This is a genomic window from Nonomuraea sp. NPDC050202, from assembly GCF_040656115.1.
In the GTDB taxonomy this organism is placed as follows: domain Bacteria; phylum Actinomycetota; class Actinomycetes; order Streptosporangiales; family Streptosporangiaceae; genus Nonomuraea.
In genome coordinates, this window is record NZ_JBFALF010000039.1 from 29057 (window position 1) to 82868 (window position 53812).

61 protein-coding genes (1 of these 61 only partly in view) are annotated in these 53812 nt (G+C 71.9%); 27 read left to right on the plus strand and 34 right to left on the minus strand.

Features of this window, described 5'->3' with window-relative positions:
• Positions 1–307: 307 nt before the first annotated feature.
• Positions 308–1036, plus strand: a complete 729-nt coding sequence (locus AB0I79_RS52220; RefSeq protein WP_357891005.1) for a phytanoyl-CoA dioxygenase — start codon at positions 308–310, stop codon at positions 1034–1036.
• Positions 1037–1277: 241 nt separating this feature from the next.
• Here the strand turns inward: AB0I79_RS52220 and AB0I79_RS52225 are convergent, their stop codons facing one another.
• Positions 1278–2012, minus strand: coding sequence for an amino acid racemase (locus tag AB0I79_RS52225; protein ID WP_357891008.1), 735 nt, complete (start codon positions 2010–2012; stop codon positions 1278–1280).
• Positions 2013–2200: 188 nt separating this feature from the next.
• Here AB0I79_RS52225 and AB0I79_RS52230 point away from each other — a divergent pair, with 188 nt between their 5' ends.
• A complete protein-coding gene (locus AB0I79_RS52230) occupies positions 2201–2758 on the plus strand; it encodes an XRE family transcriptional regulator (RefSeq protein WP_357891011.1) in 558 nt (185 codons plus the stop codon).
• A gap of 240 nt (positions 2759–2998) precedes the next feature.
• Here the strand turns inward: AB0I79_RS52230 and AB0I79_RS52235 are convergent, their stop codons facing one another.
• The 4 genes from AB0I79_RS52235 to mshA all read right to left on the minus strand — a co-directional run bounded on the left by AB0I79_RS52235 (position 2999) and on the right by mshA (position 6141).
• Positions 2999–3742: a phosphoglyceromutase gene (locus AB0I79_RS52235; RefSeq protein WP_357891014.1), complete on the minus strand. Its 744-nt coding sequence runs from the start codon at positions 3740–3742 to the stop codon at positions 2999–3001.
• A gap of 73 nt (positions 3743–3815) precedes the next feature.
• Positions 3816–4226 carry a hypothetical protein gene (locus AB0I79_RS52240; RefSeq protein WP_357891016.1) on the minus strand — a complete coding sequence of 137 codons (411 nt, stop codon included), beginning with the start codon at positions 4224–4226 and terminating at the stop codon, positions 3816–3818.
• A gap of 143 nt (positions 4227–4369) precedes the next feature.
• Positions 4370–4849 carry a YbjN domain-containing protein gene (locus AB0I79_RS52245; RefSeq protein WP_357891019.1) on the minus strand — a complete coding sequence of 160 codons (480 nt, stop codon included), beginning with the start codon at positions 4847–4849 and terminating at the stop codon, positions 4370–4372.
• 17 nt (positions 4850–4866) lie between these two features.
• Entirely contained in the window at positions 4867–6141 is a 1275-nt protein-coding gene (gene mshA, locus AB0I79_RS52250) for a D-inositol-3-phosphate glycosyltransferase (RefSeq protein ID WP_357891022.1), read from the minus strand.
• A gap of 129 nt (positions 6142–6270) precedes the next feature.
• Between mshA and AB0I79_RS52255 the strand changes: the two genes are divergently transcribed.
• From AB0I79_RS52255 to AB0I79_RS52265, 3 genes are all read left to right on the plus strand, one after another.
• The gene (locus AB0I79_RS52255; RefSeq protein WP_357891025.1) at positions 6271–7014 is read left to right on the plus strand and encodes an SDR family NAD(P)-dependent oxidoreductase; all 744 of its coding nucleotides are present in this window, start codon (positions 6271–6273) and stop codon (positions 7012–7014) included.
• Positions 7007–7804 (plus strand): class I SAM-dependent methyltransferase, encoded by a 798-nt coding sequence (locus tag AB0I79_RS52260; protein ID WP_357891028.1) that lies wholly within the window; start codon positions 7007–7009, stop codon positions 7802–7804. The genes AB0I79_RS52255 and AB0I79_RS52260 overlap by 8 nt, the downstream gene beginning before the upstream one ends.
• A 116-nt stretch (positions 7805–7920) precedes the next feature.
• The gene (locus tag AB0I79_RS52265) at positions 7921–10665 is read left to right on the plus strand and encodes an AbfB domain-containing protein (protein WP_357891031.1); all 2745 of its coding nucleotides are present in this window, start codon (positions 7921–7923) and stop codon (positions 10663–10665) included.
• A gap of 1 nt (position 10666) precedes the next feature.
• Here AB0I79_RS52265 and AB0I79_RS52270 read toward each other — a convergent pair whose 3' ends face one another.
• Complete coding sequence (locus AB0I79_RS52270; RefSeq protein WP_357891034.1) at positions 10667–11170, minus strand: O-acetyl-ADP-ribose deacetylase; 504 nt, start codon at positions 11168–11170, stop codon at positions 10667–10669.
• 148 nt (positions 11171–11318) lie between these two features.
• Here AB0I79_RS52270 and AB0I79_RS52275 point away from each other — a divergent pair, with 148 nt between their 5' ends.
• The 5 genes from AB0I79_RS52275 (at position 11319) to AB0I79_RS52295 (ending at position 14041) form a co-directional block, all read left to right on the plus strand.
• Positions 11319–11675 (plus strand): BlaI/MecI/CopY family transcriptional regulator, encoded by a 357-nt coding sequence (locus AB0I79_RS52275; protein WP_080043346.1) that lies wholly within the window; start codon positions 11319–11321, stop codon positions 11673–11675.
• Complete coding sequence (locus tag AB0I79_RS52280) at positions 11672–12577, plus strand: M56 family metallopeptidase (RefSeq protein WP_357891037.1); 906 nt, start codon at positions 11672–11674, stop codon at positions 12575–12577. Before AB0I79_RS52275 ends, AB0I79_RS52280 begins: the two co-directional genes overlap by 4 nt.
• Before the next feature lie 61 nt (positions 12578–12638).
• The gene (locus AB0I79_RS52285; protein ID WP_357891040.1) at positions 12639–13130 is read left to right on the plus strand and encodes a helix-turn-helix transcriptional regulator; all 492 of its coding nucleotides are present in this window, start codon (positions 12639–12641) and stop codon (positions 13128–13130) included.
• Positions 13131–13133: 3 nt separating this feature from the next.
• Complete coding sequence (locus AB0I79_RS52290; RefSeq protein WP_357891043.1) at positions 13134–13550, plus strand: hypothetical protein; 417 nt, start codon at positions 13134–13136, stop codon at positions 13548–13550.
• A 122-nt stretch (positions 13551–13672) separates the two neighbouring features.
• Positions 13673–14041, plus strand: coding sequence for a DUF2516 family protein (locus AB0I79_RS52295; RefSeq protein ID WP_357891046.1), 369 nt, complete (start codon positions 13673–13675; stop codon positions 14039–14041).
• Between the two features lies 1 nt (position 14042).
• On the opposite strand, the gene AB0I79_RS52300 is transcribed toward AB0I79_RS52295, so the two are convergent.
• Positions 14043–14666, minus strand: coding sequence for an SGNH/GDSL hydrolase family protein (locus AB0I79_RS52300; RefSeq protein WP_357891048.1), 624 nt, complete (start codon positions 14664–14666; stop codon positions 14043–14045).
• 40 nt (positions 14667–14706) lie between these two features.
• On the opposite strand from AB0I79_RS52300, the gene AB0I79_RS52305 reads away from it, so the two are divergent.
• Complete coding sequence (locus AB0I79_RS52305; RefSeq protein WP_357891051.1) at positions 14707–15441, plus strand: alanyl-tRNA editing protein; 735 nt, start codon at positions 14707–14709, stop codon at positions 15439–15441.
• On the opposite strand, the gene AB0I79_RS52310 is transcribed toward AB0I79_RS52305, so the two are convergent.
• The gene (locus AB0I79_RS52310; RefSeq protein ID WP_357891054.1) at positions 15438–16349 is read right to left on the minus strand and encodes a TetR/AcrR family transcriptional regulator C-terminal domain-containing protein; all 912 of its coding nucleotides are present in this window, start codon (positions 16347–16349) and stop codon (positions 15438–15440) included. The two genes, AB0I79_RS52305 and AB0I79_RS52310, sit on opposite strands and share 4 nt — an antisense overlap.
• A 108-nt stretch (positions 16350–16457) precedes the next feature.
• On the opposite strand from AB0I79_RS52310, the gene AB0I79_RS52315 reads away from it, so the two are divergent.
• Positions 16458–17540 carry an FAD-dependent monooxygenase gene (locus tag AB0I79_RS52315; protein ID WP_357891057.1) on the plus strand — a complete coding sequence of 361 codons (1083 nt, stop codon included), beginning with the start codon at positions 16458–16460 and terminating at the stop codon, positions 17538–17540.
• Between the two features lie 29 nt (positions 17541–17569).
• A complete protein-coding gene (locus AB0I79_RS52320) occupies positions 17570–19177 on the plus strand; it encodes a DUF2207 domain-containing protein (protein ID WP_357891060.1) in 1608 nt (535 codons plus the stop codon).
• 7 nt (positions 19178–19184) lie between these two features.
• Here AB0I79_RS52320 and AB0I79_RS52325 read toward each other — a convergent pair whose 3' ends face one another.
• A complete protein-coding gene (locus AB0I79_RS52325) occupies positions 19185–20036 on the minus strand; it encodes a TIGR03619 family F420-dependent LLM class oxidoreductase (RefSeq protein ID WP_357891063.1) in 852 nt (283 codons plus the stop codon).
• A gap of 131 nt (positions 20037–20167) precedes the next feature.
• Here AB0I79_RS52325 and AB0I79_RS52330 point away from each other — a divergent pair, with 131 nt between their 5' ends.
• Complete coding sequence (locus AB0I79_RS52330; protein ID WP_357891066.1) at positions 20168–20605, plus strand: DNA-binding protein; 438 nt, start codon at positions 20168–20170, stop codon at positions 20603–20605.
• An 81-nt stretch (positions 20606–20686) separates the two neighbouring features.
• On the opposite strand, the gene AB0I79_RS52335 is transcribed toward AB0I79_RS52330, so the two are convergent.
• Complete coding sequence (locus AB0I79_RS52335) at positions 20687–21595, minus strand: asparaginase (protein WP_357891069.1); 909 nt, start codon at positions 21593–21595, stop codon at positions 20687–20689.
• Positions 21596–21657: 62 nt separating this feature from the next.
• Here AB0I79_RS52335 and dtd point away from each other — a divergent pair, with 62 nt between their 5' ends.
• A complete protein-coding gene (gene dtd / locus AB0I79_RS52340; protein ID WP_357891072.1) occupies positions 21658–22083 on the plus strand; it encodes a D-aminoacyl-tRNA deacylase in 426 nt (141 codons plus the stop codon).
• A gap of 241 nt (positions 22084–22324) precedes the next feature.
• Here the strand turns inward: dtd and AB0I79_RS52345 are convergent, their stop codons facing one another.
• The 4 genes from AB0I79_RS52345 to AB0I79_RS52360 all read right to left on the minus strand — a co-directional run bounded on the left by AB0I79_RS52345 (position 22325) and on the right by AB0I79_RS52360 (position 24797).
• Positions 22325–23263, minus strand: coding sequence for a glycine cleavage T C-terminal barrel domain-containing protein (locus AB0I79_RS52345; protein ID WP_357891075.1), 939 nt, complete (start codon positions 23261–23263; stop codon positions 22325–22327).
• A gap of 49 nt (positions 23264–23312) precedes the next feature.
• Positions 23313–23726: a Fur family transcriptional regulator gene (locus tag AB0I79_RS52350; RefSeq protein WP_185110434.1), complete on the minus strand. Its 414-nt coding sequence runs from the start codon at positions 23724–23726 to the stop codon at positions 23313–23315.
• Between the two features lie 281 nt (positions 23727–24007).
• Positions 24008–24304 carry a DUF2470 domain-containing protein gene (locus AB0I79_RS52355; RefSeq protein ID WP_357891078.1) on the minus strand — a complete coding sequence of 99 codons (297 nt, stop codon included), beginning with the start codon at positions 24302–24304 and terminating at the stop codon, positions 24008–24010.
• 4 nt (positions 24305–24308) lie between these two features.
• Positions 24309–24797, minus strand: coding sequence for an FABP family protein (locus AB0I79_RS52360; protein ID WP_347701491.1), 489 nt, complete (start codon positions 24795–24797; stop codon positions 24309–24311).
• A gap of 62 nt (positions 24798–24859) precedes the next feature.
• On the opposite strand from AB0I79_RS52360, the gene AB0I79_RS52365 reads away from it, so the two are divergent.
• Positions 24860–25222 carry a DsrE family protein gene (locus tag AB0I79_RS52365; protein ID WP_357891081.1) on the plus strand — a complete coding sequence of 121 codons (363 nt, stop codon included), beginning with the start codon at positions 24860–24862 and terminating at the stop codon, positions 25220–25222.
• 94 nt (positions 25223–25316) lie between these two features.
• Here the strand turns inward: AB0I79_RS52365 and AB0I79_RS52370 are convergent, their stop codons facing one another.
• The 5 genes from AB0I79_RS52370 to AB0I79_RS52390 form a co-directional block, all read right to left on the minus strand.
• Entirely contained in the window at positions 25317–26357 is a 1041-nt protein-coding gene (locus AB0I79_RS52370; RefSeq protein ID WP_357891084.1) for a YihY/virulence factor BrkB family protein, read from the minus strand.
• 56 nt (positions 26358–26413) lie between these two features.
• Positions 26414–27127 carry a glutamine amidotransferase gene (locus AB0I79_RS52375; RefSeq protein ID WP_357891087.1) on the minus strand — a complete coding sequence of 238 codons (714 nt, stop codon included), beginning with the start codon at positions 27125–27127 and terminating at the stop codon, positions 26414–26416.
• Entirely contained in the window at positions 27117–28346 is a 1230-nt protein-coding gene (locus AB0I79_RS52380; protein WP_357891090.1) for a MurT ligase domain-containing protein, read from the minus strand. Before AB0I79_RS52380 ends, AB0I79_RS52375 begins: the two co-directional genes overlap by 11 nt.
• 86 nt (positions 28347–28432) lie before the next feature.
• On the minus strand, positions 28433–31306 hold the full coding sequence (locus AB0I79_RS52385; RefSeq protein WP_357891093.1) for an ATP-binding protein: 2874 nt from the start codon (positions 31304–31306) through the stop codon (positions 28433–28435).
• A 167-nt stretch (positions 31307–31473) separates the two neighbouring features.
• Entirely contained in the window at positions 31474–33414 is a 1941-nt protein-coding gene (locus tag AB0I79_RS52390) for a hypothetical protein (RefSeq protein WP_357891096.1), read from the minus strand.
• Positions 33415–33583: 169 nt separating this feature from the next.
• Here AB0I79_RS52390 and AB0I79_RS52395 point away from each other — a divergent pair, with 169 nt between their 5' ends.
• Genes AB0I79_RS52395 through AB0I79_RS52405 form a run of 3 tightly spaced genes read left to right on the plus strand, consistent with a single transcriptional unit; the run spans position 33584 to position 36355 of the window.
• The gene (locus tag AB0I79_RS52395) at positions 33584–34243 is read left to right on the plus strand and encodes a hypothetical protein (RefSeq protein WP_357891099.1); all 660 of its coding nucleotides are present in this window, start codon (positions 33584–33586) and stop codon (positions 34241–34243) included.
• Positions 34243–34893 (plus strand): hypothetical protein, encoded by a 651-nt coding sequence (locus AB0I79_RS52400; protein ID WP_357891102.1) that lies wholly within the window; start codon positions 34243–34245, stop codon positions 34891–34893. The genes AB0I79_RS52395 and AB0I79_RS52400 overlap by 1 nt, the downstream gene beginning before the upstream one ends.
• A gap of 4 nt (positions 34894–34897) precedes the next feature.
• Positions 34898–36355, plus strand: coding sequence for a hypothetical protein (locus AB0I79_RS52405; RefSeq protein ID WP_357891105.1), 1458 nt, complete (start codon positions 34898–34900; stop codon positions 36353–36355).
• On the opposite strand, the gene AB0I79_RS52410 is transcribed toward AB0I79_RS52405, so the two are convergent.
• Positions 36345–37604: a hypothetical protein gene (locus tag AB0I79_RS52410; protein WP_357891108.1), complete on the minus strand. Its 1260-nt coding sequence runs from the start codon at positions 37602–37604 to the stop codon at positions 36345–36347. The two genes, AB0I79_RS52405 and AB0I79_RS52410, sit on opposite strands and share 11 nt — an antisense overlap.
• Before the next feature lie 263 nt (positions 37605–37867).
• Here AB0I79_RS52410 and AB0I79_RS52415 point away from each other — a divergent pair, with 263 nt between their 5' ends.
• On the plus strand, positions 37868–38419 hold the full coding sequence (locus tag AB0I79_RS52415; RefSeq protein ID WP_276083199.1) for an XRE family transcriptional regulator: 552 nt from the start codon (positions 37868–37870) through the stop codon (positions 38417–38419).
• Between the two features lie 64 nt (positions 38420–38483).
• On the opposite strand, the gene AB0I79_RS52420 is transcribed toward AB0I79_RS52415, so the two are convergent.
• The 11 genes from AB0I79_RS52420 to AB0I79_RS52470 form a co-directional block, all read right to left on the minus strand.
• Positions 38484–39230 (minus strand): methylated-DNA--[protein]-cysteine S-methyltransferase, encoded by a 747-nt coding sequence (locus tag AB0I79_RS52420; protein WP_357891113.1) that lies wholly within the window; start codon positions 39228–39230, stop codon positions 38484–38486.
• The gene (locus AB0I79_RS52425) at positions 39227–39787 is read right to left on the minus strand and encodes an RNA polymerase sigma factor (RefSeq protein WP_357891116.1); all 561 of its coding nucleotides are present in this window, start codon (positions 39785–39787) and stop codon (positions 39227–39229) included. The genes AB0I79_RS52420 and AB0I79_RS52425 overlap by 4 nt, the downstream gene beginning before the upstream one ends.
• A gap of 120 nt (positions 39788–39907) precedes the next feature.
• Positions 39908–40213 (minus strand): DUF1416 domain-containing protein, encoded by a 306-nt coding sequence (locus AB0I79_RS52430; protein ID WP_185110452.1) that lies wholly within the window; start codon positions 40211–40213, stop codon positions 39908–39910.
• Positions 40213–41052, minus strand: a complete 840-nt coding sequence (locus AB0I79_RS52435) for a sulfurtransferase (RefSeq protein WP_225271205.1) — start codon at positions 41050–41052, stop codon at positions 40213–40215. The genes AB0I79_RS52430 and AB0I79_RS52435 overlap by 1 nt, the downstream gene beginning before the upstream one ends.
• Positions 41049–41462: a DUF4395 domain-containing protein gene (locus tag AB0I79_RS52440; RefSeq protein WP_357891120.1), complete on the minus strand. Its 414-nt coding sequence runs from the start codon at positions 41460–41462 to the stop codon at positions 41049–41051. Before AB0I79_RS52440 ends, AB0I79_RS52435 begins: the two co-directional genes overlap by 4 nt.
• Before the next feature lie 58 nt (positions 41463–41520).
• Entirely contained in the window at positions 41521–41604 is an 84-nt protein-coding gene (locus tag AB0I79_RS52445; RefSeq protein WP_350668905.1) for a putative leader peptide, read from the minus strand.
• 78 nt (positions 41605–41682) lie between these two features.
• Entirely contained in the window at positions 41683–42096 is a 414-nt protein-coding gene (locus AB0I79_RS52450; protein WP_357891123.1) for a thioredoxin family protein, read from the minus strand.
• A 29-nt stretch (positions 42097–42125) separates the two neighbouring features.
• Positions 42126–43010 (minus strand): zf-HC2 domain-containing protein, encoded by an 885-nt coding sequence (locus AB0I79_RS52455; RefSeq protein WP_357891198.1) that lies wholly within the window; start codon positions 43008–43010, stop codon positions 42126–42128.
• On the minus strand, positions 43010–43522 hold the full coding sequence (locus AB0I79_RS52460; protein ID WP_357891126.1) for a sigma-70 family RNA polymerase sigma factor: 513 nt from the start codon (positions 43520–43522) through the stop codon (positions 43010–43012). Before AB0I79_RS52460 ends, AB0I79_RS52455 begins: the two co-directional genes overlap by 1 nt.
• A gap of 106 nt (positions 43523–43628) precedes the next feature.
• Positions 43629–44294, minus strand: a complete 666-nt coding sequence (locus AB0I79_RS52465) for a DUF2993 domain-containing protein (RefSeq protein WP_357891129.1) — start codon at positions 44292–44294, stop codon at positions 43629–43631.
• Between the two features lie 84 nt (positions 44295–44378).
• Complete coding sequence (locus AB0I79_RS52470) at positions 44379–44630, minus strand: MoaD/ThiS family protein (protein WP_253753138.1); 252 nt, start codon at positions 44628–44630, stop codon at positions 44379–44381.
• Positions 44631–44806: 176 nt separating this feature from the next.
• Here AB0I79_RS52470 and AB0I79_RS52475 point away from each other — a divergent pair, with 176 nt between their 5' ends.
• The 3 genes from AB0I79_RS52475 (at position 44807) to AB0I79_RS52485 (ending at position 49517) form a co-directional block, all read left to right on the plus strand.
• The gene (locus tag AB0I79_RS52475) at positions 44807–45499 is read left to right on the plus strand and encodes a response regulator transcription factor (RefSeq protein ID WP_357891132.1); all 693 of its coding nucleotides are present in this window, start codon (positions 44807–44809) and stop codon (positions 45497–45499) included.
• A 107-nt stretch (positions 45500–45606) separates the two neighbouring features.
• Entirely contained in the window at positions 45607–49080 is a 3474-nt protein-coding gene (locus AB0I79_RS52480; protein WP_357891135.1) for a tetratricopeptide repeat protein, read from the plus strand.
• Between the two features lie 68 nt (positions 49081–49148).
• Positions 49149–49517: a hypothetical protein gene (locus AB0I79_RS52485; RefSeq protein WP_357891138.1), complete on the plus strand. Its 369-nt coding sequence runs from the start codon at positions 49149–49151 to the stop codon at positions 49515–49517.
• A 23-nt stretch (positions 49518–49540) separates the two neighbouring features.
• On the opposite strand, the gene AB0I79_RS52490 is transcribed toward AB0I79_RS52485, so the two are convergent.
• From AB0I79_RS52490 to AB0I79_RS52500, 3 genes are read right to left on the minus strand one after another with little or no spacing between them, the layout of a single operon-like run.
• Positions 49541–50236 carry a hypothetical protein gene (locus tag AB0I79_RS52490; RefSeq protein WP_357891141.1) on the minus strand — a complete coding sequence of 232 codons (696 nt, stop codon included), beginning with the start codon at positions 50234–50236 and terminating at the stop codon, positions 49541–49543.
• Positions 50237–50269: 33 nt separating this feature from the next.
• Positions 50270–50791 carry an SET domain-containing protein-lysine N-methyltransferase gene (locus tag AB0I79_RS52495; protein WP_357891144.1) on the minus strand — a complete coding sequence of 174 codons (522 nt, stop codon included), beginning with the start codon at positions 50789–50791 and terminating at the stop codon, positions 50270–50272.
• A gap of 3 nt (positions 50792–50794) precedes the next feature.
• Positions 50795–51988 carry an FUSC family protein gene (locus AB0I79_RS52500; protein WP_357891147.1) on the minus strand — a complete coding sequence of 398 codons (1194 nt, stop codon included), beginning with the start codon at positions 51986–51988 and terminating at the stop codon, positions 50795–50797.
• An 88-nt stretch (positions 51989–52076) separates the two neighbouring features.
• Between AB0I79_RS52500 and AB0I79_RS52505 the strand changes: the two genes are divergently transcribed.
• The 4 genes from AB0I79_RS52505 to AB0I79_RS52520 all read left to right on the plus strand — a co-directional run.
• A complete protein-coding gene (locus AB0I79_RS52505) occupies positions 52077–52685 on the plus strand; it encodes an alpha/beta hydrolase (protein ID WP_357891150.1) in 609 nt (202 codons plus the stop codon).
• The gene (locus AB0I79_RS52510) at positions 52682–53044 is read left to right on the plus strand and encodes a VOC family protein (protein WP_357891153.1); all 363 of its coding nucleotides are present in this window, start codon (positions 52682–52684) and stop codon (positions 53042–53044) included. The genes AB0I79_RS52505 and AB0I79_RS52510 overlap by 4 nt, the downstream gene beginning before the upstream one ends.
• 69 nt (positions 53045–53113) lie before the next feature.
• Positions 53114–53770 (plus strand): ATP-binding cassette domain-containing protein, encoded by a 657-nt coding sequence (locus AB0I79_RS52515; RefSeq protein WP_357891156.1) that lies wholly within the window; start codon positions 53114–53116, stop codon positions 53768–53770.
• Positions 53754–53812 carry the start of a hypothetical protein gene (locus AB0I79_RS52520; RefSeq protein WP_357891159.1) on the plus strand. It continues 625 nt past the right edge of the window, so 59 of the gene's 684 nt are visible here — the first part of the coding sequence; its start codon is at positions 53754–53756; its stop codon lies beyond the right edge, outside the window. Before AB0I79_RS52515 ends, AB0I79_RS52520 begins: the two co-directional genes overlap by 17 nt.

Genomic DNA, 53812 nt, shown 5'->3' on the forward strand with positions numbered 1-53812 from the left:
GGGGGGGGGGGGGGGGGGGGGGGGGGGGGGGGGGGGGGGGGGGGGGGGGGGGGGGGGGGGGGGCCGGCCCCCCCCCCCCCCCCCCCCACGGCCACGGTCATGGCTCCAGCGCCCGCCCGAGGGACGTGGCCCGGCGAGCGGGCGGCCTGGCCGGAGAAGAAGCCGGAAGACGGCCCGGACGCGGACCGGCGGACCGGAGGCGGACCGGCGGACCGGAGGCGGACCGGCGGACCGGAGGCGGACCGGCGGACCGGAGGCGGACCGGCGGACCGGAAAAGCGATGGACAGGCTCGGTAGCGTGCTCAACATGGACAGCATTGACGTCGAACAGTTCGTCCGCGACGGGTTCGCCAAGCTCGAAGGCATCGTGCCGCGCGAGGTGGGCGATGCGGCCAGGGCGTTGTTGTGGCAGCGGATCGGCCTGTCTCCGGACGATCCCTCCGGATGGACGCAGCCGGTGGTGTGGACGGCGGACATGACCGGTGAGGGGCCGTTCGGGCAGTTCATGGCCAGCCCGAAGTTGCACGCGGCCCTGGACGCCGTCGCGGGTCCTGGCGGATGGCAGCGGCGCGGCGCCGTCGGCAACATCCCCATCCGCTTTCCCCGGGTGCCCCCGGCCGACGACCGGGGGTGGCACGTCGACTCCAACACCATGCGCGCCGACGGCACGTGGGGAGTGAGCGCGCGCCCTGCCACCCTGCTGCTCCTCGTGCTGTTCTCCGAGGTCGGTACGGACGACGCACCGACCCGGATCCGCGTGGGGTCGCACCGCGACCTGGTCAAGGTGCTGGACGACGAGCAGGTGCTCGACCCCATGAAGATGGGGCCGATCTTCGACGAGGTGGGCCGCGACCGGCCGCTGGCGCTGGCGACGGGCAGCCCAGGCGACGCCTACCTGGTACATCCATTCACCGTGCACGCCGCTCAGGAGCACCTGGGCACCGAGCCGCGGTTCATGGCGCAGATGCCGTTCATCCTGAACAAGCCGCTGACGCCAGGGGACGACACGCCGCTCGCACGCGCTATCGGCTGGTAGGCACCCGAACCCCCACCTCACGACTCGGGAGCGCGGCGCCGGCGGCCACCCGGAGCCGGCTGGCCGCACCGAACCGGCGGGAGGCACAGAGACGAGTGCCGCGACTGCGGGCAGGGCGGAGCCGAACGCCGGGGCCAGCGATGCCGCGGCGACTCCGAGGCCGAAGGCTCGGCGGCCGATGAGACGCGGATCCGGATGACTCATCTCATCACCTCACGGACTCAGATCCGGGTCACTCACCTCATCGCGTCAGGCCCTCGGAGCCGCCGCGCCAGGACGGGAACGGTCGCAGGCCGACCGCTACGTCGTAGGCGGCGGCGGACAGGAGGCGGGTTGAGTCGAGCGTGGGGAGCGGGGAGTGCTCGGGCCCCACCAGGAGGGGGATCTCGGTGCAGACCAGCGCGACCGCGTCGCAGCCGCGGGCGGCCAGCCGCTCGATGACCTTGACGTACGCGGCACGTGATTCGTCGGTGAACAGGCCATTGACCAGCTCGCTGAAGATGATCTCATTGACGACCTTGCGGTCTTCGGCGTCCGGCACCTCGAAGGCAACTCCCCGCGAGCCGAGGGCGCGGGGGTACACCGTGCCTTCCATCGTGTAGGAGGTGCCGAGCACCCCGACGCGCGTGCGCCCGTCGCGGGCGGCCTGATCGGCGACCACCTCGGCGATGTGCAGGCCCGGCAGGGCGAGAGCCGGGCCCGGGCGCTCCAGCGCCAGGTGGGCGGTGTTGTCGGGGCAGATGAAGAACTCCGCGCCCGCCCTGGCCAGCCGGTCCACGCTCACCGCGAGCGTCTTGCGTACCGCGTCGTGATCGCCCGCGTCCCAGGCGGGCATGCTGCGGCCGAACGGGATGTAGTCGAGTGTCACGTCGGGGTGGTCGTGCTCGCCCCGACGCTGGAAGCCCTCCTGGCAGAAGGACAGGAAGCTCAGCGCCGCGCCTTCCGTGCTGTGCGCGAGGATGCCGAGATGTCGCATATGGGACGGCGGGGCGGCGGCTCGGCCGTGCTCTTGCGTGTCATGGCCGCTGCCGGCGTCGAGAGGCCGACTCCGGCTCGCTGGGTCGCGCATGTGCCCCCTGTTCGGTATATCGGAACACTCGATCGCTATAGTGGACCGGGCGTGGGTGTTCGTCAAATCGAACGAGTGGAAGTGTGGAGCGAACAGTGGCGGATGACAGACCTCCCTTCGATCGGATCGCGGCGGCGATCAGGCGTGAGCGTGACCGTGCGGGAATCTCGCTGACAGAGCTCGCCAGACGCTCGGGCCTGGCCAAGTCGACGCTCTCCCAGCTCGAAGCGGGCACCGGGAATCCGAGCCTCGAGACGCTGTGGGCCCTCGGCGTCGCGCTCGGCGTGCCGTTCAGCCGGCTGGTGGATCCGCCGCGCCCGGCGGTGCGGCTCATCCGCGCCGGCGAAGGGCCGGCCGCCCGCTCCGGCCAGGCCGACTACACCGCGACTCTGCTGGCCTCCAGCCCGCCGGGGGCCCGGCGCGACCTCTACAGGATCGAGGCGCAGCCGGGCGAGTCGCGGCGATCGGAGCCGCACATGCCGGGGACCGTCGAACACCTCGTGATCGGGGCGGGGCGGGCGCTGGCAGGGCCCTTGGACGAGCCGGTCGAGCTGGGGCCCGGCGACTATCTGTCCTACCCGGGCGACGCGCCGCATGTCTTCACCGCGCTCGATCCTGACACGACCGGGATGATCGTGATGGAACATGTCTGAGCAGGAGCATGCCGGCGGGGCTGCGGGGCGGAAGGTGCCGGTTCAGGGGCAGGAGGGGCCGGAGTGTCGGGCTGCGGGCGGGAGTGCGGGTGTCCAGAACCCGCGCGGCGACACTTGCCCGGTCTGAGGATTCACGGGCCGTTGGACCAGGGATGTGGGGGGCGGCCGCGCCCCCCACGAAAGGCTGCCTGAAGCCACGTCGCGCGAAAGCGCGCTCCTGGGCCGAGATCGAGCCGTTGGTCAGCGGCCCTGGTTGGCGACGGCTTCGATGGCGGCCTTGGCGGCCTCCGGGTCCAGGTACTTGCCGCCGGGGGCCGTCGGGCGGTAGTTGGCGTCGAGGTCGTACAGCAGGGGGATCCCCGTGGGGATGTTGAGGCCGGCGATCTCGTCGTCGCTGATGCCGTCCAGGTGCTTGACCAGCGCGCGCAGGGAGTTGCCGTGGGCGGCGACGAGGACGGTGCGGCCGGCGGCCAGGTCGGGGACGATCTCGTCGTACCAGTACGGGAGCATGCGGTCGACCACGTCCTTCAGGCACTCCGTACGGGGCATGAGCTCCGGCGGGAGGAGGGCGTAGCGGGGGTCGCCGGCCTGGGAGTACTCGTCGTCGTCGGCGATGGGGGGCGGCGGGACGTCGTACGAGCGCCGCCACAACATGAACTGCTCGTCGCCGAACTCCTCCCTGGTCTGGGCCTTGTTCTTGCCCTGGAGGGCGCCGTAGTGGCGTTCGTTGAGTCGCCAGCTGCGCTTCACCGGGAGCCAGAGCAGGTCGGCCTCCGCCAACGCCAGCTGGGCCGTCTGGATGGCCCTGGTCAGGAGGCTGGTGTGGACGACGTCCGGGCGCAGCCCGGCGTCCTGGAGGAGCTTGCCTCCGCGGCGGGCCTCGTCCTCGCCCTTGGCCGAAAGGCTCACGTCCACCCAGCCGGTGAACAGGCCCTTCGCGTTCCAGTCACTCTCGCCGTGCCTAAGCAGCACCAAAGTCGCCATGGGGCCAATCCTATGGTTCGGGAAGTGCGCGGGGTTGAGGGCCGTAGCTGTTGGCGGAAGTGCGGCGGGGGATTCAGGGCCGTACCTGTTCGGCGGGGGGTGGGGCGGCCGCGGTGAGGCGGGTGGCGGCCTCGGTGAAGAGGTCCCAGCCGTCGAGGTGGGACGTTCGCGGGTCGTCGCTGTCCCAGCCCCGGCGGGTCGCCTCGTCGAGCAGGGCTCGTACGGTGCCGGGTTCGTGCAGGTTCAACCACAGGCCGCCGGTGCCGACGGCTCCGGAGTGGACGTAGCCGTCGGGCACCAGGCGTCCCGGCCGCTTCTGGAAGACGATGAGCAGGCGTCCCCGCGCCCCGCTGCGCCGGAGCCTGAGCGTCTCCCTGCACTCGCGGAGCCGGCCCTGCTCGTCGCGGTGGTTGTGGGCCACCGCCCAGAGGAAGGTCTCGTCGCCCACCACGAGCCGCCGCGGTTTCCTGCTGCTGCGGGTCATGCGTCAACGATATGGCGGGGCCGGCGTCAACGGTCGGCCTCGGCCGCCCGCGTCAGCTGCCCGCGTCAGCCGCCGAGGTCAGCCGCCGAGGTCAGCCGCCGAGGTCAGCCGCCGAGGTCAGCGGCCGAAGTCAGCGGCCGGGGTCAGCGGTCGGGGTCGGCGAAGCGGGCGAAGGCCTGGAGGTTGGCGAGGGATTCGCCGCGCTTGGCGCGCCAGGCCCACTCCCGCCGGATCGAGGAGGCGAAGCCGAGCTCCAGCGCCCGGTCGAACCACTCGTCCGAGTACGTCAGCACGCACCCCAGCAGCCGATCGACCTCCTCCTCGGTCACCGCGGCCAGCGGCACCCGCCCGACCAGGTAGACGTCTCCCACGGGGTCGAGGGAGAAGTGCACCCCGTACATGGCCCCGTTCTTGCCGAGCAGCCACCGGTAGAACTCGGTGTGGTTCTCGTCCGGCTGGCGGCAGAAGAAGGCTTCGACGTGCAGCACGCGCTCACCCACGATCAGCCAGGTCATGGTGGCGAGCTTGTGCTGTCCGGGCAGTTTGGCCAGGAACGCTCCTGGCCGCGGCTCGTCGTAGGAGACGTCCGCGGCCTTGAGCGCGGCTTCGACGACATCGCGCATGCCGACCAGAATAAAAGTCAGGACACGGCCACGGGCACCTGGTGCATGTGAGCGAGGGCGCCGGCGTACACCTCCATGAGGCGGGAGGCGGTGGCCTGCCAGCCGAAGGCGGCCGCGTGGGCGCGGGCGCCCTGGGAGAGCTGTTCGCGCCAGCGGGGCGCGGTGACGAAGCGGCGCAGCGCCTGCGCCCACTCGGCCGGGTCGTGACCGTCGACGAGCAGGCCGGAGACCCCGTCGCGGACGGCGGTGCGCAGGCCGCCGACCGCGGCGGCGGCCACGGGGGTGCCGCAGGCCTGCGACTCCAGTGCCACCAGGCCGAACGACTCGCTGTAGGAGGGGACGACGGTGACGTCCGCGGCCCGGTACCAGTCGGCCAGCTCGTCCTGCGGCGCGGGAGGTACGAGGCGGACGACGTCCGGGATGCCGAGCTCGGCGGCCAGCTCCGCCAGCAGGGAGGGCCGGGCCAGTCCGTTGCCCGAGGGGCCGCCCACGCAGGCGACGACCAGGCGGGAGCGCAGCGACGGGTCGTCGATGAGCATCCTGGAGGCGGCGCGCAGCAGCACGTCGGGGGCCTTGAGCGGCTGGATGCGGCCGACGAACAGCAGGACGTGGGCGTCCTGCGGGAGGCCGAGCCGGTGCCGGGCGGCGCCCTGGGAGGCGGGCTGGAAGCGGGTGAGGTTGACGCCGGGGTTCACGACGGCGACGCGCTGCTCGGGGGCGCCGTACAGGTCGATCAGCTCGCGGGCCTCGTCGGTGGTGTTGGCGACGAGGCGGTCGGCGATCTCGACGACCTGCTGCTCGCCGACCACGCGGGCCTGGGGCTCCGGCTTGTCGCCCTGGGCCAGCAGGAGGTTCTTGACCTTGGCCATGGTGTGCATGGTGTGCACGAGGGGCACGCCCCAGCGCTCCTTGGCCAGCCAGCCGACCTGGCCGGACAGCCAGTAGTGGGAGTGGATGACGTCGTAGCGGCCCGGGTCGTACATGGCCTCGGTGCGCAGCACCTCGGACAGGAAGGCGCACAGCTGGGCGGGCAGGTCGGCGCGGTCCATCTCCTCGTACGGCCCGGCCGTGAGGTGGCGGACGAGGACGCCGGGGGCGAGTTCGGCCACGGGTGGCAGGTCGCGGGCGGTGGCCCGGGTGAAGATCTCCACCTCCACTCCGAGCTGGGCCAGTCGTCTGGCGGACTCGACGATGTACACGTTCATGCCTCCGGCGTCGCCCGTTCCGGGCTGGTCCAGCGGCGATGTGTGCATGCTGATGGTCGCGACCCGGCTGACCCGTCGTCGCCTCACCCGACTTCACCTCCGAAGCGCCTCACTCGACACCACCTCCAGACGGAATACAACTATCCCGAATTTTTCGACATTCCCGACAGACGGTCACAACTAGGCGTAGGGAGGTCACCTCCTAGGATGTGGAGCATGCGGAAGACGGCTGTGGTGACCGGTGCGAGCAGCGGGATCGGAGAGGCGACCGCACGGCGCCTCGCCGCCGAGGGATACGACGTCGTCGCGGGCGCGCGGCGCCGCGACCGGCTCGACAAGCTGGCCGCCGAGGTGCCCTCGATCAGGCCCGTGACATTGGATGTGACCTCCCAGGAGTCGGTGGACGCGCTGGCCGCCGGCCTGGAGCGCTGTGACGTGCTGGTCAACAACGCCGGCGGCGCGTTCGGACTGGAGCAGGTGGCCGACGCCCGGCCGGCCGACTGGCAGCGCATGTACGACGTGAACGTGCTCGGTTCCCTCCGCATGACCCAGGCGTTTCTCCCCGAACTCGTCGAATCGGGCGACGGCGTGCTGGTGATGCTCACCTCGACGGCCGGGCACGGCGCCTACGAGGGCGGGGGCGGCTACGTCGCCGCCAAGCACGCCCAGCGGACCATGGCGGAGACGCTCCGCCTGGAGCTGGTAGGGCAGCCGGTGCGGATCGTCGAGATCGCGCCGGGGATGGTGCAGACGGAGGGGTTCGCGGTCACCCGCTTCAGGGGCGACCAGGAGGCGGCGGCCCGCGTGTACGAGGGCGTGCCGGGTCCGCTCACGGCGGACGACATCGCCGACGCGATCGCCTGGTGCGTGACCCGCCCGGCCCACGTGAACGTCGACCGCATGGTCATCCGCCCCCGGGCCCAGGCCGCGCAGCACAAGGTGCACCGCGTCAGTGGCTAAGCCGGTCGGGACGATCACCCGGGGCACGACCGGCCACAACCGGCTGCGGCGCTGCGACCGCTGGATCGCGGCGGTGCACGGCCCGCTGCTGCGCGGCGCGCCCGGCGGTCGGCCGCTGGTGGTGGACCTCGGGTACGGCGCCTCGCACACCACGACGCTGGAGCTGTTCACCCGGTTGCGCCGGGTGGCGCCCGGCGTGGACGTGGTGGGCGTCGAGATCGACCCGGCCAGGGTGACGCTGGCCAGGCCGTACGAGCGGGAGGGGCTGAGCTTCCGGCTGGGCGGCTTCGAGCTGCCCGTCCCGCGCCCGCCGACGCTGGTCCGCGCGTTCAACGTGCTGCGGCAGTACGGCGAGGACGAGGCGTGGCACTACTGGGACGTGCTGGCGGGCAAGCTGGCCCCGCACGGCGTCCTGGTGGAGGGCACCTGCTCCGAGAACGGCCGGCGGGCCGTGTGGGTGGGGCTCTCGCCCGATGGGCCGGAGACGATCACGTTCGCGGCCCGGTTCGACGCCTTCGAGCGGCCGTCCGACCTGGCCGACCGGCTGCCGAAGACGCTCATCCACCGGAACGTGCCGGGTGAGCGGATCCATGCGTTTCTGAACGACTTCGACCGTGCCTGGGCGGTCAGCGCGCCTTACGGGGCACATGGGCGGCGGCAGCGGTGGCTGGCCGCCGTCGGCGTCCTCGCCGAGTCCTGGCCGGTGCCGGCCCACCCGCCGCTGGGCGGTCCCACGCGGTGGCGGCTGGGTGAGCTGACCCTTCCCTGGGCGGCCGTCGATCCCCGGTAAATGGTCTATTTCGCGCAGGTGACCTCCGGTATATGGTCACAGTGCGATCCAACTCGTTCAAGTTCGGTCGCAACCTGTCGGGGGAAGTCAGGCACGGTCCTCGTCAAGGAGCCGAGATGAGCAGATTCTCAGGCTGGGCCCGCCGTCTCACCGCGGTGCTGGTCCTCTCAGGAGCAGTCGTCGCCTTACCCGTGCAGGAGGCGCTGGCCGCGCCCCCGCTCACCACCCCATGGACCGCCGAGGTCACCCCGGACAACGCCCTGCCGGAGTATCCGCGGCCCCAGCTCGTACGCTCCGAATGGCAGAACCTCAACGGCCTGTGGCAGTTCGCCGCGACCGGCTCCCTCACCGCCCCGCCGACCGGCCAGAACCTCGCCGAGCAGGTGCTGGTGCCGTACCCGATCGAGTCGGGACTCTCGCGGATCCAGCGGCACGAGGACCGCATGTGGTACCGCAGGACGTTCACCGTGCCCGCCGGATGGTCGGGACGGCGCGTACGGCTCAACTTCGGCGCCGTGAGCTGGGAGACCAGGGTCTGGGTGAACGGCACCGCGGTCGGCACCCACACCGGCGGCTACGACCCGTTCGGCTTCGACATCACCCCGGCCCTGCGCTCCGGCTCCAACGAGCTCATCGTCGGCGTGTACGCCCCCGTGGACGCGACGGGCGCCCCCATCGGCAAGCAGCGCCGCTCCCCCAGCGGCATCTTCTACACCGCGCACTCCGGCATCTGGCAGACCGTGTGGATGGAGCCGGTCAACGCCGCGAGCATCACCCGCCTCGACACCACCCCGGACGTCGCCGCCGGGCAGCTCGACCTCGTCGTGCAGGCGACGGGCGCGTCGGGGCAGCAGGTCAGGGCCGAGGTCCTGACCGGCGGGAACGTGGTCGGCACGGCCACCGGCGCGATCGGCGCGCACCTGCGGGTGCCGGTCCCGAACGCCCGCCTGTGGACGCCCGACGACCCGTTCCTGTACGACCTGCGCGTCACGCTCACCGGCACCGGCGGCGGGGACGTCGTGACCGGCTACTTCGGCATGAGGTCGGTGGGCAAGGCCATGGTCGGCGGCGTGCTGCGCCCGACGCTGAACGGCAGGTTCGTCTTCCAGCTCGGCACCCTCGACCAGGGCTACTGGCCCGACGGCATCTCCACGGCCCCCACCGACGCCGCCCTGCGCTTCGACCTGGAGCAGCAGAAGGCGCTGGGGTTCAACACCGTGCGCAAGCACGTCAAGATCGAGCCGGCCCGCTGGTACTACTGGGCCGACCGGCTCGGCCTCATGGTCTGGCAGGACATGCCCTCCATGCGCACCGGCGTCAGCCCCTCGGCGGCCGACAGGCCGAACTTCGAGAGCGAGCTGCGCCGCATGGTGGACCACCTGCGCGGCATCACCTCGATCGTGCAGTGGGTGCCGTTCAACGAGGGCTGGGGCGAGTACGACCCGGCCCGCATCGCCGACCTGGTCAAGAGCTGGGACCCCAGCCGCCTGGTCAACAACAACTCCGGCTCCAACTGCTGCGGCTTCGACGGCGGCAACGGCGACGTGGTGGACGATCACATCTACGTCGGCCCCGGCACGCCGCAGCGGCCCAGCGCGACCAGGGTGGCCGTGCTCGGCGAGTTCGGCGGCCTCGGCCTGCTCAGCCCCGGCCACCAATGGCCCGGCACCGGCTTCGCGTACGAGATGACCTCGAACGCCACGGCGCTGACCGACCGCTACGTCTCGGTCAACGAGCAGCTCAAGCCGCTCATCTCGGACAACGGCCTGTCCGCGTCCATCTACACGCAGCCCACGGACGTCGAGAACGAGGTCAACGGGCTGTGGACGTACGACCGCCGGGTGCTGAAGGTGGACGCGGAGCGCGTACGCACCGTCAACCGCTCGGTGATCCGGTCCGCGACCGGCCTGACGGCCGGCGGCCTCGTCTCGCTGCGCGTCACCACCGCCGGCCACACCGACCGCTTCCTGCGCCACCAGGACGGCCTGGCCCGCACCGACGTGATCACCGCCGCCGGCGCGGACACGCTGAAGCTGGACGCCACCTTCTGGGCCCGGCCCGGCCTGGCGGACGCCACGTGCTTCTCCTTCGAGTCGCGCAACTTCCCCGGCCACTACCTGCGGCACGCCGGCTCCCGGGTACGCAAGGACGCGCGCGACGGCACGGCCCTGTTCGACCAGGACGCCACGTTCTGCGCCCGCGCGGCGCAGGCGGGCACCGGCGTGTCGCTGGAGTCGCTCAACCAGCCCGGCTCCTACCTGCGCCACTACGACGAGGCCGTCTACATCGCGCGCAGCGGCGGCCCCAACGCCTGGGACACCGCCACGTCGTTCGCCGCCGACGTCACCTGGTTGCCGGGCACGCCCTGGTGGCGCAGCGGCGCCGGCCTGACCGTCGGGGCCGCCCAGTCGCTGCGGGTGACCACGCCGGGGTTCACCGACCGGTACCTGCGGCACCAGGACTCGCTGGCGCGCACCGACGTGGTGAGCGCCGGCAGCCCGCAGCTCCTCAAGGAGGACGCCACGTTCCACGTGCGGCGGGGGCTGGCGGAGGGGAGCTGCTACTCCTTCGAGTCGCGCAACTTCCCCGGCCACTACCTGCGGCACGCCGACTTCCGGGTACGCAAGGACGCGCGCGACGGCACGGCCCTGTTCGACCAGGACGCCACGTTCTGCGCCCAGCCGCCCAGGGCCGGGGGCAGCGGGGTGACGCTGGCCTCGTACAACATCGCCGGCCACGCCGTCAGGCACTTCGCCGAGGCCGTTCACATCGCGGTGCCGGGCGGCTCGCACGCCTTCGACGCGGCGGCGAGCTACGACCAGGACGTGACGTGGGCCGTCGCGCCGCCCTGGGCGCCGTGACCTAGAGCCGCGCCTCGAAGGCGGCGTACGCGGCCGCGTCGAACAGCACGAACCGCACGTCCGCCACCTGGGCGCCCGCCGTCCGGACCGCCTCCAGGGCGATCCGGGCGGCGTCGTCCATGGGCCAGCCGTAGATACCGGTGGAGATCGCGGGGAAGGCCACCGAGGAGGCGCCCAGCGTGTCGGCCACCCGCAGCGACTCCCGGTAGCAGGAGGCCAGCAGCTCGGACCGGTCCTGCGAGGCGGAGTGGACGGGGCCGACCGTGTGGATGACCCACCGGGCGGGCAGCCGCCCGGCCGTGGTCGCCACGGCCTGGCCGGTCGGCAGGCCCCTGCCGTAGTGGCCGGCCCGGAGCTTCCTGCACTCCGCCAGGATCTCGGGACCGCCCCTGCGGTGGATGGCGCCGTCCACACCCCCGCCGCCCAGGAGGGAGGAGTTGGCGGCGTTGACCACGGCGTCGACCCGCTGCTCGGTGATGTCACCTTGGACCAGTGTGAGCTTCATCTCACTCAGACTCGCAGCGACGGGTGGCCCGCGCCAAATCCGGGCCCGCGGGGCGCCTTGGCGAATCGCACGGTGACAGCACGGCGACAGCGAGAAGTCTCCCGCCCCGAATGCCAGCTCGACGCTTTGTAGAGCTACCCTGAAGGGCGTGAAGGGTCTTGGCGAGCTTGAACGCAGCATCATGGACATCCTCTGGGCGGAGAGCAACGCGCTGACCGCCCGCGAGGTCGGCAGGCTGATTGCCGACCGCGACCTGGCCCCCACCACGGTCATGACCGTTCTCGACCGCCTCACCCGCAAGGGCTTCCTCGAGCGCACCCGCGACGGGCGGGCATGGCGGTACCAACCGGCGGAAAGCCGCGACGCGTACATCGCTGAGCTTATGCTGGAGGCGTTGGACCTGACGGGTGACCGCTCGGCCGCCCTGACCCGCTTCGCCCAAGCCGTGTCGGGCACGGAGGCGGAGATCCTGCGCAGAGCCCTTACGGAGCTGGAGGAAGAGTGATCACGGCAGCGGCGCTGGCAGCGCTCGCCACGGCGTGCGCGGTTGGCTCCTGGCGTTTCACCACGGCCCGGTGGACCTCGCGCGCCCCCCGGCTGGCCATCATTCTCTGGCAGTCCCTCGGCGTGTGCTGGGGCCTGGCCACCACGGGCGCGATGCTCGCCTTCGCCGTCCAGCCGTACGACGACGGGGTGCTGCCCGGCCTGATCGCGTTCGCGCGGGGCGAGACGCCCGCGCAGGCGTGGGACGCGCTGCACGTGCTGGCCCTGATCGCGGGGCTCACGGCGCTGGCCGTGCTGGTCGCGGTGCTGCTCACCGCGGGCGTGCAGGCGTTGCGGGCCCGTCGCAGGCACCGCATGTTGCTGGCGCTGATCTCCCACGACGACCCGGGCGTGCCCGGCGTGCGGGTGCTGGCCCACCCCAGCGCCGCCGCGTACTGCGTGCCGGGGCTGCGCTCGCAGGTCGTGGTCAGCGAGGGCGCGCTCAAGCTGCTGTCGGAGGACGAGCTGGCCGCCGTGCTCGCGCACGAGGCCGCCCACGTACGCGAGCGCCACGACCTGGTGCTGCTGCCGTTCGCCGCGCTGCGCAGGGCGCTGCCCTGGTCGAAGGTGGTGGCCGACGCGCAGGCGCAGGTCGAGCTGCTGGTCGAGATGGCGGCCGACGACCGGGCCCGTCGCTACTGCTCGCCGCGCCGGCTGGCCACGGCGCTGCTCAGGTTCGGCACCGCCGGCGCCATGCCGACGCCCCACGGCATGCTGGGCGTGCACGTCCAGAACGTCATGGCCAGGGTCGATCGCCTGATCAAGCCCGCTCCCGAGCTCGCCACGTCGGTGCGTTACGGCTTCATCGCACTGTCTGTGACATTGATCACCGCCGCGCCCTTCCTGTGGGTCATCCAGCTCTGATGCTTGCTGGTGTTAACCACTCCGTTTGCAATTGCAAGCACCACCGGGCAAACTTGTCGGCATGGCACTACCCAAAGTCGGCTCGATCGGTGAATACATCCGCGAGCAGCGGCAGCAGGCGAAGATCTCGCTGCGCCAGCTCGCCGCGGCGGCCGGGGTCTCCAACCCCTACCTGAGCCAGATCGAGCGCGGCCTGCGCAAGCCGAGCGCGGAGATCCTCAACCAGATCGCCAAAGGTCTGCGCATCTCCTCGCAGGCGCTCTACGTGCAGGCGGGCCTCATCGAGGACCGCGAGCCGCCCAGCGACGTGATCACCGCGATCAGGGCCGACGCGCACCTCAGCGAACGGCAACGCCAGGTGCTGATCGACATCTACGAGTCGTTCCGCAAGGAGAAGCACGCCGAGGACGAGCAGACCTCCCAGAATGCCCGCCCCCGGCATGACTCCGATTCGGACGACGCGCCGCTGCCCGAGGAGTTTCTCGCCGCACTTGAGCCCTTTGCGGCGACCTCACGCAACGGCAACGTCACCCAGGAAACCAAGGAAGGTTAACCCATGACGCTGGCCACCGAGGTCAAGAAGCTCACCGAGTCCAAGCCGTTCTACGCCGTCGCCGGCGTCGGCGACTTCGCCGTCGAGAAGCTGCGCGAGCTGCCCGAGCAGCTCTCCAAGCTGCAGTCGCGGCGCTCCGAGATCGCCAAGGACCTGCCGGTCAAGGCCCGCGAGTACGCCGACAAGGCCGAGGGCTTCGCCCGCGAGCTGCCCGACAAGGCCCGCGAGTACGCCGACCAGCTCACCCTCAAGGCCACCGAGGCCTACGAGGACTTCGCCACGCGCGGCCGCAAGGTCGTCAGCAAGGCGAGCGGCACGGCCGCCCTGGAGCTCGAAGAGGTGTCGGAGGCCGCCGAGCCGGCCGTCGCCGAGCCCGTCGAGCCGGTCAAGAAGACCCGTTCCGCCAAGGCCCAGGCCTGACGCAGACCCGAGGCCCGTCTCCCCGCCGGGAGGCGGGCCTTTCCGTTCGGGGGTGCCCGCATGTCGGGGGTGCCTATTAGGCTGAAGCCGTTTGCATCGCGGCGTTGGGCGGAGACGACTACATGGACATGATCAACGGGGTCTTCAACCTCCTCTTCCTGGTGCTCGCCGTGGCCATCCTGGGCATGTCGGTCTACGCGCTCGTGCACGCGCTGCGGGTGCCGGCCAACGCGTTCATCTCGGCGGGCAAACTGCAGAAGAACCTGTGGCTGCTGATCCTCGGGCTGGCCACGCTGTTCTCGGCCGCCGGGGCGTTGAGCTACTTCCAGGCCTTCATGATGGTCGGTGGCGGCCAGTTCATCGGCATCGGCCTCGGGCTGTTCTCCATCGCGGCCGTCATCGCGGCCACGATCTACATCGTCGACGTCAAGCCCGCCGTCAAGGGCATGGGCGGCCGGGGCGGCAACAACGGGCCGTACGGCCCCTGGTAGATCAGGTCAGCTCGGCCGCCAGCCAGGCGGCCAGGCCCTCGTGCCCGGCGAGCGTGGGATGCACCCCGTCGGGCAGGACCGCCTCCTTGGGCCAGCTCCTGCGCATCGGGTCGAGGAACGACACCTTCCCGGCCCTGGCCGCCTCCGCCACGGCGTCGCGCACCCCGTACGCCTTCTTCGGCGGCTCCCCCATCCAGATGGGCCCGACCACCACCGTCCTGGTCTCGGGCCAGTGCGCGCGCACCTCGGCCAGCAGGCTCGCGACGGCCCCGCGCACCCGCTCCGGGCTCCAGCGCCGGTCGTTGTGGCCACCCGAGATGACCAGCAGGTCGGGGGCGGGGCGCCAGGCCAGCTCCACCTCGAACGAGCGCTGGAACGTGCGGCCCGCCCGCCCCTCGTTGCAGAAGCCGGTGCCGCCCGCGCCCGCGATGATCGGCTGCCAGCCCAGCAGGCGGGCGGTCTGCGAGGCGTACGTCTGCCAGGGCGGCACCGGGCCCGACCCGACCGTGAAGCTGTCGCCCACGAACATCATCACCGGCGCCTGCTGCTCGGCGGGCGCCGGTTTCGCCGCGGACGCGCACGAGGGCAGCCCCAGCACCGCGACGAGCACCGCGACGCGTCTCATCAGGCCACGCATGACCACCCCAGGGCACTAGGCTGCCGATATGAGCACCGATCTCCACGGGCGCACCGAAAGACTGGAACTGTCCGACCAGAGCCTGCGCGACTTCGAAGCCGTCGTCCTGGACGCCACGCCAGAGGGGATCGTGCTGAGCAGGTCGGCATTCTATCCGGGTGGAGGCGGCCAGCCGGCGGATCACGGCGTTCTGATCTGGCAGGGCGTGGAGACCCGCATCGTGGGGGCGCGCAAGGGCGACGACCTCTACCTGATCCCGGCCGAGGGCGACCCGATCCCGCCGACCGGCACCGTGGTCAGGGCCGCGGTGGCCGACGAGCGGCGTTCGGCCCTCATGCGCACGCACTCCGGCCTGCACGTGCTGTGCGGGGTGGTCTTCCGCGACTACGGCTGCCTGGTCACCGGCGGCAACATGGACGAGCTCAGCGCCCGCATGGACTTCGACCTGCCCGAGGTGCCTCCCGGCTTCAAGGAGGCCGTGGAGGACGCCTGCAACGCCGAGATCCTCGCCGACCGGCGCATCGACGTGCGGGTGCTGCCCAGGGCCGAGGCGTTCACCATCCCCGACATCATCCGCACGGCCACGAACCTGGTGCCCGAGACCGTCCAGGACGTGCGCATCGTCGACATCGTCGGCCTGGACACCCAGGCCGACGGCGGCACCCACGTGGCCTCCACCAAGCAGATCGGGCGGATCAGGGTCGCCAAGATCGAGAGCAAGGGCCGCGGCTTCCGCCGCCTGCGCATCCAGATCTCCGACTAGCGGGGCTCGACCAGCCTCGTCAGCCCGTCGAGCAGCGACCGGAGCCCGAACTCGAAGAGCCGGTCGAGGTCGAGGTCGAAGTCGCCCAGCTCGTCGAGCAGCCGCGAGAAGGCCGGGTTGGCCGCCTTGATGCCGCTCAGGAACTCTTCCTGCCCGGTCATCCACTCCTCGTCGGTGATCCCCGTGTCCGCCCTGGCGCGCTGCTCCAGCTCGATGTGGGCGGCGATCCCCTGCACGAAGCTGTAGATGAGGATCGTCACGTACATCCGGGTCGCCGCGTCGAGCCCGGTCTCCTGCAGCACCTCCATGACGAACTCCGAGTGCTGGAGCAGCGCCTGCGAGGGCACCGGCCGGGTCAGCGGCGTGGCCCCGGCCATCCACGGATGCGCCCGGTAGGCGGCCCACTGCACGCGCGCCGAGGCCTCCAGCCGTCCCCGCCAGCCCTCGGGGCGCTCCGCGGGCAGCGGGAAGCCGGCGAACGCCGCGTCCACCATGAGCATGAGCAGGTCGTCCTTGCCGCCCACGTGCCGGTAGAGGGACATGGTGGCCGCTCCGAGCCGGCCCGCGACGGCTCGCATCGTCAGCTCTGAAAGCCCTTCCGCGTCGGCGATCTCGATGGCCGCCCGTACGATGCGCCGCCGCGTCAGCTCGTGCTCGGCCGTCGCGCCCGGCCGGGGCCTGGCCGGGGTGCCGGGCCGCTCGGCCACCACCGTGCCCACGCGCGGCTCGGCCACCACCACGCCCTCGCGCGCCAGCAGCGTCAGCGCCTTGGCGGCGGTGGCCAGGGCGACGTTCCAGTCTCTGGCGAGTTGCCTGGTGGAGGGCACGCGCTCGCCCGGGCGGAGCCGGCCGTCGGCGATGCGTTGCTTGATGTCGGCCGCGATGCGGGCGTGGGGCGTGGGGCTCATCCATCCTCCTGTACTAGTACAGATCTTGCCACTATACCCTTGCGACCTGCTGTATGTACTACGTACATTCAGTTCTGCGTACAAGGTCAACACACAGGGAGCGCAGTCATGAAGAAGGTTCTCGTCTCCGGCGCGAGCATCGGCGGCCCCGTCCTGGCGTACTGGCTGGGGCGGCACGGGTTCGACGTGACAGTGGTCGAGCGGGCGCCCGCGCCCCGCAAGGGCGGCCAGGCGGTGGACATCAGGGGCGCGGCACTGACCGTGGTCGAGCGGATGGGGGTGCTGGAGCCGATCCGCGCGCTGCGGACGACCATGCGCGGCATGAACATGGTGGACGGCGACGGCAACGAGATCATGCGTAGCGAGGAGGAGACGCTCAGTGGCGGCCGGTTCGACAGCCCGGACATCGAGATCATGCGGGACGACCTGAACAACATCCTCCTGGACGCCTCGACGACCGCCCGCTACGTCTACGGCGACTCGATCGCCACGCTGGGCGAGGACGGCGAGGTGACGTTCGAGGGCGGGTGGCGCGACCGCTACGACCACGTCATCGGCGCCGACGGCCTGCACTCCAACGTGCGCAGGCTCGCCTTCGGCCCCGAGCAGCAGTTCCTGCACCACCTCGGCACCTACGTCTCCATCTACACCGCAGGCAACTTCCTCGGCCTCGACCACTGGCAGACCTGGTTCAACGCGGGCGAGGCGGGCGGCGCGCTGTTCAGCGACCGCGACCCTGCCGAGATGCGGGTCAACCTCGGCTTCAGGTCCGGCGTGATCGACTACGACTACCGCGACCTCGACCAGCAGAAGCGGCTCATCCAGGAGCACTGCTCGGCGGTCTGGGAGGCGCCCAGGCTGCTGGAGGCCATGTGGAAGGCCGACGACTTCTACTTCGACTCCATGGCCCAGGTGAAGATGGAGCGCTTCACCAAGGGGCGGGTCGCGCTGGTGGGCGACGCCGGGTACTGCGCCTCGCCGCTGTCCGGGCAGGGCACGAGCCTGGCGCTGGTGGGCGCGTACGTGCTCGCGGAGGAGCTCGGCGCCGGCGGCGCGGACGCCTTCGAGAGGTACGAGGAGCGCATGCGCCCGTTCGTCGCCGCGAACCAGGCGCTCGCCCACGAGAACCCCGGCCAGGGCGCCGCGCCGGAGAGCGTCCAGCGGGCGGCCAACACCATCGCTCTGACCTGAGCAGGTACGAACCGATACGATTTGCCGCCATGGGTATCAGACTCACGATGGCCGCCCTGGCGGCCACCGCTCTGACGTTGTCCGCAACCCCCGCCGCCCTCGCAGCGGAGGCCGGGATGACGGACGAGGTCACGATGACCCTCGGCAAGGACGGCACCCTGCACGTGGTCGAGAAGATCAGCGGCGCGTCGGGGCAGCTCAAGCGCACGTTCATCACCCGGACGCGGTACGACGACAGCAACGACCGCCTGTACCGGATCTCGAACGTCAAGGGCGGCACCCTCGCGGGCGACGTGCTCACCGTGACGGGCCAGACCGTCGAGTACGACGTCAAGGGGGCGGTGACGCCCTCGGGCGGCATCGAGGAGCTGCGCTGGTTCGCCGTGAACGGCTGGAACCAGCCGGTCGCCAAGGCCACGGTCAAGGTGACCGGCCCCGGGCAGGTCCAGAACCTGTCCTGCTTCGCCGGCGCCCTCACCTCGGCCATCGGCTGCACCTCGGCCTCCATGGACCACGCCGCCACGCAGGCCGACTTCGAGCAGGAGAACATCGCTCCCGACCAGGCCCTCACCGTCATCGTCGGATACCCCAAGGGCTCCAGCAACGGCAAGCCCATCCTGGACAAGCGCTTCTCCCTGTCGGCCGCGTTCACGCTCGACACCGTCACCGGCGGCGCCCTGGCCGGGCTGCTGGTCCTGATGCTCGGCGGCGTCGCCCTGCTCTACTGGACGCGCGGCCGCGACGCGCGGGTCGCCGGCCACGAGAGCGGCAAGGTCGATCCGGTGCAGAACGGCCATTTCACCCCGCCCGACGGGGTGCGCCCCGGCCAGATCGGCACGCTCGTGGACGAGCAGGCCGACGTGGTCGACGTCACCGCCACCATCGTCGACCTCGCCGTCCGCGGCTACCTGCGCATCGACGAGCAGCCCAGGCAGGTGTACGACGCGCCCGACTGGATGCTGGTCAGGCTGCCGAACGCGCCGATGAACGCGCTGCTGCCGTACGAGCTGGCGCTCTACCAGGCCATCTTCGACGGGCGCGACGCGGTGCTGCTGTCGCAGCTGTCCGGCTCGTTCGCCGCCAACCTCGGCAAGGTGCGCGACGCGCTCTACGCCGACGTGGTCCGGCAGGGCTGGTTCGCCCGCCGCCCCGACACCGAGCGCACCAGGTGGACCATGATCGGCGTGGTGCTCGTCGGCGTGGGGCTGCTGGCCACGGTGGCGCTGGCCTGGTTCACCACGTACGGGCTGCTCGGCCTGGCCCTGGTCATCGCGGGCGGCGCGCTGGCCGTCGGCGGCCAGTACATGCCGGCCAAGACCGCCAAGGGGTCGGCGGCGCTGGCGCACACGATGGGCTTCCGCCAGTACCTGTTCTCCGGCGAGCTGGGGGACGTGCCCGAGCAGCACCGGGTGGAGCTGTTCTCCCGCTACCTGCCGTACGCGGTGATCTTCGACGGGGTGGAGCACTGGTCGCGGGTGGTGGCCTCCGTCACGGGCAACGGGCACCAGGCCGACAACCTGTACTGGTACCACGGGCCCGCGGAGTGGGACCTGTCGAAGTTCGCCGGCTCGATGCGTACGTTCACCCAGACGACGTCCGGCGCCATCTCCGCCACCCGCCAGTTCCGCTCCCTGTAGGGATCGTTCAGAGGGAGAACCGTTCGGCGAACGCCGACAGCTCCGCGCGCTGCTCGTCCGGTTCCGTGGTCGAGGGGCTGACGACGAGGCGGGTCACCCCCTGCGCGGCGAGCTCCTCGGCGCGGCCGGCGGGCATGTCGATCGCCCCGAAGCGGGTGTACTCCAGCGCGTCCGGGTCGCGGCCCGCCTCGGCGGCGGTGGACCGGGCGAGCTCCCACAGCGCGGCCAGCTCCTCGGGGCGCAGCCTGCCGCCGGGGTAGAAGCCGTCGCCACGCAGGCCCGCCCGCCGCGCGGCCGCCCGGCTCGACCCGCCGACGTGGATCGGCAACGTGGTGGCCGCGTGCGGCTTGGGAAAGCTGCAGAGGCCGTCCAGGTCGAAGAACTCCCCGGCGAAGCTGACGCCCTCCGCGCCGCCCGCCCACAGCAGCCGCAGCACGTCGATCGCCTCGTCGGCGCGGCGGCCCCGGCCGGCGAAGTCCACCCCCACCGCCCTGGCCTCCCCCGGCAGGGCACCGAGGCCCACGGTGAGCAGCCGCATCCTGCCCTTGGACAGCACGTCGATGGTGGCCAGCCGCTTGGCGAGGGTCACCGGATGGTGGTACGGGAGCAGCAGCACGCCGGTGCCGAGCAGGATCCGCTCGGTGTGGGCGGCGACGAAGGTGAGGGTGTCGAGCGGGTCGGCGTACGGCAGCGTCGGCGGCAGCTCGAAGGGCCCGATGGCGGCACCCGGGTACAGCACGATGTGCTCGGGGACGTACAACGACTCGAACCCGCACTCCTCGGCCAGCCGGGCGAACGCGGCGAGTTTGTCAGGATCCACGCCGTGATGCGGCGTGCTGTAACTGATTCCGAATTTCATCTGCTGCTTCCTCGGTCGGCGCGGCGGGACGCCCGACCAGGCTAGAAGCTTGACACCGGCGTCAGGGAAGTGAACAACTTGTTTAAAACAAACCGTTGACAGCCGGTGCGTCCGTGCCCCATGGTGATCTCATGTCTTCCGAAGCCGACCTCTTCGACCCCCCGCAGCCCGAGCAGGCGCGAGCGCAGCGTGTGTACGCGTCCCTGCACCGCATCGCCGAGCGGCACGCGGCCACCGACGAGCAGCGCCAGCGGCAGGTCCACCCGTCGGCCCTCGCGCCGCACGAGGCGGTCAGGCTCGTCACGTTCCTGCTCAGCGGGGCCGCGCGGCTGGACGACGGCGAAGCGGCGGTGGACCACGCCGACATCACCGCCGCGCTGAGCCTCGTCCCGCTGGTCCGCGGGGAGCTGGACGCGCTCGAAGCCACGCTGCTCCAGCTCGCCCGCGGGCGGAACATGACCTGGCAGGACATCGCCTTCGGGCTCGGCCTCGGCACCCCGCAGGCCGCCAGGCAACGCTACGAACGCCTCGCCGACCGCGTACCCGCCGACCCGGACGCGGTGGAGTAGCCGCCTCGGCGCAGCCGGAGCTCGCCGGCCAGGCGGGCGGGGCCTTGGGCGCAGCGGCGGGTCACCGGCCAGGCGGAGCCCTCAGCGCAGCCGGAGCTCGCCGACGGGCCGCCCGCCACCCAGCACTGTGCCGGCGGCGAGCTCGGCCAGCTCGGGCGCGTCCAGGCCCAGCGAGCGCAGCGCCGCCACGGTGACGGGCACGCGGGCACGCGCGCCGCCGTCCTCGATCTTGACGGTGCCGGCGCGCCCGTCCTCGAACACGAACGCGTCGAACGCCTCCGCCCCCGCCTTCAGCATCAGCCCGGGCACCGCCCGCATCAGCTTGGCCTCGGCCCTGTCAGTGCCGGAGGTCCACTCGGGGTAGGTGCGCATGGCGTCGAAGATCTTGCGCTCGTACGAGTCCTCCGACGACATCGGGAACGCCCGGAACGCCTTGGTCACGCCCAGCATCGACACGAAGAACAGCGGCGCCCCGCACCCGTCCACCCCGGAGGCCGCCACCCGCTCCCCGGTCAGCTCCTCCACCGTCTCGCGGATCGCCCGCTGCAGCGGATGCGCCGGCTCCAGGTACGTGCTCAGCGGCCAGTCGTTCGCCACGCAGGTGGCCAGCATGGCGGAGTGCTTGCCCGAGCAGTTCATGTAGACGCGCCCGCGCTCGGTGGCCGCGCGGTCGAACGGGTAGTCCTCGGGGCACTGCAACGCCGACTCGTCCAGACCGGCTCCCGCCAGGATCTTCCTGACACCGTCCACGTGAAAGGGCTCGCCGGAGTGCGAGGCGCAGGCCAGCGCGAGCAGCTCGTTCTCCAGGCGCAGGCCGCTGCGGAGCATGCCCAGCGCCTGCAGCGGCTTCATCGACGACCGTGGCGAGGCCGGCACGTGCACCGCGCCCCTGGTCTCGACCGGGCGGCCTGCCGCGTCCACGGTCAGCATGCGAGCCTGATGCGTGGACTCCACGAACCCGGACCGGACGACTTCCACAATCAACGACATTTCACGTTCCCCTTTCGACATGAGTGTATGAAGGGTTTGGTCCTGGTCCAGAATGGGATGCCATGCGAGCAGTCGTACAGAGAGTCAGTTCGGCGTCGGTCGAGGTCGAGGGGCGCGTGGTCGGGGCGATCAGCGAGCCCGGTCTGCTCGTCCTGGTGGGGGTCACGCACACGGATACGCGCGCCGAGGCCGCCAAGCTCGCCGCCAAGCTGTGGGGGCTGCGCATCCTGCACGGCGAGAAGTCCTGCTCGGACGTGTCGGCGCCGCTCCTGGTGATCAGCCAGTTCACCCTGTACGGCGACGCCCGCAAGGGCCGCCGCCCCACCTGGCAGGCCGCCGCCCCTGGGCCTGTCGCGGAGCCGCTGGTGGATGCGGTGGTGGCGGAGTTGCGGGCGTTGGGGGCGCGGGTGGAGACCGGGGTGTTCGGCGCCGACATGAAAGTGGCGCTGGTCAACGACGGCCCGATCACCCTCGTCCTGGACATGTGACCTCAGAGGCCCGACCTGGGCGCCGTGCGTGGTGCGCCGAACACCAAGGCACACCGTCCCGCCGACCCGGCGCCGGTTGCGGCGCTCCGCATGCCGCAGCTCGCCCAGTGCAGCACCCATGCGCGATGCGGCGTGGGGCGCCGCGCTGGGCGGGGCGGCGCGCGGCACGCAGGGATCGCACGGTCGGCCGGCGCCGCACACTCGGCCAGCGCCGCACCATCGGCAGGTGCCGCGTGGTGGGTTATCGGATGCGGCGGCGGAGGGACGGGTCGATGGTGACGTTGCGGCCGGCGTCCGGTGGGACGACGACCTCCTGGGCGGCGGCCACCCCGCCCGCGAGCAGCGGAGCGTCCACCGGCACCGTGCGCTTGACCACCGCCAGGGCGATCGGGCCCAGCTCGTGGTGGCGGGCGGCCGAGCCGACGACGCCCACCTCCTGGCTCTCGAAGATCACGGGAGCGCCGTGCGCGGGCAGCGTGTCGACGCTCCCGTCCAGGTGCAGGAACACCAGGCGCCGCGGCGGGTGCCCCAGGTTGTGCACCCGGGCCACCGTCTCCTGCCCGCGGTAGCAACCCTTGCTGAGGTGCACCGCCCCGCCGACCCAGCCCACCTCGTGCGGGATCGTCTTGTGGTCGGTCTCGAAGCCCAGCCGCGGCCGGTGCGCCTCGATGCGCAGGGCCTCGTACGCCCACAGCCCCGCCAGCGGCTTGCCCAGGTGGTCGGCGAGCTCGGCACGCGGCACCAGGAAGTCTTCGGTGGCCGTGGACAGCACGGCGAGGTCGTCGGCCGGCGACACCTCGACGCGCAGCATGAACCGCATGCGGTCGAGGTAGCCGATCAGGCTCTGCGCGGTGCCCGGCTCGACGTGGGCCAGGACGCTCTGCCCGTCGTCGGTCAGCGTGAGGTGGTGCTGGACGCGGCCCTGCAGGTCGAGGTCGAGCGTCTGCGTCCACTCGCCCGGCTGGAGCGTGTCGAGCTTCTGCGAGGTGAGGTCGTTGAGCCATTTCAGCCGGTCCGCGCCGGTGATGCGGATCACCTCGCGGTTGCTGCGGTCGACGACCGCTTCTCCCTTGACCAGTGCGCGCTGCTCGGCGAACAGGTCGCCGTAGTGCGCGGCTACGTCGGAGTCAGGGGCGTCCGCCGGGACGGCGCCGGGGAGGTCGAGCAGAGGGCTACGCATGCCTTCCAGGCTATCCGCACCGCCGACGGCGGCTGTCCGCCGCGGGGGGTCAGCGGCAGTTGCGGCAGCGGCCGAAGACGGTCAGGTGGTGGACGTCCGCGACGAAGCCCAGCTCCTCGTCCAGGCCCTTGACCAGCCCCTCCGCCAGCTCGGGCCGCACCTCGAACACCTCGTCGCAGCCCCGGCACACCAGGTGCACGTGGTCGGCCTCGGCCGCCAGGTGGTAGGTGGGGGCGCCGTGCCCGAGGTGGGTGTGGGTGACCATGCCGAGCTCTTCGAGCAGTTCCAGCGTGCGGTAGACGGTGGAGATGTTCACCCCGCGCGCCGTCTGGCGGACCTTGACGCAGATCTCCTCCGGCGTGGCGTGCTCCAGCTCCTTGACCGCCTCCAGCACGAGCTGGCGCTGGGGAGTGACCCGGTAGCCCTTGGCGCGGAGTTCCTCATGCCACTGCGTCTCGGTCATGCCTTCGATACTACGACCCGACGATATTCACTTGCCCCTTTCGCGGCGGAGCGCATAGCTTCTTGGGTACGCGGAAAGGAGGTGGTCCGAATAATGGTTAGTCATAGTCGGGCTAGCGAGGTGGTTGTCCGCTGACCTCGCGGACTGTTGTCTCGTGACGTGACGCGAATACGAGGCAACCACCGGGGCCCCTGGCAGCCGGAGGGCGGGACATCGATCCCGACCATGGTCCATCCGGCCCGCCGTCACGGCGGAGTGTTGCCTGGGGCCCTTCTTCAGTTTCAGTGCTCGCCGCGGGCCTGGAGGCCGAGCTTCTCGCACGCCTCGCGGTAGAGCTTCACCACTGCCTTGCGCACCTGGGCCCGCTCGGTGAGCGTCTCGCCCCAGGGCACGCGCACCCGCTCCCCGCCGTCGATCGTGAACGTGATCGCCTCGGCGTCGACGTCGCTGGTCAGCGCCGTCTTGGCCTCGGGCCGCCCGCCGAGCCCCCGCACGATGATCAGCCCGTCGTCGGCGTGGTCGTCATTCATGTGCCGCTTGATCGCCTCGACGGCGTCAGCGGTGAACGGCGTGCTCATGGGATCAGGCCACCTTCTTCAGCTCTGCCGACATGTGGTCCGTGAGCGGGTGACCGACGGCCGCCATCTCGTAGGCCCACATGAGGTTGCCGTTGACCAGGCCGTACAGGCGATGGCCCGCGGTGTACTCCTTGGCCGAGGCGGTGCGTGCCACCACGTCCGTACGCAGCTCGATCTTGTGGAAGACGACCTCGCCGATGTAGATCTCGACGATCCCGGTGGGATGCGAGAGCACGACCTCGACCTGCCGGTCGGGCTGGGGCCGCCAGTAGCCGGACTCCGTGGCCAGCGGCCTGACCCGGTTCCCGGCCTCGTCGAGCAGCCAGGTGCGGCTCACGTACGTCAGGAACGGTTTGCCGTTGTGCCCGAACTCGATCTCCTGGCCGAAGTTGAAGCTCTCGATCGTCGGGTAGCCGCCCACGCCGGCGCCTTCCCACCGCCCCAGCAGGAACGCGATCGGCTCCAGGTCGGGGTGCACCTCAGGTTCTTCCATGCTCCCCAAGCGTAGTGGCGCGCCACGCCCGTACGGGCTCCTCCGGGGCTAGGGTGACGGATATGGCACGTTCACTGGTGATCAAGGTGACCGCGGGAGCCGACGCTCCCGAGCGCTGCAACCAGGCGTTCACGGTCGCGGCCGCCGCGCTCGCGAGCGGTGTATCCGTTTCCCTGTGGCTGACCGGCGAGTCGTCGTGGTTCGCGCTGCCCGGCCGGGCCAAGGAGTTCACCCTGCCGCACGCCGCGCCGCTCCCCGACCTGCTCGACGCCGTGCTGGCGGCCGGGCGGGTGACGCTCTGCACGCAGTGCGCCGCCCGCAGGAACATCACCGTGGACGACCTCATCGAGGGGGTGCGGATCGCGGGCGCGCCGGCGTTCGTCGAGGAAGTGACCGCCGAGGGCGTGCAGGCCCTGGTCTACTGACCGGCGGGGCAGGGCCCGGCCGGTCTCCTGCGGCGTCTCGAGGCCCGACAGGATCTGCGGCGTCGCCGCTGATCGCCCGGCGCCGGCGATGGCCCTAGCGGCTGCCGCGCTTCCCGCCCAGCAGGCCCCGCACCGCGCCGATCACCGCCGACCCGACCTCCCCCGCCAGGGGTTCGCGCTCCTCCTCCGCCGTGGGCCCCGGATCGGGGTGCGCGGGCTGGGCGCAGCCCGCGCGGCACGCCTCCAGCTGCGCCGCGAACGCCATGCCCAGGAAGAGCGCGATCGAGCTGAGGAACGACCACAGCAGCAGCGCCATCACGGCGGTCAGCGGCCCGTACGTGTCGCCGAACGAGCTGTTGTACTCGGTGTAGGCGGCCAGGGCCAGCGTGAACAGCGTCCATGACCCCAGCGCCACCAGCGCCCCCACGGCCAGCCACGTGTGACCCGGCTGCCTGCGCCGGGGCGAGGCCCGGAACAGCGTCACCGTGGAGGCCAGCGCGAGCAGGAAGCCGAGCGGCCAGCGGACGAAGGGGTAGGCCTGGCGGGCTCCGGCGCCCCAGCCGAAGGTCTCGCCCAGGGCGTCGCCGAGCTCGCCGCCGCCCACCAGGACCGTGAAGCCGGTGATCATGCAGATCCCGGCGGTCAGCGCCAGCACGACCGCCCTGGCGTACTTGCGGTGGAACGGCCGGTCGCGCTCGACGCCGTAGATCCGGTTCGCCCCCCGCTCGAACTGCGCCATCGCGGAGGCGAGCGCGGCCAGCGTGGTGGCCAGGCCCAGCCAGAGCGCCAGCTCGTCCCTGGTGCCGTTCCCGCCGTCGAGCACCTGCGCGACGGCCTCCGCGCCGCCGCCGGGCGCCAGGGCGCTCAGCGTGAGCCGCAGCACCCGGCCCAGCTCCTCCTGGTGGGTGACCGCGCTCAGGCCGACGACGGCGATGGCGCCGGGGATGATGGCCAGGCAGATCTGGAACGCCAGGGCCCGCGAGTGGCTCATGCCGTCGCCGTACCGGAACCTGGTGAACGAGTCGCGCACGAAGTGCCAGCCGCCGTACTTGCGCAGCGTCTCCCACGCGTCGTCGGCGGACAGTTCCTCCCCGCTCATCGTGCGGGTCTGGGGGACAGTGACCGTGGATCCCACGGCGGACGTCCTACCCCGAAGTGGTCGCTCCAGCCGCCGGGCGGCTGGAGCGGCCGTCACGGTTGCAGCACCGTCGTCAGGCGCTCCTGGCGCAGCGCCTCGTAGCGGGAGTCGTCGAGCGGCGCCAGCTCGCCCACCCGCCACGACAGCAGCAGGTCGGCCAGCGCCGGGTTGCGCGCCAGCGCCGGCCCGTGCAGGTAGGTGCCCACGACGTGCCCCGCGTAGCAGCCCTCGAACCCGTCGCCGTTGCCCACGCCCTTGACCGTCCGCGACAGCGGCCGGACGCCGGGGCCCAGGTGGGTGACGCCCATGTGGTTCTCGAAACCGGTCAGCGTGGGCAGGTTGAGCGCGGCGTCCACCTCGGCCACCAGCTCGCCCACCGCCCGCGCGGGGCCGCGGACGCTGGAGATGTCGAGCAGGCCGATGCCGTCCACGGGCTGGCCCTCCTCGCCGCCGAACGTGCTGCCCATGATCTGGTAGCCGGCGCACACCGCCAGCATGGCCGCGCCGCGCGCGATGGCGCGGTGCAGGCCGCCGTCCCTGCGCAGGCGCTGGGCGGCCAGGATCTGCGGGCGGTCCTCGCCGCCGCCGATCAGGTAGATGTCGCCGGTCTCGGGGACCGGGTCGGCCGAGCGTACGTGGATCGTCTCCGTCTCGATCCCCCTGCGCTGCGCCCGCTGCTCCAGGACCAGCACGTTGCCCTGGTCACCGTACGTGCTCAGCAGGTCGGGGTAGATCCAGACGATGCGAAGGGCGCTGTCAGACGGCACGGCCGAACTCCGATCGGATCTGCTGGAAGGCGGTGTAGTTGGCGATCACGTCCACCCGCCCGGGCGGCTGCATGGCCAACGCCTCCGTGAACGTGTCGCACAGCGTGAACGGCACGTCGGCCACGTCGAGCCGGAGCGCCAGGTCGAGGCGGCGCTCACCGGTGACGAACACGGGGCGCCCGCGCAGGATGCGGTAGTCGACGTCCCACAACCACGAGGTGTCGCGCCCGTCGGGGCCCTGCGCGTTGACCGAGAGGATGATCGGCAGCTGCGGGTCGGCGACGTCGAACGCCTCCAGCCAGCCCGCCGGGTTCTTCGCCAGCAGCAACCGCGCGTGCCGGCCCTCGCGCTCGACGGTGGTGTAGCGGCCCGCCACCGAGGTGACCTCGCGCAGCCGGGGCAGCGCCCGGTCCACCGGCAGCCCGAACGCCTCGGCCACCGCCAGCGCCATCACCGCGTTGGAGCGGTTGGCCTGGCCGGGGAGCTGGATGTCGAGCAGCCAGCGCTGCCCGCGCGGGTCGATCGCCGAGTCGCCGTCGACCACCCACTGCGGCTCGGGCCGGTGGAAGGTGCACTCCCGGCACGCCCAGTCGGCGTCCTTGCGGTCGAGCGGGCCGCCGCACTCGGGGCAGCACCAGGAGTCCTCCTTCCACCGCTGACCGCCCGCGACCCAGGTGACCTTGGCCGCCGTGGACGCGCCCCAGGTGACGAGCGGGTCGTCGCAGTTGGCGATGACGTGGGTGGGCTTGCCGGACAGGGCCCTGCGCCACTTCTGCGCCAGCAGCCAGATCTCGGCGGCGCGGTCCATCTGGTCGCGGCTGAGGTTCATCAGGCAGACGACGCCGGCGCCGGTCGTGGCGAGCACCTCGGGCAGATACTTCTCGTCCACCTCCAGCACGCCGTAGGGGGCGCGCTTGTGCTGGGAGAGCGCGGAGACGTGGCCGGCGGGCATGTTGGCGCCGAACGCGTTCGTGGCCACCTCGCCGAGCTCCAGCAGCGCCGAGGTGATCAACCTCGTGGTGGTGGTCTTGCCGTTGGTCGCACTGACCAGGGCCAGCTTGCGGTCGCGGGCCAGCTTGCGCAGAAGGTCAGGCTCGAGCAGCAGGCCGACCCGACCGCCGATCACCGAGCCGTCGCCACGCCCGGTCATCCTGGACAGCGTGGCGGCGCTGCGGCCCAGGGCACTGGCGAGCTGGGCCCGCAGAGGAAGCTGGGTCATGAGCAAGGATCCTAGTCGGCGTTGGCCCCAAGTCTGGAGACACGCGCGAAAACGCACCCCTTTGCGATCAGCTCGCCGCGCGACGGTCAGGAGGCCGGTGGCTCGGCGAAGGCGATCTCCGGTGAGCCGCCGTGCTCGAACGGCAGCACGAAGCGGCGCGGCCACGACAGCACGCTCTCCAGCCAGCCCGCCCCCATCGTCTGCCCCACGTGCCTGGTCCTGGCCGAGGACTCCACGCCGATCGCGACCGTCACGATGTCGCGCTGCACGCTCTCGTGCTCGTCGTCCCCGAGGATCACCCGCCAGGCCAGCGCCCGGTTGTGGTCCACCTCCATCGACAGCGGGTGGTGGCGCAGCGCCTTGGCCCGGTGGCCGAGCAGCTCGGGCTCGACGGAGCCGGGGCCGGTGCCGCCCGGCTGGCGGAACAGGGCGTACTCCATGGGGGGCGCGGGGCTGCGCAGGTTCGGGGCCGGCTGGCCGTACGGGAAGAGCCTGTCCACCTCGTGCAGCCAGCGCACCTGCGGGATGACCCACGAGGCGCCGGGGCGTTCGCCCCCGCTGTCGACGCCGGCCAGCAGCCGGGTGGCGGTCTCGGCGGCCTTCTCCGTCAGCAGGGCCGGGTCGAACCACGTGCGCAGGGACCAGGCGCGCCGCTGCACCGAGCGCTCGATCAGGGTGGCGAGCAGGCATTCGCGGCGCCGCGCCGGCAGGTCGGCCCAGGCGGCCGACAGGGCGCGCGGCACGCCCGGCAGCGGCCGGTTGCCGACGAAGGCCAGCACGACCGTGTCGCACCAGATGCGCAGCCACGCCCACTCGGCCGCGCCGGCCAGCACGTCGGCCTCGCGCAGCTCCACCAGCGTGCACGCCTGCCCCGTACGGCACTGCGCCCCGCAGGCAGCCGAGCGGCGGCCCCGGATGGGCGGCGGCGGCCCCGGCAGCGCCTTCTCCCTGGACTCCCCGAGCGGCACGCGCACCCGCAGCGGCCGGTCCATCCCGTCGGCGAACACGGCGGCCGAGCCCGGCTGCAGCGAGACCACGTGGCGGGACTGCTCGTCGCTGAGGTTCATGGCGGCGCCGACGAGCTGCCTGTCGTCCTCGGCGGGCAGCCGGTGCACGACCTTCAGCGCCGTGTTCTTCACGACGTCGGAGACGAGCTTGGTGGGGATCTGCTCGGCCACCACGATGCCCTCCCCGTACGCCCTGATCTCGGCGAGCATCCCGGCCAGCAGCTCCACGGCGTGGGTGGAGGCCCGGCCGTGGCCGCGGTCGCGCAGCAGCCGGTGCGCCTCCTCGATCACGATGACGTGGCGCAGCTCGGCGGAGCGCTCCCGCCTGGCGCGCATGCGCAGGTGCTCGACGATCCGGATGATCAGGGTGCCCATGAGGAACGCCTTGTCCTCGTCGTTGGCCACGTCCTCGATGGCCAGCACGACCTGGCGTTCCAGCAGGCCGCCGATGTCGGCGGGGTGGCCGCCCTCGAAGAAGCGCCCGGCGGAGCCGACGCGCAGCGAGCGCAGCCGCAGCGAGATGAAGCCCTCGACGTCCGCCTGCACCTCGCGGCCGTAGCCGATCTCCTTGATGACGTCCATCGCGTGCTGCTGGAGCTGTTCGAGGGTGGGGACGCTGGGCGGGACGTTCGAGCCCGGCACGGCGCCGCCGGTGACCACGTCCCAGCCGGTCGCCTCGTAGACGCGCTGCAGCGCCAGCGACATGATCTGCGGGAACGGCTCCTCGGCGTCGAACGCGGCCATGAACAGCGCCCTGACCATGTCGATGTGCGCCTGGACGGGGTAGCCCGGCTCGGGTTCGAGCGGGTTGACGCTGAACGGCACGCCGTCGGGCGCCGACGGGTTGATCACGGTGACGGGCTCGTCGACGCGGCCGGCCATGGCGGCGTACTCCGACTTGGCCGGCTCGATGGCCAGCCACGGGATGCGGGCCCTGCTGAGCTGCTCCAGCAGGTGCCGCACGGTCTGGGACTTGCCGGAGCCGGTCGCGCCCGTGACGAACGCGTGCCGGTTCAGCGTGGCCAGCGGCACCCGGAACGTGCCGACCCCCCGGTCCTGGCCGTCGAGGATCTCGCCGAGCTCCAGCTCGCCCCCGTCGGCGCCCTCGTCGGACTCCGACGTCACGTCGAAGAAGCCCGAGTCGAGCACGCGCACGCCGGGCACCTCCCGCCTGGGCAGCCCGGCCAGCGCGGCCAGCGCCCCCGCGGTGGCCGCGAAGGGGGCGGCGGCGCCGTCGGCCGGGTCCTGCATGGTGATGGCCAGGGCCTCCGGCAGCGAGTAGGCGGCGCCGTGCGTGCTGCGCAGCCGGTACGGGTGCTGGCTCATCTCGACGGACCCGACGAGCACGGGCGCGATCTGCCGCAGCTCGTCGGCCGTGGCCCCGCCGGCCAGCACCCGCACGTTCCACAGGCCCGCCTCGCGGAAGGCGTCCAGCTCCTGCATGCGGCGCTCGGCCCGCTCGGCGTCGAAGCGCGAGCGCTCGGAGGCGTCGCCGTACTGCCGCAGCACGTTGAGCTGCGTACGCAGGTGCGCCACCTCGGCGTCGAGCAGGTCCGTCGGCTCGGCCACGACCAGCCAGGCGAACGGCCGCGACATCAGCGTCACCAGCGTCGACTCGAACAGCGTGGGCCGCTTGAGCTCGTCCGGGTCGAACTCGCGTCCCTTGCTGCCCAGCGGCGGCGCCTGCCGCCCCGGGCACGGCGTCCACACCAGGTCGGCCAGGTCGGCCAGGTACTCCTGGTTCAGCCGCACCCCGCGCGCTCCGCCCGGGAACAGCAGCGGCTGCGGCCCGCTCGGGGCGTCGGGCAGGTCCGTGGACCTGCGTGGCTGCCGCGGCGGCGACAGCGGGCCGGCGTTGGTGATGAGTTCGAGCGGCGCACCCGAGCCCCGCGACAACCATCCGATGACGAACGGCCGGTCGCGCTGCGCCGCCGACAGCACCGCGGGAAGCACAGTGACGAAATCCCACTCCGCCGACGAGCTTCGCGAGGGTGCTGCGATCGACTGAATTCGATACCAGGGCCCGCTCAGCGAGACACTCGGCTGCATTTCAATCCCCCACAGACGGTTCTTTGTTAAATTCCGCCAACCGTCAGCTCATCACCTCGACATTGACCATGTCATTGCCTGCCCTTGCGCCAGTCCAGGCGTGGCGGTGGTGGCCCGAGGTTCGGCGGCGGCTCTCCGTTGCCGTCGCCGGCCCGGGCGTCGAGTGCCAGCACGGCCTCGCGCACGTCCTCCAGCTCGCCCAGCGTGGTCTTGGGGAAGGTGAGGATGGCCGGGTTCGCGTCCGCCAGGCGTACCCGGCGGCCGTCCGCGGTGGCGTCCGTGACGATCACGGACGTCGTGGGGAGCTGCTGGAGCTGGTGCGGCTCGACGAGGAACTCGCGCGAGCGTTGCAGCACCCGCTCCTTCTCCGAGATCTTGTCGGCGGTCCTGCCCCACTCGGTGGACTCGGTGATGTCCTCCGCCAGGTCCGTGTGGTCGCCGTCGCGTTCCTCCCGCTCGTCCTCGACCTGGGAGATCGTGGAGGTGTAGCCGCCGTCGAGGCCCGGCAGCGACTCGCTGATCGTCTCGGTGAGCTGGGCCAGCTCCAGCCGGTGCTCGGTGCCGACGTGCTCGCTGGCGACCCGCGCGTCCTCGGCGTTGCCGAGCCGCATGAACGCGACCGCGGCGTGTCCCCTGCCGAGCCGCTCCCGCACGGTCGGGGTCAGGGAGCGGTACGTCAGGACGAGCCCGGTACGGGAGGTCTCGCAGGCGTCCATCAGCCGGTCCAGCACGTCGCCCCTGAGCTTGTCCGCCCCCGCCACGATGATCGTGTGGTACCAGGGCCGGTCGGAGGAGGGCGACTGGCGCAGGATGTGGGTCAGGGCGGTGGCCACGTACGTGCCGAGCACCCGGTTGCCGAACACGCCGGCCTGCCGGTCCATGCTCACCACCCGGAGCCGGGCGGGCGGCAGCCGTACGGCCTGCGTGCCGAGCGTCTCCAGCTTGCGCAACTGCGACTCCAGCGCCCAGGCCCGCTCGATCACCACCCGGTCGCTCACGCCGCGCCCGAACAGCGTGCCGATGCGTTCGAGCTGGGAGGCGGTTATCAACCCGAACCGCAGGTCGTCGCGCGGGTCGCCCACCTGCGCCAGTGCCCGCAGCGCGGCGGTGACCTGGCTGATCGTGGCGTTCTCCCCGAGCACCTCCAGCACCCGCTCCAGGATCGCGTTGTCGAAGCTGAGGTCGCGGGTGCTGCGCTGCTCCTCGCTCACGCTCACCACGTGCGCCAGCACGTCCGCGAACGCCTCAGGCTTGAGCGTGGCGCCCAGGTCGAGCCGGGGCAGATCGACGGGCAGCACCCAGACCAGCGGGTCGTCGCCGCCCTTGCGGGCCAGCTCGATGAGGTCCTTGGCGATCGCGCCCTCCGACAGGTCCAGCACGGTCAGGTGCCCGCCGCTGTAGAGCCGGGTGGCGCCGAGCAGCGTGACCAGCGCGGACCAGCCCGGTAAGGTGCCGCCTGCCACGTCGATGCGGTCGAGCTCGTCGGGCACCGCGACCGCGTACCAGGTGAGCTGCCTGTCGTGGCGCTCCTTGGACTCCTGCCACTCGCGGTAGCGCTGGGCGTGCTCCTCCTGGGCACGGAACAGGTCCTTGTCGCGGTTCCTGCGCTGCCGTTCGTTTCTGGCCTGCTGCTCCAGCACCCGGTACCTGACCGCCCGGTCCCCCTGCAGCAGCGCGTAGCTGAGGATGGCCGCCACGCCGCCGGCGGCGACCAGCGCGACCAGCGCGAAGGACCAGGCCAGGTAGCCGGCCAGGGCGACGGCCAGGATCACCACGGTCAGGGCCAGCATGAACATGCGCAGGAACCGGACCGGCCGGTTGAGCATGTCCTCCTGCATCCGCTCGCGGCGCAGCAGCTCCTGCTCGGCGGGGTCGGGCTCGTCCGGCGACTCCTCGGCGGGCGAGGGGCGTTTGGGCGGGGGGCCGGGGTCCGGGTGCAGCAGGATGTACTGCCAGCCCAGGTAGATGCGGTCCGCCTGGAGCTGGGCATGCTCGGGATGCACGTCCGCCACGTGACCCTCCGGCCGCCGATATGTCATGAGGAGTGGGGGTCAGCCCTTTCCGCTCCGTGACAGCGTATGAGTTACAAGCGCTATAGCGGCAGGGTTCTCGGCAATTCGACCGGTCCGATGGGAGCATTGCGGCAGATGGGACAAGCGAGACCTATTACCATCCTTACCCATGACGGAACCCTCCGGCGGCAGCACTGACAAGCCCAGACGCCCGGTAGTGGTGCCCGCGATCGCCCTGGTGGCGCTCGCTGCCATTGGGATCACCGCTCTCCTGGGCGGCCTGAACGAGCGGCCGGATCCAGCGCCGCCCCAGCTCAAGCCCGGACAGGTGCTGGATCAGGGGCGGTTCGACACCCAGTTCGTCGAATCCAAGATCACTCTACAACCTGCCGAGAACGACTTCGCCGAGGACAAGCGGTTCCTCGACGTGATCTTCAAGGTGACGAACAAGACCGACGAGACCATCAGCGTGGGCAGCCTGCCCTCGGGCAAGAGCGACGGCTGGAACTTCGGGGCCACGCTGCTGAGGATGACGCCGGCGATCAAGTCCAAGAGCGGGGCCGAGCTCTTCGTCTCCTCCCACGGCGGCAAGTACGCGCAGCTGCATCCCGGAATTCCGTCCACCGTGGTGGCGCGCTACGAGCTGGAGGGCTCGGCACAGCCCCCCGAGCAGGTCAGCTACGACCTCGGCAAGTACGAGCTGCTGACGAACGCCCTGGAGGACGCCTCCGAGTGGTTCCTCGAGAGCGAGCAGGATCCGCTCACGGAAGAGGACAAGACCACGGTCGTCGCCAAGGTCACTCTTCCGGTCGAGTCACAGGGGGCGTGATGACCGCGACTCAGGAACGCGGCGTCGCGCCGCGCGGAGGGCGCTCCCGGAGGCAGGCCGCCCGGCGGGAGCGCGGGTCCGGGGCGCTGCACCTCGTGGTGGGGCTGCTGCTGGCCGCCGGGGCGGTGGGGATCCAGTCCCTGGACATGTCGGGCGACGATCACAGCATGCCGCTCACGTACACGGGGGCGAAGGGGGAGGACGTCGACGCGGGCCGCTTCGCCGTCCGGGTGGAGAAGGTGTCCTCGGCCAGGACCCTCGAGGCCGACGGCAAGACCATCGCGACGGATCAGCTCTTCCTGGTGGTCGAGGCCGCGGCCACCGTGCCGAAGAAGCCGCTGCACCTGGGCGAGGCCGAGCTGCTCACCGCCGACGGCAAGAAGTTCGTGGCGAGCGACAAGGTCGACAAGATGGACACGCTGGCGTACCCGTGGATCCAGCCGGGGTGGTGGGCGAAGGGCAGGTTCGTCTTCGAGGTGCCGGCCACGGCGCTGCCGGGGGCGCAGGCCGTCTTCACGCTGCCGGTCAGCGGGCTCTACTCCGAGCCACTGCCGCCGGAGGCGCAGGTCGACCTCGGCATCGACGAGGCCGCCGCCAAGCAGCTCGGCTCCGCTCCCGCGGAGGTCTTCGACCTGGACGAGAAGAAGTAAGGCCATGAGCCAGAACGAATCGAACCGCGACTGGTTCGCGCCGCCTTCCGGCCAGCCGTCCCAGTCGGAGGACACCGTTCCGCACCCCGCTGTTCCGGCCCACGATGACGGGCGACCGGCGTACGGGCAGCCGCCCCAGGAGCAGGGGCCGACGCAACCGCACCATCAGGTTCACGACCAGGGGCCGACACAGCCGCACCACCAGCCGTACCACCAGGCCCAGGACCAGGGGCCGACACAGCCGCACTACCAGCCCCAGCACGGCAGCCCCACGCAGCCGCATCCGCGGCCCGCGCCGCCCGGCCGGCCGCCGCGCCGGCCGCAGCCCGACCAGCCGGGCCAGGCCGCACAGCCGGGCCAGGCACAGCCGGGCCAGGCCGCACAGCCAGGCCACCCCGCACAACCCCCGCATCAGCCGCAGCACCCCCAGCCCGGACAGTCGGCGCAGGCCCCGTACCGGCCGCAGCACGGGCAGGCCACGCAGCCCACGCAGCCCCTGCAGCAGCCCCGATTCGACCAGGGGCCGCGATTCGACCAGCAGCCGCCGCAGAGCGGTGGCCAGGCGGCTCGCCGGCCGGTGCCGCGGCGGCAGCCGCCTCGGACCGACCCGTTCGCGCCCCGGCGCGGCGCCCAGCCGGACCAGCAGGTCTGGCCGCCCGCCGGTCAGCCGGGGTTCCGCAACGGCTCCACCCAGCCCATCCCGGTCGTTCCCGCGGCAGGCCCGATGTCACCACCCTCCGGCGGGCAGCCGGGCCAGGGCGGCGAGCACCCCGGCCGGAGCGCGCACGGCATGGTCACGCCCGCGAGCCCCGCGCAGGACGAACCCGAGACGGCCTCGTCCGCCACGCCACCGCCGCCCTCCGACGGGGCGGCGGAGGGACAGGCCGCTCCGCCGCCGCGCCGTCCGCGCACGGTCATGCTGGGCGTGAGCGCGATCGTCGCGCTCCTGGTCGGGATCGGCGCGCCGACCGTGGACGCGTACCTCTTCTACCGCAGCGGCCAGCCCGCCGACATCGAGCACGTCGTGGACGCCGGCAAGGAGATGACGTTCGAGCACGTGGCGTGGAAGGCCCGGATCGAGACCATGGATCCGCCGCAGACCACCGCGCCGGACAGGCAGTGGCTGAAGATCACCATCACCAGGAAGGGCGTCGACGAGACGGGCATCAGGCTCACCGCCAAGCCGGAGCTGGAGCTGCGGGACCGCACGGACCGCACCTGGCAGGTGCAGGTCGCGGAGGACAACGTCGCGCTCGACGAGGACGCCGAGGTGGGCAAGGCCTACACCTACACCGCCGTCGCCGTCGTGCCGAAGGCGGTGGCCGGCCAGGTCGAGTTGCGCCTGCGGCCGAACACCACCTACCGCTCGGACACGCCGACGGACAAGCTGTTCGCCGTCCCGACGGACCCCGCGCAGCAGGAGAAGGCCAAGCACAAGGACGTGCTGGTGTTCAGGCGGTGATGTCCTCGCCGCGCAGGCGTGCCCTGGTCGCCGCGATGTCGAACGCCGCGGCCAGCACGCAGTAGGACAGGCAGGTCGTCAGCAGGTTCCCGACGAACGTCACGGGCTTGCCGAGCACCAGCCACATGAACTCGATGTCGGAGCCGATCAGCGTGCGCACGCCCCTGTCCAGGTATTCGACTCCGATGTGGACGCCCACGTACAGCAGGCACATGAAGCCGAACAGCGCCATGCCGCCGCGGAAGGTGATCCGGAAGGCGTTGACCACGGGCACCCAGCGGTCCCTCCAGCCGCCGACGACCCGGTCCACCGCGCGCTGGGTGATGTCGTGGCTGCCTTCCAGCTTGTCCATGCCCCGCTCCAGGCGGGTGCCGCGCACGGCGCGGCGGGTGTCGTCGACGGAGGCGCCGAAGACCAGCACGGCGATCGCCAGCCAGGTGAGCGGCACGACCAGCGCGTCGATGACATGCGGCCAGACGGCCCCGACCCAGTCCCAGAACGCCTTCCAGCCCGGCACCGTCTCCTGCGCGTGCTTCCAGGCCTCGGTGGCGCTGCTCACGACGGCTCGGTGCTGGGTCCAGTCCCCGCGCAGCTCCGTGAAGGTGAAGATGGCGTTCAGGCCGCAGAACACGAACGAGAACTCGGCGAACGCGGCGGCGACACCGGCGTACTTCCCCGAGCCTTTCTCGACCAGGTTCGAGAAGAGCATCCGCAGTCCGAAGGTCACCACCATGGCGCCCAGGGAGACCCGCCAGTCCAGGCCGACCAGGCCCAGCCCGTACGTGGCCTTCTCGTCGGTGCCGTTGGCGATGTTGTTGAGAATCGAGGTGTAGAAGTTGTCGTCCAGGTTGTGGAACTTGTCCATCGCGAGGAAGTCGCCGGCGTCCCGGTAGTACAGCTCCCAGGCCAGGTAGATGACCGCGAAGGCGGGGGCCACCCGGTTGAGCGAGACCCAGAACCTCTCGTCCTCCTGCCCGTCCTGCCTGCGTGCCCGCGTCTCCCACAGGACCTCGCGCAGTGACAGGAACATGCCGGTGACGACGGTCATGGAGATGAGGATCACCATGGTGACCAGCACCAGGGTGGCGACCAGCCGGGCCTGCCACCAGGAGCCGTGCGAGATCTCGGTGGCGATGTAGAGCACCACCCAGCGTGCCAGCTCACCTGCCGAGAACCACAGGATCAGCGGCAGCGCGCACTTGCCTGCCAGGCGGAGCGCGTGCAGGGGCAGCGAGTACGGCGACGGCATCCGCTGAGCCGGCGTTGGCCCAGGTCGTGGGGGTGCCGTCACACCTGTCGATCCGGACATCTGTGGAATCGTATCGGTCTGTCCCTTGCGACGCAGCCGCACCATGGCAAAAGCGTTACTCTCCGCAGATCGATCATGAACACGCGGCGATCATGAAGGGCGGTTCCGGCCTCTGCGCCGCGTCTCCGGACGCGACGCGCGGCCCCGCGACGAATCGAGGAGCGCGGCCCACACGCTGGTCGGATGTGCGGCAATATGGCGGTATGGAGCCGCAGCCCGCACTCGACACCGATCCGCGCGTGGTTGGAGATCGTCTGCGGCGGCTGCGCCAGGCGCGCGGCGTCTCGCTCTCCGAGCTCGCCAAGCGCGCCGGCATCGGCAAGGCCACGCTGTCGGGCGTGGAGACCGGCACGCGCAACCCCACCCTGGAGACGCTCTGGGCGATCACCGCGCAGCTCGGGGTGCCGATCGGGGCCATCCTCGACGCGCCGCCCGAGCCGCAGATCATGCGGGGCACCGCCATCGAGGCCGAGCTGCTCGAGGTGTTCGAGGACGATCGCGTCACCTACGAGCTCTACCGCGTGCGCATCCCGCCCGGGCTCACCCAGACCTCGCCCGCGCACCACGAGGGGGTCAGCGAGCACGTCACGGTCTTCACCGGCACCCTCAGCGCGGGGCCCATCGACGAGCCGCTCACGGCCGGGCCCGGTGACCACATCTCGTGGGTGTCGGACGTGCCGCACGGCTACCGGGCGCACGGGCCGGACGTGGTGCGGGCCACGCTCCTCATGCGCTACCCGACCAAGCCCGTCTGAGCCCGTCTGAGCCCGTCTGAGCCCGTCTGAGCCCGGTACGCCCGGCACCTCCGGCGGAGGCCCGCTACGCCGGGACGTCCTGGGCCGGGCGGCAGGTGCGGCACGGCCGGTAGCCCGCGGCCCGTGCCTGGGCGAGGCTGCGGAAGCCGTGCCGGTGCGCGGCCGTGATGCGCCGCGCGTTGTGGCAGGTCGGGAAGCACACCACGCCGGTCGTGTCGCTGGCCAGGTAGAACACCCGCTCCCCCGCCAACGCCCGCAGCCGGTCCAGGTCCACCCCCTCCTCCACCAGCAGCCGCTCCTTGGCCGGCGAGCCGAACACGTAGTCGCCCACCATCCCGTCCGACCGGGTGACCCGATGGCACGGGATGAGCAGGGGCACCGGGTTACGCCCGAGCGCGGTCCCGACGGCCCGTACGGCCTTGGGGCTGCCGACGCGGGCGGCGATCCACGAGTAGGGGCGGACCTCGCCGCGCGGGATCTCCCGCGCCGCCTCCAGGACCGCGCGCTGGAAGGGGCTCAGCCCGCGCAGGTCGAGCCGCAGCCCCGACAGGCGGCCGGTGCGCAGAGCGGGCAGCAGCCCGGCGGGCGGGCGGGCGGCGGGCAGCAGCGGGCGGCCGAAGCGCTCCCTGAACGCCTCCGCGAAGCCCTCTCCCGCGTGCACGTAGGCCACACCCTGATCGGTGTACGCCACCGCCAGCTCCCCGATCGGCGCCGGCACGCGGACCCACCGGGCCGCGATCCGTTCGAGCAGGCTCTCCGGCGGCTCCACGGCGAGTGCCGCGAGTCCGGTGAGCAGGGGATCCTGAGTCATCGGGCACCTCCTAGTGCGCGTAGCCGCTTCAGCCCCCGCGACACGTGCGACTTGACCGTCCCCTGGGGGATCTTCAGCACGGTGGCGATCTCGCTGACCGGCAGGTCCACGACGTGCCGCAGCACGACCGCGGCCCGCTGCTCGTCGGGGAGCTGCCCCAGCAGCGCGGCCAGCTCGTCGCCGGTCTCACGGCGGACCGCGGCCGCCTCGACGCCTTCGCCGGGGTCCGCGCCGTCCACCGGCTCCTCGACCAGGTCGGTCGGCGGCCTGCGGGACTTGGCGCGGGCGCAGTTGCGCCAGACGTTCATGAGGATCGTCATCAGCCAGGCCCGCGGCTGCAGCTCGGCGACGCGCTCGGGCGAGTATCCGGACAGGGCCCGGTAGGCCCGCAGGAACGCCTCCGCCGTGTAGTCCTCGGCGTCGGCCCAGCGCCCGCTCAGCCGCAGCGCGGTCGAGAAGACCAGGCCGCGATAGGCGCCGTACAGCTCGGCGAAGCCCTCGTCGAGGTCGTCGAGCAGCGCCTTGCGCACCGGGTCGGGACAGTCGGTTTCAGCCACGTTCTCTACAACACCGCAAGGCGGCGTCCGGTTGCACGACGGCACCGCGAAGCCGGTGCCCGGTCACACGCGAAGGGCCCGCGTTCCCCGGAAGGGGAACGCGGGCCTCCACGCAGGTGCTCAGACGGCCACCGCGAGCTGGGCGACCTCGCCCAGCTTGGCTTCCACCTGCACGTCCCTGGTGACGCCGCCGCCCGCGATGATGCGGACGGTCCAGTCGCCGGGAGCGGCGAAGAAGCGGAAGACGCCGTCCTCGGAGACCACGACCTCGCCGGTGAACTCGCCGGAGTGGTCGAGCAGTCGCGCGTACGCCGTGCCGGCGCCGGTCACGACGCCCTGGATCACGGCCTGGTTGGTCAGATCGATCCCGGCGGGCAGCGCGACGGTCTGCTCCGGCGCGCCGCAACCCTGTGCTGCAGCCGACATCAGCGGGCCTCCCCCAGCTCGATCGGCACGCCCACGAGCGAGCCGTACTCGGTCCACGAACCGTCGTAGTTCTTCACGTTGGACTGCTCCAGCAGCTCGTGCAGCACGAACCAGGTGTGCGCCGAGCGCTCACCGATGCGGCAGTAGGCGATGGTGTCCTTGCCGAAGTCGACGCCGGCCTCCTGGTAGAGGGAGCGCAGGTCGTCGTCGGACTTGAAGGTGCCGTCGTCGTTCGCGGCCTTGGACCACGGGATGTTGCGGGCGGTGGGCACGTGGCCGCCGCGCTGGGCCTGCTCCTGCGGGAGGTGGGCGGGGGCGAGCAGCTTGCCGGTGAACTCGTCGGGCGAGCGCACGTCGACCAGGTTGAGCTTGCCGATGGCGGACACCACGTCGTCGCGGAAGGCGCGGATCGCGGTGTCCTGCTCCTGGGCGACGTACTGGGTCTTGGCCCGCTGCGGCACGTCCTTCACCAGCTCGCGCGAGTCGAGCTCCCACTTCTTGCGCCCGCCGTCGAGCAGCTTCACGTTCTCGTGGCCGTACAGCTTGAAGTACCAGTACGCGTAGGCGGCGAACCAGTTGTTGTTCCCGCCGTACAGCACCACGGTGTCGTCGTTGGCAATGCCGCGGTCGGACAGCAGCGCCTCGAAACCGGTCTTGTCCACGAAGTCGCGGCGCACCGGGTCCTGCAGGTCGTTACGCCAGTCGACCTTCACGGCGCCACGGATGTGGCCCTTGTCGTAGGCGCTGACGTCCTCGTCGACCTCGACGAGGACGACTCCCGGCGTGTCGAGGTTGGCCTCGACCCAGTCGGCGTCCACCAGGGCGGCGGAGCGGCTCATTTGGATACCTCCATGTTGGCAGCGGGCAGTAGTCGGCGAATGAGCAGGTACGTTTCGCAGCCGAGGCAGAATCCGAAGGCTGCGTTGAGGAAGGCGGCGAGGAGAGCCGCGGCCGTGGCCACGAGGGCCAGCGGGGTGATCCCGGCGGCGAACCCGACCAGGCCGACGACCGCGAAGGCCAGCCCTACCCCCTGGGCGAAGCGGGGCGGACGGGCGTCCTCGGTCTCCGTTGGATCGCTCCTTACGAGCATCTTGAAGAGCATCGCGTACGGCGAGCGCCGGTGCGCCCCGAGCGCGAAGACCACCGCCTGGGCGGCGAGCAGCCAGAAGCTCTCCGTCACCAGGACGGAGGCCAGGACCAGGGTGGTGATGGCCGCGCCGAAGCGCAGCGCTCTAGGATCGGCACGCATCGCGGGATGCTCCTGAAGGGTCGATTGGGGCGGATCACTAGTCCGCGCGAGATCGTCCTCAGGCAGCGCGACAGAGCGCGGTGGCGACGCGGCAGAAATCAACCGCGCGCCGCTTCGTCAGCAGCTCTGTCGATGGGTTCATGGCGACGACACTACTCGGCGTCTCGTCATCTGTCACATCTCGTCCGGTTGGTGAGACAACTTGTGAGACGGCTCACAGTCATGACTCCGGTACGGCGGCCGCCAGAGCGGCCAGGACGTCGGCCTTGCGCGGCTGCCCCGCGGCCTTCTTGACGATGCCGCCCGCCGCGTCGAGCACGAGCACGGTGGGTGTGCGGGTGATGCCGAGCCTGCGTACGAGGTCGAGCCGGGACTCGGCGTCGATCTCGACGTGGCTGACCCCTGGCACGAGCGCGCTCACGTCGGCCAGGACACGCCGGGTGGCCCGGCACGGCTGGCAGAACGCGGTCGAGAACTGCACCAGGGTGGCCCTCTCCCCCAGCCTCGAGCCGAGGTCGTCGGCGGACAGCCGGTCGCCGCCGGCTTCGTGCACGCGTCCGTCGCGGCGCAACCGGACCACCCCGATCACCGTTCCGAGCGCCAGCGTCGCCAGCGCCACCCACAAGCCTGTCATCCTCTGGTGCAACCGCGCGTCAGGGTCGTTCACTTCCCTCGGGTCTTCGGCGGCACGGGAACCTCGACGAGCGGGTTCCCTGCCGTGTCCACGATCTCGAACCTGGCGATCTCCTTCAGGCTCATCCCCGTCCGGAAGCGGAGGATCTTCCCGGTCTCGTAGTCGGCACGCCGCACGACCCAGCTGTCCGAGCGCTCCTGCCGCCCGTCCACGCCGACCACCACGACCCGGCAGCCGGTGCCCACCGGCACCCCGGTGACCTGTACGCCGAGCTCCGCGCCCGTGGCCGCCGGCCGGACGAGCACGGTGGCGTAGTACTCCGCGGCCTCGTTCTTGCCGGGGAACGCGACCTCGTCCACCACCTTGGCCGGCTTCCGGCTGGGCCGGATCTGGGCGTCCGTGGCGCTCTGGGGGGCCGGGCTCTGGGAGGCCTCCGCGGCGCCGCGGGAGTCCTCGGCGAGGCTCCGGGAAGCGTCCGCCGAGCTCTGCGGCCTGGCCTTCGGCACGAAGCCCTCGTCCCGCATGACCTCGGGGGCCTGCGACGCGGCGGACGCCGGGGTCCGCGCCGCCGTCGTCCGCTCTCCTGAACCGGTCTGGATCGCCGTCCACACCGTGCCGCCCACCACCAGCACCGCCGCCGCCGCGACCAGGGACATCAGGGCGCGGCCCCGCCTGGTCCGCTTGACGCGGTCGTTCAGCAGCCTGTCGAGCACCTGGCGCGGCGGGCTGGCCACCAGCTCCACGTCGCGCTCCGACACCTTGCCCAGGAACGCGCCGACGCCCTCCAGCTCCAGCAGCTCGGCGCCGCACGCCTCGCAGGTCGCCAGGTGGTGGTCGAGCTCCACCGCCTCTTCCGGATCGAGCGCGCCCAGGGCGTGCGCCCCCAGCGAGATCCGGACCTCCTCGCACGTCATCACGGTGCCAGCCCCCGTTCCTCGAGCGCCAGCTTGAGCGCGCGCAACGCGTAGTACGTGCGGGACTTCACCGTGCCCGGCGGTATGCCCAGCGTCGCCGACGCCTCCTTCACCGATCGCCCCCGGTAGTAGACCTCCAGCAGCACCTCCCGGTGCTCGGCCCGCAGCGCGGCCAGCGCCTCGGCCACGGCCCACGACTCGACCGCGCGCTCCAGCTCGTCGTCGGCCGGCAGGACCGCCAGCGCCTCGTCGCCGGTCTCCGGCGGCCTGGCCTTCCTGGCGCGATGCTGGTCCACGACGAGATTACGGGCCACCGTGAACAGCCACGCGCGGATGGGCCTGCCGGACATCGCCTCGGGATGCCGCCAGGCCCGCAACAACGTCTCCTGCACGACGTCCTCGGCCCGCCCGGAGTCACCGGTCAGGCGCAGAACGTAGCCGTAGAGGGGCCCGGCGTGCTCGTCGAAGAGGGTCTTCACAAGTTCCTCGTCGGCGGTCCCGGCTGTGCTCACGGGCCCTCCTGCGTCGGGTCCGTGAGCCTGCTGCTGCGCCGGTCGGCTCGCTCGCTCTGGTCGCTCACGCCCCTCTTCACGTACGCCGGGAGCGAGCGGTTCAATCTCATCCACGGATCGGCACGTCAGCCGCCTCGGCCGAGAACTCCAGGCCGTCGGCCACGCTCTTGACCCCGGTCACCTTCACGTCGAAGGGCAGCTTGCCCTGGAACGGGATGGTGTAGGAGACCAGCCGGGCGACCTGGTCGGGCACGCCCTCGATCTTCTCCGCCTGGATCTTGATCCCTCCGTCGGCGAGCTCGACCCGCATCTCGGCGTTGAACCGCACCTTGTTCGCCCCCATCGTGACCTCGCCCGACGCGGTGAGCCGCCGCCCGTTCCCGCCGATCTTGACGCCCTGCGGGGCGTACTTGTCGATCGTGGCCCTGGTGAGGGTGCCGCTGATGGCCACGCGACCGGCCCGGATGTCGGGTCTGTTCTGGATGATGTCGGCCAGGGGGGCCGTCACGTCGTAGGCGGCGCCCCGCAGGTTCCTGACCGGCACGTCGCCGTACGTGAACGTGCCGAGATCGAACCGTACCTCCGGATAGTGCCCGGAGACGGCCTGAGTGAGAAAGGGGATGCCCTCAATGGTCACGGTCGGCGTGCCGGAGAGGTCGGCCGTCGCCGCGATGCGGTTGGCCAGATCGCGCTCGACGCCGGCCACGGCGACCCGATCGACGGCGACAAGGAGAATGCCGAGCACGATCAGAAAGACGATCAGCTTGCGCATGGAGCTCCCTGTCTCGAGCGGGGGATCAAGAGACTACCGACTGGCATCCTCATTCCCCCGCAAAGCACTCACTCACCTGACTGCTCACCCACCGGCGAAGGGCGGGAGCACCTCCACGGTCGCGCCCTCGCCGAGGACCACCTCGCCGTGGGGCCGCTTGCCCACCGGGGAGCCGTCCACGAGGAACGAGCATCTTCGCACGACCCGTGCCAGCTCTGACCGATTTTGTGTGATTTTGGTCATGAGTTCACCAAGAGTGACCGCTTCGAACGGTTCCTCGGCCACTCCTGCCGCTTCCTTGGCAGCCGCCCAATAACGCACTTTTCCCGTGGCCATACCGTGCCTCACAATCCTTTCCCCACTATTGTGCGTCGCCCTTAACGAGCTTGTTCCAGGAGACGCGCTGTTCACCTGCTGGACGCGCAATGGACGCGACTTACTCGTGGGATATCCTCGCCTACAGGACCTGGGCGACGTAGCCCCCGGGTCCTTGCGTGTTTGAGGAGGCCGTAATGAGCAACCTGCTCCTGCTGACCAACGCCCTCGAGCCGTCCGCCGAGGTGCTACCGGCGCTGGGGTTGCTGCTCCACTCGGTCCGCGTCGCCCCGGCGGAGGCATCCGCCCTCATCGACACCCCTCCCGCCGACGCCGTCATCGTCGATGCGCGCAAGGAGCTCGTGCAGGCCAAGAGCCTGTGCCGGTTGATCCGCACCACCGGCATCGACTGCCCCCTCCTGGTGATCGTGACCGAGGGCGGGCTCGCCGCGATGACCGCCGAATGGGGCGTGGACGACGTGCTGCTCGACAGCGCCGGGCCGGCCGAGGTGGAGGCACGGCTGCGCATGGCCACCGGCCGCATCTCGCAGGCCGCGACGGAGGACGTGCCCGACGAGATCCGCAGCGGCGACCTGTCGATCGACGAGGCCACCTACACCGCGCGGCTGCGCGGGCGCGTGCTCGACCTCACGTTCAAGGAGTTCGAGCTGCTCAAGTACCTCGCCCAGCACCCCGGCAGGGTCTTCACCCGCGCCCAGCTGCTGCAGGAGGTCTGGGGCTACGACTACTTCGGCGGCACCAGGACGGTCGACGTGCACGTGCGGCGGCTGCGCGCCAAGCTGGGCACGGAGTACGAGTCGCTGATCGGCACGGTGCGCAACGTCGGCTACCGTTTCGTGCCCGACCGCACCGACACCGCCAACGTCTGATTGACAGCGGGTTCCCGCTGCGCTCCACTGATGTGACAAGTCGTCGTACGCGCCGTCGCGCTGCTGTCATGTCGAGGACACCGCCGTCCTGAAGGGGTGGTGTCCGGGTGGGCCTTTTCAGATCGCTGGTCGACGAGGGCGCCCGCCCGCGCGTCTACCACCGCAACGAGATGATGTGCTCGCCGTCGCGGGCCGACCACAACGTCTACCTCATCGACTCGGGCTACGCCCGCGAGTACACCCCGGCGGGCGGGCGCGAGGCCCTGCACGACCTGCGGGGCGCCGGCGACCTCGTCGGCGAGCTGGCCTTCTGGAGCCCCGCCGACCGGGTCAGGGTGGACGCGCTGACCGAGGTGCGCGTCTGGCCCATCGACCTGCGGCGGCTGCGCGAGCACGCCTCCGCCGGCCCGGCCGTGGCGACCGCGCTGGTGCAGGAGCTGTTCGCCAGGAACGTGGCCGCGCGCAGGCACGAGGCGCTGGCCCGCGCCCCCGTGGCCGCCCGGCTGGCCGTGTGGCTGCTGCACCTGGACGAGCGTTACGAGCTGGGCTCCGACCAGGCGCCGCCGCTGACCATGGAGACGCTGGCCGGCCTGGTGGGCAGCTCCGCCGACGTGGTGCAGCGCCAGATCACGCAGTGGACGCAGCGCCGCTGGCTGGTCCGGCTGCGCTACCGGCGGCTGCGGATCGCCGACCCCTCCGCGCTGCGGGCCGCCGCCGGGAGCTGGGAGCACCTGTCGGCGCCGTGGGCCGGGCGGGTGACGCCGTTCCTGATCCGGCCGGCCGGACCCGCCGAGCCCCTGCCGGTGGGCGAGGTGCCCAAGCCGCGCCAGCTCCCCGCCGACATGCCGGACTTCATCGGGCGGCAGCAGAGCCTGGACCTGCTCACCGCCTGGCTGGAGCGGCCCAGGCGGACGAACACGATGGTCGTGCAGGGCCTGCCGGGCGTGGGCAAGACCGCGCTGGTGACGCACTGGGGCCATCTGCACGCCGAGCGGTTCCCCGACGGGCAGATCGTGATCGACCTGCGCGGGCAGTCGCCGAGCCAGCCGCCGATGAGCACCGTCGAGGCCCTCGGCCAGATCCTGCGCTCGCTCGGCATCGGCGAGCCCGCCTCCGACGAGGCCGAGCTGATGCTGCTGTACCGCAGCAGGATCGCCGGGCGCCGGCTGCTGCTCATCCTCGACAACGCCGCCGACCCCGCGCAGGTGCGGGCCCTGCTGCCCGGCAGCAAGGACTGCGTGGTGCTGGTCACCAGCAGGACGCGGATGGCGCCGCTGCGCGCCACCGGGCACGCCGACCTGATGGATCTGCTCGTGCTCGACCCGGGCAACGCGGTGGCGCTGCTGGTCGCGGTGCTCGGCGAGGACTCGCCGCGGGCCGCCGACCGCGACGCGCTGGCCGAGCTGGCGCGGGTGTGCTCCTACCACCCGTTCGCGCTGCGGATCTCGGCGGCCAAGCTGGCCGAGAACCCCGGGCTCAGCGTGCAGTCCCGGGCGCAGGAGCTGCGCCGGCCCGACCGGCGGCTGGTGGGCGATCCCGAGGAGGCGTTCACGCAGGCGCTCAACCTGGCGTACGAGTCGCTGAGCCCGGCGCAGCGGCGGGCGTTCCGGCACGTCGGGCTGCTGCCGGGGCGCGACTTCACGCCCGAGGTGCTGGCGGCGGCGCTGGGCGTGCCGGTGGCCGAGGCGGTGGTCGCGGTGGAGGGGCTGCACCGGGCGTACCTGGTGGAGCCGCTGCCCGGGCCGCGCTACCGGGTGCACGACCTGGTCAAGCGGCTGGCCAGGGAGCTGGGCAGGCACGCGGAGGCGGGGGTGCGGGAGGCCAGGGCGCGGCTGCTCGACCACTACCTGGCGGTGGCGACCGACCCGGCGACGCCGCGCGAGTGGTTCGAGGCCGAGCGGCGCTCGCTGGTCTCGGCCGTGCGGCTGGCCGGGGAGAGCGGCGCGCACGGCATGGCCTGGCGGCTGGCCGAGGCCGTGTTCGAGCCGTTCAGGCGGCTGCGGTTCTACGAGAACAACCTGGAGGTGCAGCAGGGCGGGCTGACCTCGGCGATGCAGGTGAGCAACCGGCGGGCCATCGCGCTCATGCGCAGCCGCCTGGGCACCCTCCACCGGGACATCGGGCCCTCCACGCTGGCGGCCAGGCTGATCGGCGAGGCGCTGGCGGACTTCGCCGAGCTCGGCGACCGCGAGGGCCAGGCGCGGGCGCTGAACGAGCTGGCCGAGGTGCACGGCATCGCGGGCAACAGCGAGGACGCGCTGCGCTACGCCGGCGAGGCGCTGGAGCTCTACAGGGCGATCGACGACCCGGCGGGGGTGGCGAGCTGCCTGCACACGCTGTCGCGGCTGCACCTGTCGCAGGAGCGGTACGAGCTGGCCCTGCACCACGCCGGCCAGGCCCTCGACGTCCGCGAGGAGCTCGGAGACCGGCGCGGCACCGCGCAGAGCCTGATCATCCTGGCCACCGTGCAGCGCAACCTGGGTGAGCCGAACGCCGCGCTGTCGGAGGGCCTGGAAGCGCTGTCGATCTGCCACGAGCTCGGCGACGAGCACGCCGAGGCCGAGACGCTGCTATGCCTGGCCGAGATCTACGACCTGCTCAGGCTCCCGCACGACGCCCGGCGCGACGCCGAGCGGGCGCTGGCCGGCTACACCGCGACCGGCGACCAGTACGGCTGCGGCCGGGCCCTGTGCGCGCTCGGCCGCATCGCGCGCAACGGCTCCCGCTACGACGAGGCCCTGTCCTACTACGAGCAGGCCCTGACCGTGCAGGTCGAGCTCCACCACGAGCAGGGCAAGGCCGAGACGCTCGGCGACATCGGGCTGGTGCACTGGCGGCTGTCGGACTACCTGCTGGCCGACGACTACCTGAGCCAGGCGCTGGCGATCAGCCGGGTGATCCGCGACGGGCCCATCGAGGCCCGCATGCTGAACCGGCTCGCGCGGGTGCGGCGGCGTCAGGGGCGGCCGCAGGTGGCCTTCGTGTACGCGCTCGAAGCCCTGGACATTGTGCAGGGCCTGGGGAACCGGCGGGTCGAGGCCGACGTGCAGGAGACGCTGACGTACACGTACCTGTCGCTGGGGCAGCCCAAGGCGGCGCTGCGGGCGGCCAGGGCGGCGCTGATGATCAGGGAGGAGCTGCGCGACAACCGGGGCAGCGCGCTGCTGTCGATGGCGCAGGCGCTGCTCGCGGCCGGCCGGTCGGCGCAGGCGCTGGAGCCCGCCAGGGAGGCGGCCGAGCTGCAGCACGAGACCGGCACCCGCGACCGGTGGGGGGCGGCGCTCACCACGCTCGCCCTGGTGCTGCTGGACCTGGACAGGACCGACGAGGCCGTGGCGTACGCCCGGCAGGCCAGGGACGTGCACCGCGAGTGCGGGACGCGGCGGGACCTCGGGTGCGCGCTGCGGGCGCTGGGGCTGGCCTCGGCCCGGCTCGGGCACCGGTGGGCCGCCGTCTCCCATCTGCGCGAGGCCGTGCGAACCCTGGAGGAGGTCGGTGACGTCTTCGAGGCGAGGCAGGTGGCGGAGGAACTCCGGCTTCTCCACGAAATGCCGACAAAAGTCGTGAAATCTCAGGCCTGAGGTCGCAGATCTTCTCCGGACACTCCCGTTAGCTGGTGACACCAGCTACTCCAGCGGAGGTGATCCGGATGCTCAAGAACCATCTGCGGCGAGACCTTCAGTGGCTCAAGCGACAGGCGCGCAAGGACAGACGGATCACCGTCGGGCTGCTCGCCGGGCTCCTGGGGGCCTGGGCCCACCAGCTTCCCGCCGCCGGCGAGATCTCCGCCTCGCCGGTGCTGATGGCGATCTCGGCCGCGCTCGTCACGGGGTCCGGAGCCGCGTGGCTGCTGGCGGCGTACTTCGTCTCGCGGAGCCTGCGGGTGCGGCGGGAGCCGGCAGAGGAGCTGCGGTGGATCGCGCGGATCAGCCGGGGGAAGGAGTGGGCGTTCTGCTCGCTGAGCGCCTACGTGGCCTGGCACCTGCTGCACTTCGTGACAGCGCTGCTGCTGGGCTGACGGGCCGGCGGCGGGGTGTCACCTCAGGAACGGGGCCCGGGTGACGCCCCGCCGTCTCCGCCCAGGGCGGCGCCTTCCAGGGAGCGGACGCGGATGCCGCCGCCGGTGTGCAGGAACTGGACGATCTCCGCCGTGCGCAGCTCGGTCGTGCCGAAGTCGGTGTCGGCGTGGGTGTCGCACCACTCGACGATCTCGCGGGCGTTCGTCAGCGGGGCCGCGAAGTGCACGAGGCTGACGTACCAGAGGTCGCGGACGCGGCCGCGCTCCAGGTCCCGCACGCCGCGCGACTCCAGCGCGTGGGCGAAGCGCTTGCGGATCGTGGCCAGGGTGTCGTCCTGGGGGTGGGCGCCGACGAGGACGCCGCCCCGGTGCGGGCTCACGCCGGCCAGGCGTACCCCCGCCGGGGGCAGGCCGTCCACCGCCTCGGCGAGCGCGGCCCCGTACGCGCGGCGCGCGGGGTCGTCCTCGGGGACGTGCGTGCGGTACGGCTCCAGCGTCCTGAGCGTGACGTGCAGGGTCCGGCCTCCGTGCACCCAGTGGCCGGGGGCGTCGACGGTGGCGGCCAGCTCCGTCATGCGGTCCACGATCGCGCCCTCGGGGCGCAGCACGGCCGCGGTTCCCCACCGCATGGCGCCTTCCACCATGGGGATGTCATGAGTGGCCTCACCGGCCAGCAGGGCCGCGCGCCCCCTGGCGCGGAACTCGGCGAAATCGGACATCCGTGCAGTATGCCATGGTCAGCACCGGCCCGATCAGCGGCGACCGTCGCGGACGAGCGCGAGGAGGGCCGGCACCCAGTGGTCGCCGTAACGTTCGCGCAGCTCGGGGCGGCGCCAGTCGGCGCCGGTCACGCGGCGGCGGCAGAGCGGGGTGGCGCAGCGGCAGTCCAGCACGAAGCCGGGGTCGGCGGTGCTCGTGGCGTAGTCGCTGGTGACCTCCTCGCCCGGACCGAGGTCACGGCGGGCGGCGAGGGTGTAGGGGCCGGTCCACCACAGGTTCGGGTCGCAGCTGTGGTTGGCCTTGCCGATGGGGCTGCCGGGAGGCAGGACCAGGTGGAGGCCGGCGGTCACGGTGATCGTGCCGACGTAGGGGACCGCGGGGTCGGCGAAGAGCGACTGGAGGTGGTCCCAGGTGACCAGGCGCCCGCCCATGCGGGAGACGACGGTGCCGGCGGGGATGGCCGCCGTGGCGAACAGGCCCTCCCCCGAGATCGGTGAGGGGCGGACCTCCAGGTCGGGATGGAGCCGGCAGCCGGGCTCCGGATCTTCCAGCATCCGTCAATCCTGCCTCGGGAAGGCGGCTCTGTGCGGGCCGGTGTCGGGGTCGAACTCGTGGCGGATCCGCGCGCAGTCCTCCAGCAGCGCCCCCTGCAGCGAGCGCAGCTCCGTGTGCCGGGTCTGGTGGAACGCCACGGCCAGCCGCTGCTGCTGGTGCTCCCCGTCGTCGAGCGCGGCGCACAGGTCCTCCAGGTCCTCGCGCCGCCCGTGGCCGATCTGCAGCATGCCGAAGTCCCTGAACACGCGTGACAGCGCCGCCAGCTCGTCCGCCAGGGGCTCCGGCAGGTCCGCGCCGCGCTCGCCGGGCAGCCCGCGTACGCCGGCGATAAGGTCCACCAGCCCCCTGGCAATACCCCTGAGCTGGTGGCAGGCGTGGTCCAGGGCGGTGGCGGCCTCGGCCACCTGGCGCAGGCGGCGGTCGTAGCGGCGGCGGCGCAGCGACAGCCGGACGGACTCCGCCGCCTGCTCGGCGGCCTGCTCGGTGTCCTCCAGGCGCTGCGACAGGGCGCGCGCCCGCTCCAGCCAGTCGCCGGCCATGTCCCTGTCCCAGTCGCCGCGCAGGCCGTGCGACATGTCCTCGGCCAGGTCGGCCAGCTCGGCGGACAGGTCGCACAGCTCCTTGCCGGCCTTGTCCACGAAGCGGGGCGGCATGACCAGGAGGTTCGCCGCGATGCCGATCCCGGCGCCGAGGAGCACGTCGGCGAGGCGGGCGAAGCCGTACGTGCTGCCGAGCGCGAACACCAGCAGCCCCGTGATGGGGATCTGCACGTTCTGGGCGGGCAGGTTCAGCAGGCGCGTCAGGACCAGGCCCGCCACCACCAGCACGGCGAGCGTCACCACGTTGGCACCGATCAGCCAGATCAGCGCCGTGGCCGCGCCCACGCCGACGACCACGGCCAGGATCTGCTGGCCGCCGCGGACGAGCGTGCTGTACGCGGTGGCGGAGACCGTCAGCAGGACGCCGATGGGCACGAGCACCGGCAGGTCCACCTTGAGCACGTACGCGGCCAGCCACCAGGCCAGCGCGCACGCCCCCGTCACCTTGACCGTCTGCGCCAGCGCCTCCCGCTCCATGCGCAGCCAGCGCCCGACCCCCATGCTCCGCACGCGCGAGAGCGCCGCCGCCCCGCCCGACACGATGCGTTCGAGCGGGGAGCCGGCCACCTCGCGCCCGCGCCCCGTTTCGGTCTCCATGTCCAGTTTCTCTGCCCAGCATCGTCGCTGATAGAGCCCCCTTCGATCGGGTAGCGGCAGGGTCGCGGCAGTTGAGGAGGGGTGACACATGTCCGGCGACCTGATCGTTCCTGACGCCGCTCAGGGCATGGTGGTCTTCGTGCACGGCAGCGGCAGCAGCCGGCACAGCCCGCGCAACCGCTACGTGGCCGGCGCGCTCAACGAGGCGGGCCTGGGCACGCTGCTGTTCGACCTGCTCACGCCCGAGGAGGAGGCCGACAGGGCGAACGTCTTCGACATCGCTCTCCTGGCCGAGCGGCTGCTGGAGCGCACCGCCTGGGTGCGCGAGCAGCCCGCGTCCAAGGGCCTGCCGATCGGGTACTTCGGCGCCAGCACCGGCGCGGCGGCGGCCCTGTGGGCGGCGGCCGAGCCGGACAACGCGATCGCCGCGGTCGTCTCGCGCGGCGGGCGTCCCGACCTGGCCGGGGACCGGCTGGCGGCGGTACGCGCGCCGACCCTGCTCGTCGTGGGCGGGCGCGACCCGGTCGTGGTGGGGCTGAACGAGGAGGCGCGGCGGCGCCTGCGCGCGGAGAGCCGGATCACGGTCGTGCCGGGGGCGACGCACCTGTTCGAGGAGCCCGGCGCGCTGGAGGCCGTGGCCGGGCATGCCCGAGACTGGTTCACCACGTACTTCTCCGGACCCCGGGAGCCGATGTGAGACTGTCCGCCACCGTCCTGGAGTCGCCCGACGCGAACGCGCTGGCCGCCTTCTACCGGGCCCTGCTGGGCTGGCAGGTCAGGGAGGAGGAGCCCGGCTGGGTGATGCTCGCGCCGCCCGGCGGCGGGGCCGGGCTGTCGTTCTCGACCGACCCCCAGTACGTGCGGCCGACCTGGCCCGCGCGGCCCGGCGCGCAGCAGATGATGGCGCACCTGGACATCGAGGTGGACGACCTCGACGAGAGCAGCGCCAGGGCGGTCGAGCTGGGCGCGACCGTCGCCGGCTTCCAGCCCCAGCAGCACGTGCGCGTGCACCTCGACCCGGACGGCCATCCCTTCTGCCTCTTCCTGAACACGTAGCGGTGTTGATCGATCACATTGAAGTCATGCACGGTTTGTGCGAACGTCAGGTGCGGATGACATCCCGACTTGACGGCGGTTGCGGACGTGCCACTTCTGGAGATCGACGGGCTCACCTGGGAAACGCACGGGCTCCGGCGCCGCCTGTCGCCGGACCCGCTGACCCTCGACCCCGGCCAGACCGCCGTGGTGGTGGCCAGGGGGCCCGCGGACGCCGACGCGTTCACCGACCTCCTGCTCGGCCTGGAGATGCCCGTCGGCGGCCGGATCGGGCTCGGTGGCCAGGAGATCACCATGCGGCTGCCGGCGGAGCGCGAGGTCGGGCTGGTCCCGGCGGGCGCGGGGCTGCTGCCGCACCTGACCGTCGAGCGGAACCTGGCGCTGGCCGCCCGTGACGACCTGGCGCCGTCGTTCGTGCAGGGCCGGATCGCGTTCATGGCCAGGCGGATGGACATCCAGGGCTTCCTGCGCTCCAGGCCGCACGAGCTGGCCCACGACGAGCGGCTGAGCGTCGCGCTGGCGCGGGTCCTGTGCCGGCCGCTGCCGGTGAAGGTGATGGTGATCGAGGACCGGACGGGCTGCGGGCCGTGCCACGGGGCGGTGAGCGGGGCGCTGGGCGCCGACCCCGGGCTGGCCGTGCTCGTCGTCACCGACGACGGCACGCGGGTGGCCAGCCTCGCCTCCCCTTCGTGCATCTGGGAGATCGCCGATGTCGACGAGCCGTAGGGCGTTCCTGGCCGCCGTCCCGGCCGCGCTGGTGGCGGGCTG

Coding starts and splice junctions, on each gene's coding strand:
- AB0I79_RS52220 (WP_357891005.1), top strand. CDS start 308: ATGGACAGCATTGACGTCGAACAGTTCGTCCGCGACGGGTTCGCCAAG.
- AB0I79_RS52225 (WP_357891008.1), bottom strand. CDS start 2,012: ATGCGACATCTCGGCATCCTCGCGCACAGCACGGAAGGCGCGGCGCTG.
- AB0I79_RS52235 (WP_357891014.1), bottom strand. CDS start 3,742: ATGGCGACTTTGGTGCTGCTTAGGCACGGCGAGAGTGACTGGAACGCG.
- AB0I79_RS52240 (WP_357891016.1), bottom strand. CDS start 4,226: ATGACCCGCAGCAGCAGGAAACCGCGGCGGCTCGTGGTGGGCGACGAG.
- AB0I79_RS52245 (WP_357891019.1), bottom strand. CDS start 4,849: ATGCGCGATGTCGTCGAAGCCGCGCTCAAGGCCGCGGACGTCTCCTAC.
- AB0I79_RS52255 (WP_357891025.1), top strand. CDS start 6,271: ATGCGGAAGACGGCTGTGGTGACCGGTGCGAGCAGCGGGATCGGAGAG.
- AB0I79_RS52265 (WP_357891031.1), top strand. CDS start 7,921: ATGAGCAGATTCTCAGGCTGGGCCCGCCGTCTCACCGCGGTGCTGGTC.
- AB0I79_RS52270 (WP_357891034.1), bottom strand. CDS start 11,170: ATGAAGCTCACACTGGTCCAAGGTGACATCACCGAGCAGCGGGTCGAC.
- AB0I79_RS52285 (WP_357891040.1), top strand. CDS start 12,639: ATGGCACTACCCAAAGTCGGCTCGATCGGTGAATACATCCGCGAGCAG.
- AB0I79_RS52290 (WP_357891043.1), top strand. CDS start 13,134: ATGACGCTGGCCACCGAGGTCAAGAAGCTCACCGAGTCCAAGCCGTTC.
- AB0I79_RS52295 (WP_357891046.1), top strand. CDS start 13,673: ATGGACATGATCAACGGGGTCTTCAACCTCCTCTTCCTGGTGCTCGCC.
- AB0I79_RS52300 (WP_357891048.1), bottom strand. CDS start 14,666: ATGAGACGCGTCGCGGTGCTCGTCGCGGTGCTGGGGCTGCCCTCGTGC.
- AB0I79_RS52305 (WP_357891051.1), top strand. CDS start 14,707: ATGAGCACCGATCTCCACGGGCGCACCGAAAGACTGGAACTGTCCGAC.
- AB0I79_RS52310 (WP_357891054.1), bottom strand. CDS start 16,349: ATGAGCCCCACGCCCCACGCCCGCATCGCGGCCGACATCAAGCAACGC.
- AB0I79_RS52315 (WP_357891057.1), top strand. CDS start 16,458: ATGAAGAAGGTTCTCGTCTCCGGCGCGAGCATCGGCGGCCCCGTCCTG.
- AB0I79_RS52320 (WP_357891060.1), top strand. CDS start 17,570: ATGGGTATCAGACTCACGATGGCCGCCCTGGCGGCCACCGCTCTGACG.
- AB0I79_RS52325 (WP_357891063.1), bottom strand. CDS start 20,036: ATGAAATTCGGAATCAGTTACAGCACGCCGCATCACGGCGTGGATCCT.
- AB0I79_RS52330 (WP_357891066.1), top strand. CDS start 20,168: ATGTCTTCCGAAGCCGACCTCTTCGACCCCCCGCAGCCCGAGCAGGCG.
- AB0I79_RS52335 (WP_357891069.1), bottom strand. CDS start 21,595: ATGTCGTTGATTGTGGAAGTCGTCCGGTCCGGGTTCGTGGAGTCCACG.
- dtd (WP_357891072.1), top strand. CDS start 21,658: ATGCGAGCAGTCGTACAGAGAGTCAGTTCGGCGTCGGTCGAGGTCGAG.
- AB0I79_RS52345 (WP_357891075.1), bottom strand. CDS start 23,263: ATGCGTAGCCCTCTGCTCGACCTCCCCGGCGCCGTCCCGGCGGACGCC.
- AB0I79_RS52350 (WP_185110434.1), bottom strand. CDS start 23,726: ATGACCGAGACGCAGTGGCATGAGGAACTCCGCGCCAAGGGCTACCGG.
- AB0I79_RS52355 (WP_357891078.1), bottom strand. CDS start 24,304: ATGAGCACGCCGTTCACCGCTGACGCCGTCGAGGCGATCAAGCGGCAC.
- AB0I79_RS52360 (WP_347701491.1), bottom strand. CDS start 24,797: ATGGAAGAACCTGAGGTGCACCCCGACCTGGAGCCGATCGCGTTCCTG.
- AB0I79_RS52365 (WP_357891081.1), top strand. CDS start 24,860: ATGGCACGTTCACTGGTGATCAAGGTGACCGCGGGAGCCGACGCTCCC.
- AB0I79_RS52380 (WP_357891090.1), bottom strand. CDS start 28,346: ATGACCCAGCTTCCTCTGCGGGCCCAGCTCGCCAGTGCCCTGGGCCGC.
- AB0I79_RS52395 (WP_357891099.1), top strand. CDS start 33,584: ATGACGGAACCCTCCGGCGGCAGCACTGACAAGCCCAGACGCCCGGTA.
- AB0I79_RS52400 (WP_357891102.1), top strand. CDS start 34,243: ATGACCGCGACTCAGGAACGCGGCGTCGCGCCGCGCGGAGGGCGCTCC.
- AB0I79_RS52405 (WP_357891105.1), top strand. CDS start 34,898: ATGAGCCAGAACGAATCGAACCGCGACTGGTTCGCGCCGCCTTCCGGC.
- AB0I79_RS52410 (WP_357891108.1), bottom strand. CDS start 37,604: ATGCCGTCGCCGTACTCGCTGCCCCTGCACGCGCTCCGCCTGGCAGGC.
- AB0I79_RS52415 (WP_276083199.1), top strand. CDS start 37,868: ATGGAGCCGCAGCCCGCACTCGACACCGATCCGCGCGTGGTTGGAGAT.
- AB0I79_RS52420 (WP_357891113.1), bottom strand. CDS start 39,230: ATGACTCAGGATCCCCTGCTCACCGGACTCGCGGCACTCGCCGTGGAG.
- AB0I79_RS52430 (WP_185110452.1), bottom strand. CDS start 40,213: ATGTCGGCTGCAGCACAGGGTTGCGGCGCGCCGGAGCAGACCGTCGCG.
- AB0I79_RS52435 (WP_225271205.1), bottom strand. CDS start 41,052: ATGAGCCGCTCCGCCGCCCTGGTGGACGCCGACTGGGTCGAGGCCAAC.
- AB0I79_RS52440 (WP_357891120.1), bottom strand. CDS start 41,462: ATGCGTGCCGATCCTAGAGCGCTGCGCTTCGGCGCGGCCATCACCACC.
- AB0I79_RS52445 (WP_350668905.1), bottom strand. CDS start 41,604: ATGAACCCATCGACAGAGCTGCTGACGAAGCGGCGCGCGGTTGATTTC.
- AB0I79_RS52450 (WP_357891123.1), bottom strand. CDS start 42,096: ATGACAGGCTTGTGGGTGGCGCTGGCGACGCTGGCGCTCGGAACGGTG.
- AB0I79_RS52455 (WP_357891198.1), bottom strand. CDS start 43,010: ATGACGTGCGAGGAGGTCCGGATCTCGCTGGGGGCGCACGCCCTGGGC.
- AB0I79_RS52465 (WP_357891129.1), bottom strand. CDS start 44,294: ATGCGCAAGCTGATCGTCTTTCTGATCGTGCTCGGCATTCTCCTTGTC.
- AB0I79_RS52470 (WP_253753138.1), bottom strand. CDS start 44,630: ATGGCCACGGGAAAAGTGCGTTATTGGGCGGCTGCCAAGGAAGCGGCA.
- AB0I79_RS52475 (WP_357891132.1), top strand. CDS start 44,807: ATGAGCAACCTGCTCCTGCTGACCAACGCCCTCGAGCCGTCCGCCGAG.
- AB0I79_RS52485 (WP_357891138.1), top strand. CDS start 49,149: ATGCTCAAGAACCATCTGCGGCGAGACCTTCAGTGGCTCAAGCGACAG.
- AB0I79_RS52490 (WP_357891141.1), bottom strand. CDS start 50,236: ATGTCCGATTTCGCCGAGTTCCGCGCCAGGGGGCGCGCGGCCCTGCTG.
- AB0I79_RS52495 (WP_357891144.1), bottom strand. CDS start 50,791: ATGCTGGAAGATCCGGAGCCCGGCTGCCGGCTCCATCCCGACCTGGAG.
- AB0I79_RS52500 (WP_357891147.1), bottom strand. CDS start 51,988: ATGGAGACCGAAACGGGGCGCGGGCGCGAGGTGGCCGGCTCCCCGCTC.
- AB0I79_RS52505 (WP_357891150.1), top strand. CDS start 52,077: ATGTCCGGCGACCTGATCGTTCCTGACGCCGCTCAGGGCATGGTGGTC.